Annotated in this window: 43 protein-coding genes; 21 read left to right on the top strand and 22 right to left on the bottom strand. The window is 68.6% G+C overall.

Annotated elements, in window-relative coordinates:
• Positions 1 to 567: hypothetical protein (locus KJ554_02465; GenBank protein ID MBU0741200.1), on the bottom strand; the 567-nt coding region annotated here is incomplete at its 3' end.
• Between the two features lie 139 nt (positions 568 to 706).
• Here KJ554_02465 and KJ554_02460 point away from each other — a divergent pair.
• The 3 genes from KJ554_02460 to KJ554_02450 all read left to right on the top strand — a co-directional run bounded on the left by KJ554_02460 (position 707) and on the right by KJ554_02450 (position 2285).
• The gene (locus KJ554_02460; protein MBU0741199.1) at positions 707 to 1210 is read left to right on the top strand and encodes a DinB family protein; all 504 of its coding nucleotides are present in this window, start codon (positions 707 to 709) and stop codon (positions 1208 to 1210) included.
• A gap of 8 nt (positions 1211 to 1218) precedes the next feature.
• The gene (locus KJ554_02455) at positions 1219 to 1698 is read left to right on the top strand and encodes a methionine-R-sulfoxide reductase (protein MBU0741198.1); all 480 of its coding nucleotides are present in this window, start codon (positions 1219 to 1221) and stop codon (positions 1696 to 1698) included.
• A gap of 155 nt (positions 1699 to 1853) precedes the next feature.
• Positions 1854 to 2285 (top strand): hypothetical protein, encoded by a 432-nt coding sequence (locus tag KJ554_02450; protein ID MBU0741197.1) that lies wholly within the window; start codon positions 1854 to 1856, stop codon positions 2283 to 2285.
• Between the two features lie 226 nt (positions 2286 to 2511).
• Here the strand turns inward: KJ554_02450 and KJ554_02445 are convergent, their stop codons facing one another.
• The 8 genes from KJ554_02445 to KJ554_02410 all read right to left on the bottom strand — a co-directional run bounded on the left by KJ554_02445 (position 2512) and on the right by KJ554_02410 (position 11444).
• Positions 2512 to 5772 carry a glycosyl hydrolase gene (locus tag KJ554_02445; protein MBU0741196.1) on the bottom strand — a complete coding sequence of 1087 codons (3261 nt, stop codon included), beginning with the start codon at positions 5770 to 5772 and terminating at the stop codon, positions 2512 to 2514.
• A gap of 5 nt (positions 5773 to 5777) precedes the next feature.
• Positions 5778 to 6320 (bottom strand): PepSY domain-containing protein, encoded by a 543-nt coding sequence (locus KJ554_02440; protein ID MBU0741195.1) that lies wholly within the window; start codon positions 6318 to 6320, stop codon positions 5778 to 5780.
• A gap of 105 nt (positions 6321 to 6425) precedes the next feature.
• On the bottom strand, positions 6426 to 7010 hold the full coding sequence (locus KJ554_02435) for a hypothetical protein (GenBank protein MBU0741194.1): 585 nt from the start codon (positions 7008 to 7010) through the stop codon (positions 6426 to 6428).
• Positions 7011 to 7375: 365 nt separating this feature from the next.
• A complete protein-coding gene (locus KJ554_02430; protein ID MBU0741193.1) occupies positions 7376 to 7951 on the bottom strand; it encodes a hypothetical protein in 576 nt (191 codons plus the stop codon).
• A gap of 176 nt (positions 7952 to 8127) precedes the next feature.
• A complete protein-coding gene (locus tag KJ554_02425) occupies positions 8128 to 8928 on the bottom strand; it encodes a metal ABC transporter permease (GenBank protein ID MBU0741192.1) in 801 nt (266 codons plus the stop codon).
• A gap of 14 nt (positions 8929 to 8942) precedes the next feature.
• Entirely contained in the window at positions 8943 to 9884 is a 942-nt protein-coding gene (locus tag KJ554_02420) for a zinc ABC transporter substrate-binding protein (protein MBU0741191.1), read from the bottom strand.
• A gap of 11 nt (positions 9885 to 9895) precedes the next feature.
• A complete protein-coding gene (locus tag KJ554_02415; protein ID MBU0741190.1) occupies positions 9896 to 11035 on the bottom strand; it encodes a hypothetical protein in 1140 nt (379 codons plus the stop codon).
• 79 nt (positions 11036 to 11114) lie between these two features.
• Positions 11115 to 11444, bottom strand: a complete 330-nt coding sequence (locus tag KJ554_02410) for a hypothetical protein (protein MBU0741189.1) — start codon at positions 11442 to 11444, stop codon at positions 11115 to 11117.
• 78 nt (positions 11445 to 11522) lie between these two features.
• On the opposite strand from KJ554_02410, the gene KJ554_02405 reads away from it, so the two are divergent.
• From KJ554_02405 to lepB, 5 genes are all read left to right on the top strand, one after another.
• The gene (locus KJ554_02405) at positions 11523 to 12146 is read left to right on the top strand and encodes a hypothetical protein (protein MBU0741188.1); all 624 of its coding nucleotides are present in this window, start codon (positions 11523 to 11525) and stop codon (positions 12144 to 12146) included.
• A gap of 49 nt (positions 12147 to 12195) precedes the next feature.
• Positions 12196 to 12435: a LapA family protein gene (locus tag KJ554_02400; protein ID MBU0741187.1), complete on the top strand. Its 240-nt coding sequence runs from the start codon at positions 12196 to 12198 to the stop codon at positions 12433 to 12435.
• A gap of 88 nt (positions 12436 to 12523) precedes the next feature.
• A complete protein-coding gene (locus KJ554_02395) occupies positions 12524 to 12685 on the top strand; it encodes a DUF4332 domain-containing protein (GenBank protein MBU0741186.1) in 162 nt (53 codons plus the stop codon).
• Between the two features lie 245 nt (positions 12686 to 12930).
• Entirely contained in the window at positions 12931 to 14142 is a 1212-nt protein-coding gene (locus KJ554_02390) for a hypothetical protein (protein MBU0741185.1), read from the top strand.
• Between the two features lie 15 nt (positions 14143 to 14157).
• The gene (gene lepB, locus KJ554_02385; GenBank protein MBU0741184.1) at positions 14158 to 14844 is read left to right on the top strand and encodes a signal peptidase I; all 687 of its coding nucleotides are present in this window, start codon (positions 14158 to 14160) and stop codon (positions 14842 to 14844) included.
• Positions 14845 to 15026: 182 nt separating this feature from the next.
• Here the strand turns inward: lepB and KJ554_02380 are convergent, their stop codons facing one another.
• The 3 genes from KJ554_02380 to KJ554_02370 all read right to left on the bottom strand — a co-directional run bounded on the left by KJ554_02380 (position 15027) and on the right by KJ554_02370 (position 20952).
• On the bottom strand, positions 15027 to 16550 hold the full coding sequence (locus KJ554_02380) for an aromatic amino acid ammonia-lyase (GenBank protein MBU0741183.1): 1524 nt from the start codon (positions 16548 to 16550) through the stop codon (positions 15027 to 15029).
• A gap of 105 nt (positions 16551 to 16655) precedes the next feature.
• A complete protein-coding gene (locus tag KJ554_02375; GenBank protein MBU0741182.1) occupies positions 16656 to 18317 on the bottom strand; it encodes an amidase in 1662 nt (553 codons plus the stop codon).
• A 160-nt stretch (positions 18318 to 18477) separates the two neighbouring features.
• Entirely contained in the window at positions 18478 to 20952 is a 2475-nt protein-coding gene (locus KJ554_02370) for a DUF2330 domain-containing protein (GenBank protein ID MBU0741181.1), read from the bottom strand.
• A gap of 305 nt (positions 20953 to 21257) precedes the next feature.
• Here KJ554_02370 and KJ554_02365 point away from each other — a divergent pair, with 305 nt between their 5' ends.
• Positions 21258 to 21857: a sigma-70 family RNA polymerase sigma factor gene (locus KJ554_02365; protein ID MBU0741180.1), complete on the top strand. Its 600-nt coding sequence runs from the start codon at positions 21258 to 21260 to the stop codon at positions 21855 to 21857.
• Positions 21858 to 21863: 6 nt separating this feature from the next.
• Positions 21864 to 22109, top strand: coding sequence for a hypothetical protein (locus KJ554_02360; protein ID MBU0741179.1), 246 nt, complete (start codon positions 21864 to 21866; stop codon positions 22107 to 22109).
• Positions 22110 to 22163: 54 nt separating this feature from the next.
• On the opposite strand, the gene KJ554_02355 is transcribed toward KJ554_02360, so the two are convergent.
• Positions 22164 to 23255 carry a DUF4097 domain-containing protein gene (locus tag KJ554_02355; protein MBU0741178.1) on the bottom strand — a complete coding sequence of 364 codons (1092 nt, stop codon included), beginning with the start codon at positions 23253 to 23255 and terminating at the stop codon, positions 22164 to 22166.
• A 177-nt stretch (positions 23256 to 23432) separates the two neighbouring features.
• On the opposite strand from KJ554_02355, the gene KJ554_02350 reads away from it, so the two are divergent.
• The 4 genes from KJ554_02350 to KJ554_02335 are packed head-to-tail and all read left to right on the top strand — an operon-like array spanning position 23433 to position 29243.
• Entirely contained in the window at positions 23433 to 24677 is a 1245-nt protein-coding gene (locus KJ554_02350; GenBank protein MBU0741177.1) for a hypothetical protein, read from the top strand.
• A 13-nt stretch (positions 24678 to 24690) separates the two neighbouring features.
• Positions 24691 to 26658, top strand: a complete 1968-nt coding sequence (locus tag KJ554_02345) for a S9 family peptidase (protein ID MBU0741176.1) — start codon at positions 24691 to 24693, stop codon at positions 26656 to 26658.
• Between the two features lie 3 nt (positions 26659 to 26661).
• Positions 26662 to 27126, top strand: coding sequence for a (2Fe-2S)-binding protein (locus KJ554_02340; GenBank protein ID MBU0741175.1), 465 nt, complete (start codon positions 26662 to 26664; stop codon positions 27124 to 27126).
• Complete coding sequence (locus KJ554_02335) at positions 27123 to 29243, top strand: molybdopterin-dependent oxidoreductase (GenBank protein MBU0741174.1); 2121 nt, start codon at positions 27123 to 27125, stop codon at positions 29241 to 29243. Before KJ554_02340 ends, KJ554_02335 begins: the two co-directional genes overlap by 4 nt.
• On the opposite strand, the gene KJ554_02330 is transcribed toward KJ554_02335, so the two are convergent.
• Entirely contained in the window at positions 29240 to 30220 is a 981-nt protein-coding gene (locus tag KJ554_02330) for an isoaspartyl peptidase/L-asparaginase (GenBank protein ID MBU0741173.1), read from the bottom strand. The genes KJ554_02335 and KJ554_02330 overlap by 4 nt on opposite strands.
• 41 nt (positions 30221 to 30261) lie before the next feature.
• Positions 30262 to 31734 (bottom strand): hypothetical protein, encoded by a 1473-nt coding sequence (locus tag KJ554_02325; GenBank protein MBU0741172.1) that lies wholly within the window; start codon positions 31732 to 31734, stop codon positions 30262 to 30264.
• 143 nt (positions 31735 to 31877) lie between these two features.
• Here KJ554_02325 and KJ554_02320 point away from each other — a divergent pair, with 143 nt between their 5' ends.
• Both KJ554_02320 and KJ554_02315 read left to right on the top strand, forming a co-directional pair.
• Complete coding sequence (locus tag KJ554_02320) at positions 31878 to 32978, top strand: carbohydrate-binding family 9-like protein (protein MBU0741171.1); 1101 nt, start codon at positions 31878 to 31880, stop codon at positions 32976 to 32978.
• Entirely contained in the window at positions 32975 to 34882 is a 1908-nt protein-coding gene (locus KJ554_02315) for a sodium:solute symporter (GenBank protein MBU0741170.1), read from the top strand. Before KJ554_02320 ends, KJ554_02315 begins: the two co-directional genes overlap by 4 nt.
• 105 nt (positions 34883 to 34987) lie before the next feature.
• On the opposite strand, the gene KJ554_02310 is transcribed toward KJ554_02315, so the two are convergent.
• Genes KJ554_02310 through KJ554_02300 form a run of 3 tightly spaced genes read right to left on the bottom strand, consistent with a single transcriptional unit; the run spans position 34988 to position 38722 of the window.
• Complete coding sequence (locus KJ554_02310) at positions 34988 to 36031, bottom strand: glutathione synthase (protein ID MBU0741169.1); 1044 nt, start codon at positions 36029 to 36031, stop codon at positions 34988 to 34990.
• Between the two features lie 4 nt (positions 36032 to 36035).
• The gene (locus KJ554_02305) at positions 36036 to 37940 is read right to left on the bottom strand and encodes a DUF1704 domain-containing protein (GenBank protein ID MBU0741168.1); all 1905 of its coding nucleotides are present in this window, start codon (positions 37938 to 37940) and stop codon (positions 36036 to 36038) included.
• Positions 37937 to 38722 (bottom strand): N-formylglutamate amidohydrolase, encoded by a 786-nt coding sequence (locus tag KJ554_02300; GenBank protein ID MBU0741167.1) that lies wholly within the window; start codon positions 38720 to 38722, stop codon positions 37937 to 37939. Before KJ554_02300 ends, KJ554_02305 begins: the two co-directional genes overlap by 4 nt.
• A gap of 454 nt (positions 38723 to 39176) precedes the next feature.
• On the opposite strand from KJ554_02300, the gene KJ554_02295 reads away from it, so the two are divergent.
• From KJ554_02295 to KJ554_02275, 5 genes are all read left to right on the top strand, one after another.
• The gene (locus KJ554_02295) at positions 39177 to 39626 is read left to right on the top strand and encodes a YaiI/YqxD family protein (protein MBU0741166.1); all 450 of its coding nucleotides are present in this window, start codon (positions 39177 to 39179) and stop codon (positions 39624 to 39626) included.
• A 111-nt stretch (positions 39627 to 39737) separates the two neighbouring features.
• Positions 39738 to 40439, top strand: coding sequence for an SDR family oxidoreductase (locus tag KJ554_02290; protein MBU0741165.1), 702 nt, complete (start codon positions 39738 to 39740; stop codon positions 40437 to 40439).
• A 63-nt stretch (positions 40440 to 40502) separates the two neighbouring features.
• Positions 40503 to 41492: a hypothetical protein gene (locus tag KJ554_02285; protein ID MBU0741164.1), complete on the top strand. Its 990-nt coding sequence runs from the start codon at positions 40503 to 40505 to the stop codon at positions 41490 to 41492.
• Between the two features lie 5 nt (positions 41493 to 41497).
• Positions 41498 to 42466 (top strand): glycoside hydrolase family 130 protein, encoded by a 969-nt coding sequence (locus KJ554_02280; protein MBU0741163.1) that lies wholly within the window; start codon positions 41498 to 41500, stop codon positions 42464 to 42466.
• Complete coding sequence (locus KJ554_02275; protein ID MBU0741162.1) at positions 42453 to 45209, top strand: hypothetical protein; 2757 nt, start codon at positions 42453 to 42455, stop codon at positions 45207 to 45209. The genes KJ554_02280 and KJ554_02275 overlap by 14 nt, the downstream gene beginning before the upstream one ends.
• Before the next feature lies 1 nt (position 45210).
• Here the strand turns inward: KJ554_02275 and KJ554_02270 are convergent, their stop codons facing one another.
• From KJ554_02270 to KJ554_02255, 4 genes are all read right to left on the bottom strand, one after another.
• Complete coding sequence (locus tag KJ554_02270) at positions 45211 to 46152, bottom strand: endonuclease/exonuclease/phosphatase family protein (GenBank protein ID MBU0741161.1); 942 nt, start codon at positions 46150 to 46152, stop codon at positions 45211 to 45213.
• A gap of 462 nt (positions 46153 to 46614) precedes the next feature.
• On the bottom strand, positions 46615 to 49890 hold the full coding sequence (locus tag KJ554_02265) for a hypothetical protein (protein MBU0741160.1): 3276 nt from the start codon (positions 49888 to 49890) through the stop codon (positions 46615 to 46617).
• An 84-nt stretch (positions 49891 to 49974) separates the two neighbouring features.
• A complete protein-coding gene (locus KJ554_02260) occupies positions 49975 to 51435 on the bottom strand; it encodes a GAF domain-containing sensor histidine kinase (GenBank protein ID MBU0741159.1) in 1461 nt (486 codons plus the stop codon).
• 57 nt (positions 51436 to 51492) lie between these two features.
• Positions 51493 to 53649: efflux RND transporter permease subunit (locus KJ554_02255; protein ID MBU0741158.1), on the bottom strand; the 2157-nt coding region annotated here is incomplete at its 5' end.

Here is a 53649-nt window from a genome sequence, read left to right as displayed (position 1 = left end):
CGCCACGGCGCAGGCCCGGCTGACGCGGCCGCCGGTCAGCAGCGCCGCCAGCAGCAGCGGTACCGGCAGCCAGAAGACCGCCGCCGGCGTGCCGACGGCGTTCATCAGCGCCACGATGCCCAGCACGCCGATCCCCGCGCCGAACAGATCCGCGGCGTAGAGTCCGGCCACACGGTCGGGATCGCCGCGCAGTATGTTAGCCAGCGCCATGCCGCCGGCGAAGAACGGCAGGTTGACCAGCAGGATCACCGCGACCAGCTCCCGCAACGGCGCCCCGCCGGCGAAGGCGCGGGTGAAGTCGGGCGAGAGCTCGAAGACCAGCACGGGGGCGGCCAGGGCCGCGATCGCGGTGGCGATCAGCAAGCAGTCCAGGCGGCGCGGCTCCGCCAGGACCGGCGCCAGCCGGACAGTCAGTGCGCCGAAGCCCAACCCCATCACCGCCAGCGACAGCACCAGGAACGCGAAGGTATAGAAGAACTCGGCGGAGAAGATCCGCGTCCACGCCAGTTCCAGCGCGATCAGGGACATGGACAGCAGCAGGATCACCACGTGGTTGCGGGATTTCAAGGTCCGCGCCTTTCATGTGTGGGGGAACAGACGGATACCCCTACGTCGAATCAACGTGGTGGTTACGCGTATTCTCGGCGTTATTGGGAAGTTACCAGGTCCCATGCCACGAACCCCAGCGACCCCGGAGGAGCACTTCATGCCATCACCGCGCGATCTGGCCCAGACCCTGGCCATCCAGTTCAACTACACGGCCTGGGTCTTCAACAAGACCCTCGCGGGCGTCACGCACCAGGACAGCCTGGTCCAGCCCGCACCGGCGGGCAACTGCCTCAACTGGGTGGCGGGCCACCTCGCGGCCTCGCGCATGGGCATGCTCGAGCTGCTCGGGCAAGAGACGGTCTGGGACGCCACCTGGCGCGAGCGCTACAGGCGCGGCTCGGCCCCGGTCGCCGGCGGCGACGACGCGGCGGCGTTCGACGGCATCGTGCGCGCCTTCAACGCGTCGCAAGGGGGGATCGTGGCGGGGTTGCCGGCTCTCACCGAGGATCGCCTGGACGAACCGGCCCCCTTCAGCCCGGGCAACGACGAGACCGAGACTGTCGGTTCGCTGCTGGCCGGCCTGGCCTTCCACGAGAGCTACCACTGCGGCCAGCTCGGCTTGCTGCGGCGGCTGCTGGGCAAGGACGGCGTCATCAAGTGAGGTGTGCGATGAGAGCGTTGATCATCCTGTCGGTGTGGCTGCTGGCGGCGGGCGCATGCGCCGGGACAGCGAAGGAGGATTCGATCGTGACCTACAACAAGCTGAGCGAGCAGGAGGCGCGGGTCATCCTGCAGAAGGGCACCGAGCGCCCGTTCTCCGGCGCGTACGAGGAATTCTGGGAGGCGGGCACCTTCATCTGCAAGCGCTGCAACGCGCCGCTGTACAGGTCCGACGACAAGTTCGACGCCCGCTGCGGCTGGCCCAGCTTCGACGACGAGATCACCGGCGCGGTCAGGCGCGAGACCGACCGCGACGGCCGCCGCACGGAAATCATCTGCCGGAACTGCGGGGCGCACCTGGGACACGTGTTCCTGGGCGAGGGTTTCACGCGGAAGAACACACGGCACTGCGTCAATTCTGTCTCGCTGGAGTTCGTGCCGAAAGGCGAGAAGGCGCCAGCCGCAATACCCGGTCCCGAAGAGGAGTGAACCACCTATTCGCATTGAAATATGCAAGTTGCGTATTTGATTCTCGGCGCATATTGACATAGCGATCTCATTTCGATAAACTAGATGTCCCCCTCGTCCGGGTTCTGAAATGTTCAATTTCTGCATCAATCCCGCACGGGCGATGGAGGTGGGCGATGCGCCGGGTCATAATCGTATCAATCCTGCTCTTCACCTCAATATCGAGCGTCGCCCAGGACCAGGACATCATCGGCGTGTACTTCGACGAAGCGGCAGAAACAGCGGTCCGGGTGACGACCGGGCCAAACGAAATCGTTCTATACTGGGTTGCCGTGAAGAACATGAGTGCGACGGAAGATTTCTATGGAATCATTTTCCGCCTGGAAGAGAACGGCATCGGCGTCGGCGGGATGTTTTCACTCATCGGCGCTCAGCCCACAAGCGACTTCCATGGTAATTTCATGTTTTCTGCACAACCGCCAATCCCGGCGCGGGACCTGATTCTGATTTGTGTTGCTCATAGATTCGTACTGGATGCGAACGAGCGCATCGAATTCAATATCCGCCCGACAGACGAACCCCTTTTACCATTCTCCCCAATATACTAAACGGCTGATGGTCAGCTGTACTACCTGATCCCTTCTTCGGGCTCCTATGACAATCCGGTGGCCATCATCAACCCCGACGGCGTGGTATATGACGCCGGTTCGACATGGGGCGAGGTCAAGGACCTCTTCGACTGACCAGCGTCTGAAGCCGAGGACTCTCGAACGGCCGCAAGAAAAGCCCCGCCGCTGTCATCCGTGACGGCGGCGGGGTAGCTGGCAGGGGGAGCTACTTGTCAGCCCTCCACACCGGGGTCCGTCCCGGCGTCCACGGCGCACCCATGGCCTCCAGAAGCGATTCGATCTCTTCCAGTTCGGCGTCGATGCCCTGCAGCCCGGCTTGCACGCGCGGGAAACGCCGCGCCACCACGTCATAGCTTTCGCGGTGGGTGCCGGTCGGGGCGGCGGTCGACTCCCAGCTGCCCCAGACGATGCGGTCGATGCGCTGCGAGAGCGACGGCGGTGTCGGCTCGCTGCGGTCGGCGACGGTGTCGTCGCCTTCGAGCTCGATCAGCAGATCGAGCAACCTGAGTTCGAGTCCGCGCAACGCAGCGTCGACATCCGCCTCCGCGCTGGTCGTATTGAACACCGCGACGCGCAGATGGTCAATACGATCCTGGATCTCGTCGGCCGCGCGCGAAGCGCCGATCACCGCGCGCTGCAGCTCGGCGCAGCGGCGGTGGAAGTCCGCCACCTCCTCGCGGCTGGCCGCCGGCACGGACGCCTCGCCCAGGGGCTTGCACGCGAAGATCCGCGGCTCACCCAGCGGCTGCGCCCGGTCGCCTGTCACCAGCGCCATGCACACGGTGTAGGTCCCGGGCGGCACCAGCGGCCCCGACTCGTCGCCGAGGGACGTACCGGCCGGACCCAGCGAGGGATCGCGCAGGTCCCACACGGCGCGCTGCATCCCGGACGCGTTGCTCGCCTCCAGCCGGCGCACCACTCGGCCGCCGGCGTCGGCGACGGTGAACACGATCCTGGGCTCGAGTTCGCGGTCCTCGGCGCGCAGCGCATCCCAGCCCGGATAGCCGTAGGTCTCTTTCGCCTCGTCGGCCTTCTTCTCCCGCTCGCGACGGACCTCGCGCAGGGTCTTGGTCTTCTCCTTCAGCCAGTAGGTGAAGACCGCGCCGCACGCGGGATTGTCCGCCTGCCAGTACGAATCGCCCCGGCTGCCCTTGGCGTCGCCGCCCATGGGCGTGGCTTCGTGGTAGAGCCAGGCGTCGCGGACCGGGAAGAGGATGGCCGCCTCCCGCTCGAAGCGCTCGGGACTCACGTGCCGCAGGGGCGTGTAGTCGTCGAGGATGTAGATGCCGCGGCCGAAGGTGGCCAGCGCCACGTCGTTCTCGCGGCGCTGCAGGTCCAGGTCGCGCACCGCGATCACGGGCAGGCCGGCCTTCAGCTGCAGCCAGTGCGCGCCGCCGTCGACGGTGAAGAACGCGCCGAACTCCGTGCCGGCGAACAGGAGATCCTGGTTCACGTGGTCCTGCTGGACGACGTGCACGGTGCCCCGCTCGGGCAGGTCGCCGGCGATGCTCTTCCATGACTCGCCGTAGTCGTCGCTGCGCAGCAGGTAGGGCTTGAAATCGCCCTGCTTGTGGTTGTCGAAGCAGGCGAAGACGGTGCCCGCGTCGAACCGTGAAGCCTTCACGTCGCCCACGTACGACCTGTCGGGCACGCCCTTGAACTTGTCGATCCTGCGCCAGGCGGCGCCGCCGTCCTCGGTCACCTGGATCAGGCCGTCGTCGGTGCCGACGTAGATCAGCCCTTCCCGCAGGGGCGACTCGTCCAGGGAGACGAGACTGCCGTAGAACGACGTCGAGCGATTCTTGCTGACCGCGTCCACGCTCCAGATCTTGCCCATGATCTCGAGGGTGTTGCGGTCGATCTGGCGGGACAGGTCGCCGCTGATCTCGCGCCACGAGGAGCCCCTGTCGTCGCTGCGCAGTAGCTTCTGGCAGCCGTAATAGAGGCGCGTGTGATCGTGGGGGCTGATCAGCAGCGGCGAGTTCCAGTTGAAGCGATAGGCGGGGTCGCCCCAGGCGGGCTGGGGCTGGATGTCAACGCCCTCGCCGTTGCGCCGGTCGTAGCGCGCTAGGCCGCCGTACTGGTACTGGCTGTAGACGATGTTGGCGTCGGTGGGATCGACCTGCGTCTCGAAGCCGTCGCCGCCCTGGGTGATGGTCCAGTCGGAGTTGCGCACGCCGTGCACGTTGATCGTGCGGTGCGGCGCGCCCAAGCTGTTGTTGTCCTGGGTGCCGCCGTAGACCCGGTAGAACGGCTCGTCATAGTCCACGTGCACCTTGTAGAACTGGGTGACCGGCAGGTTGGCCTCGAAGTCCCACAGCCCGCCGCGGTCCCAACTCTCGTAAATTCCGCCGTCGCAGCCCACGAGGATGTGGCGCGGATCGGCCGGATCGATCCAGATGGCGTGATCGTCCACGTGCTTCGCGGAGGTCGAGGCGCGCTCCCAGGTGGCGCCGCCGTCCTCGGTGTGGGCGAGCCACGTGTTCAGCGACCAGACCAGATCGGGATCCCGGGGATCTACCGCGATTTCCTGGTAGTATTGGGGGCTGGTGGAGACGTAGTCGCTCATCTTGCGCCAGTTCTCCCCCGCGTCGTCGGAGCGGTAGAAGCCGCTCTCGTCCTCGGCCGCCTCGACGATGGCGTAGAGCACGTCGGGCCGCGAGAGCGCGATGTCCAGGCCGATGCGCCCCAGTTCGACTTCGGGCAGGCCGCGCTGGATCTTGCGCCAGGTCGCGCCGCCGTCGGTGCTCTTGTGCACGCCCGAGCCGGGGCCGCCGTTCAAGAGCGTCCAGACGTGGCGCCGCCGCTGGTACGACACGGCGTAGAGGGTGTCCGGATCGCGCGGGTCGAGGTGCACCTCGCTGACGCCGGTGTCCTCGTCGATGTCCAGGATCTTGACCCAGGCGGCGCCGCCGTCGGTCGTCCTGTAGAGGCCGCGGTCGCCGCCGGCCCGCCACAGGGGTCCCTGTGCCGCCACGTACACCACGTCCGAGTCGCGCGGGTCGACGACGATCATGCCGATGTGCTCGGACTCCTTCAGGCCCATGTTCTCCCAGTACTGGCCGCCATCGACGCTCTTGTAGACGCCGTCGCCGTAGGACACGCTGCGCTGGCTGTTGTTCTCGCCGGCGCCCACCCACACTACCTTGGGATCGCCGGGGTCGAGGGTCACGCAACCGATCGAGTACGACCCCTCGCCGTCGAAGATCGGCTCGTAGGTGGTGCCCGCGTTGACCGTCTTCCAGACGCCGCCCGAACAGACCGCCACGTAGTACTCGGCGGGGTTGTCGGGGTTGACGGCGAAGTCGCCCACGCGCCCCGACATGAAGGACGGGCCGAGCAGCCGGAACTCCAGGGCGGAAAAGGCGCCGGAGTTGAAGCCGTGATCGTCCTCCTTCTCCTCCTTCGCCGGGACGGTCGAGACCCCCAGGACCAGCAGCAGGAACATGGCCAGGATGCGTTTCATCGCGTTCACCTCGTTCGGAGCCCGTCGCCCTGCGCGGCGAGGCGCCGGCGGCGGGACTGTCTGGACTTGGGTTGCAACCAGATGTAGAGGCCGCTGCACAGCAGCAGCAGCAGGGCGGCCGACGCGGCCGGCATCAGCCAGCCGTGGGCCCACTCCCCGTAGAACGACCCGTCGTGCAGGTCCTCGATGAGATCGCTGCGCCGCGTGGCGACGCTCAGCACGGCGCCCGTGACGGCGTCGACCTGGATCTCGCCGTGGCCGTGCCCGGAGCGGACCTTGAAGACGCGCTTGCCGGGCCGGAAGTCCACGCGGTCGATGTCGTCCAGGGTGCGAAAACCGGGATGGTCCTGCGCGAAGACCGCGGCGAAGAGGTCCTGGGTGGTAATGAACGCCTCGACGCCGCCGGCCGCGCCCGTCTGCGTGGGCGGCTGGAGCCAGGCGTGGTCCTTCTTGATCAGCAGCAGGAAACCGGTCGCGGCGATGTTGAGGATGACCACGCCCAAGACGATGCCGGTCCACTTGTGGGCGTCTCGGAAGAACTTGTACATGCAGGCGCGGACTCCTTGGGCGACGTGGATCTGGCGAGCCGTTCGAGAATGCAGCAGTTGCGCGCGAAGGGCAATACGCAATCGGCGAGGGGAGGTTCTGGCGCGTTACCTGTAGAGCGTCTTCACCGCGCTCCACGACATCTCGTCGCGCGGGATGACCGCGCACGGATCGCCGCCGTTGATGGCCGCGACGGGCAGATCCCAGGAGCCGCTGGAGGGGTGGAAGGGAAAGCACGTGTCAACCCAAGGATAATAACCGGGGCTGAATTCGCTTTGGGAGTCGGGAACCGGTCCCAGGAAGAACAGGACCTGCTCTTCAGGATCGATGATCGAGCCACTGACATGAACCAGTAAAACGACATCGGCGGGTCCCGGTGGGGCGGGGCATGTTAGGACTATGAAATCCAGCCCGTGGTCATAATAATTGAGTCCGCCTAACTGACCGGCCTGGAGATTCTCAACGGCCTCGCTATTCTCAACTGTGATACTAAACTCATACACTTGAATCGAATGAGATAACGGCGCCACCGCCACATAAGCATCGAATTCCTCCCCGGGAACCTGCGTGTCGAGGCAGTAGACCGTCGCCTCCTCATCGAACCAGATGCCCAGGACATCTTCCTGTATCGGCGTCGGGGTATCACCGAGTGCCGGCTTCGCGACCAGCAGCAAGAACGACAGCAATATCATGTCGGCCTCCGATCATGGCGGCCGGGCGAAGGGCGATGTGAGCGTAGCATGAAGCCAGCGCGGAAACAACCGAGTCGCCGGTCAGTCGTGATCCGCCACCCGCCCTTTCGACCGGGTGCTGCGGGTTGTGCCTTCGTGATCGCGTTCGCTCATCCCATTGATGGACAAGGCCCCGGGTGAGCGCCCCCTGTTGCGGGGGCATCTGCAGGGCCCCGAAGCCAGGAGGGCGGAGGGGGCCCGCAAGTCGAGCGAGCCGGTCACGGGACGTGACCGGTGAGCGCCCCCCGCGACGGGGGGCGCTCACCCGGGGCTTCGGCCCGCCATTCGCGGATGGAAAAAACGATCGCGAAGGCACAACCGAAGCCCTACCTGTACAGCGCCTTCACCTGGCTCCACGACCGCGCGTCGCCGGCGATCGGGCCCAGCGCGATGGACACGCTGTTGTTGGTCTCGTCGCCCTCGGCGTAGACGCCCATGGGGTCCACCGTGGCGGTGGCCATGCTCTCGCCGTGATAGGGCGTCAAGTACTGCTTGGGAGGCATCACGTAGGCGCAGCAGCACAGGTTGCCGCTCAACGGCCAGTTCATGGCCAGGCACGCGCCGTTGGTGAGCCATACGCCGTCGATGTAGATGGGCTCGCAAAAGCCGTCGCAGTTCGGCGGCATCTGCTCGTGGCAGGTGCCCAGGGCCTGTTGCTCCGCCAGCAGCGGCAACGCGCCGAGGAAGTAGTCGTCCAGGTAGAAGCCCACCTCGGTGTCGATGACGCCGAAGGAGCCGTGGGTGGACACGGCGACCTCGGCCGTGAGGGACAGCGTCTCGCCGTCCCATTCCGCGGTGAAATCGGTCATGACGAGATCGGCGGTCTGGGCCGACGCGACTGCCGGCGCGAGCGCCATCCCCAGGATGACCAGCGCGCTCAACGTTAGTGTTCGGTTCTTCATGGTTCTCCTCCCCCTGATTGCGGCGGAATTGCCGCGGTGAAACCGGCTGGCCGACGACGTCCTGGAGAGGAAGCTAAGATGCAGCCCGGGGGCGGGCGCCGCCGGCGCAACCGGCGGTCTGTAGCCGGCGGCCATGCGTCGCCGGCAATCTCCATATTTGGCGCCAGATGTTGATCTTACTTTTTCAGATACGGTTCGATCAACACCTGCGCCCCCAGCAACAGCCCGAAGGTGCAGACGATGGCGGCGCCGGTCGGCAGATCGAGCGCATAGCTCGCTGCCGATCCGATCGCCACCGCCAGCACGCCGACGGCGAGGGTGTAGAGGAACTGGACGCGCATGCCGCCGAACAGGCGCATCCCCATGACCGTGGGCACGACCAGCAGGGTGAAGACCAGCAACACACCGGCGATCTGCACGCTGGACGTCACAACCGTCCCCAGGATCATGTAGAAAAGCAGATCCCAGCGGCGCAGCCGCAACCCGGCAGAGCGTGCACCGCGGGGATTGGTGGAAATGCGCAGCAGGGGCCCGCGCCAGATCCAGAGCAGCAGACCCATCAGGCCATAGAGAGCAGCCGTCTTGAAGAAGACCGGCCAGGTGACCCAGAGGATGGCACCGACGAGAAGATGGCGGATCTCCTCTCCGCCGTGGGGCACCTGCGTCAGCACCAGGATCATCGCCGCGCTGAAGACGGCGTAGATGATGCCGATGTACGCCTCCTGCGGCACGGTGTGATTCCGCGTGCGGGTGCGGGAGATGAGCAGGGCCCCCAGGAAGGTGCTGCCCAGAGCCACGGCCCAGGTAGTCCCCGTGCCGATTTCACCGCCCATGAGCAGGGCGATCGCCACACCGAAGGCGGCTACCTGCGCCAGGGCGATATCCACGAAGATCACGCCGCGGCGGACCACGTGATAGCCCAGGTGCGAATGCATGGCCACCAAGACCAGGGCGGTGGCGATGGGCGCCGCCATCATCTCGAAGAAGCCGTTCATCTCAAGCTCTGCAGTTGCGTTGTCGCCGCGGCAAGGGACCGGCAAATGGTGTCGATGAACGAGATATAGTCGTCCGTGCCGTCGGTACCTCCGGTATGGCCGGGCAAGACGACCAGCGGCGCACCCGAACGCTTGCCCACTTCCTTGGCCGCATCGAGATGGTCCCAGGTCGCCGCGATGATCACGACATCGCCCAGGCGTTTCGCCTTGTCCATCATCTCGTGGACGTGCCGGGGAGACGGAGTGATACCGGGCCGATGCTCGATCTCGCCGATTTTGTCCAGCCCGAGCCAGTCCACTAGATAGGTCCAGTGCTTGTGATAGATCAGAACGTGATGGGCGCGGGCCTTCGCGGTCATCTCCACCCAGCCGGGCAGGTGCTTCTCGATCTCCGCCTTGAACGCCGCGGCTCGGTCCGCGAAGGCCTGGGCGTGGACCGGGTCCAGGTCGGACATGCGCTCGGCCAGCAGGTCGGCGACGGCCTCGGCGTTGCGGGGATCGAGCGTGTAATGGGGATTGCCCAGGGGGTGGATGTCCCCCTCGCTGCGGTCCACGGTCGCCGCGGGCACCTCGAGCAGATTCGAGATCGCCTGCGAGCAGTCCACGTCGCCCCGCGCACCGGGTTTGACGCGCGGGTTGCGCGCCTTCTCGATCAGCTGGGGCAACCAGCCGATCTCCAGTTCCATGCCGTCGTAGACCAGCATGTCCGCCTTGCCGAGCTTGCGGGCCAGCGAGGGTTTCGCGGGCATGAAATGGGGATCGCGGGTCCCGGGGCACAGGGAGATCACGGTCACGTCCTCCCCGCCCACGCTGCGGGCGATGGACGCCAGGTCCGTCAAGGTGGTCACCACGTTCAGCTTCTTCGCCTGCGCCGGCGTTCCGGCCAGCAGAACCGGAACCAGCGCGGCTGCGATCATCAGGGTCATGTATTTTCGCATGGTCCCGCCTCCTAGTAGAGATGCGCCGGATGGGCACCGATGGTGAAGTTCCACTGGATGGAGAAGCGCAGATCCTCGTAACCGTCCTGATCCGTCTCGGCGTAGGAAACCTCGGCCCGCAGGTCGCTGAACTCGCTGGGCGTGAAGGTGACGTTCGCCTTGAACTCGCTGTAGTCGACCAGGCCGTCGGCGTCGAGATTCACCGACTCGAAACCTTCCACCGGAGCGGTGTCCGCGACCTTCCCTCCGCCCAACCCCAGCCACCAGTTCCGCGCGAAGCGATACTGGACGAGGGAATAGGCGCCGACGGGATTACCGACCTTGCCGTCGGGATCCGGCAGGACGACCTCGTTGATCCAGTTGACGGCCGGCCCGTGGCTCAGGGATCCCGAGGACCACTTGTATGTGAGATCCGCACCGTAGACCAGCTGGCGCATCCCGGGTCCGGCCGGTCCCGTCAAGGCGGACAGGCCCAGTTCCAGGGTGGCGTTGTCGGAGACATCCCAGAGATTGATCAGTCGCCCGCCGTACGCCAGGTCGCGATCCTCCCCGTCCAGGATCGCCACGCCGCCGTCGATCCCGTACACCTTCGCCACCGAATACCAGGGGGCCGGAACGGTTGCGGACAGCTCCGCCCCCACATCCGTCAGACCGTGATCGCCCAGGAAGGCCAGCAGCGGCAGCGGGGCGCGCACGAAGGGGAACTGGTGAGTATGCAACGGGGCATGCTTACCGAAGGGCAGGAAGAACTTGCCGATCCGCAGGCCGAGTCCGGCCGGCATGGAGCGGCTGGTCAGGGAGGCTTCCTCGAGATGGACCTCGAAGCCCGCGTGGTGCTCCTCCGCCTTGGCGGCGGCCTCCTCGTGATGTGGCGGGTGGAAGGCGACGATGAGATTGGCCTTCCAGAAGGGATCCACCACGGCGCTGAACTGCATCTCGGCTTCCTGCAGCGCGATGTTGTTCTCCCCGTAGCTGTCGTCGTCCGAGGACGACTGGGCCAGGAAGAGGGCGTTGGCGCTGACGGCGGGATTCATGAGACGCGAGACACCGGTGGCCGTGCTCGAGGCCTGGGCGAACGCTGTTCCGACCGGCCCCGTCGCAACGAGGACCGCTGCGCAGGCGCCGACTACGGTGACGATGAAATGCCGCATGATAAGTGCTCCTTGATTCCGGGACGAAGCGCGTTGCAGGCGCGATGTCCCCACAGTGGTTTGTCGGTATTCACGGGAATCAGGAAGCGACGGGGGGCGCCCGGGAGGGCGGCAGCAAGGGGAGAGATCCGCAGGGCCGGGCGGGAGCTTCGGGTGAAACGACCGGAACGACCGGGACCGAGGGCTCTGGAAGCGCGAAGGGGATCTCGGTCAGCAGCCCCTCGTGGAAGATCGCGCAGGCATGATCGTCGTGCTGATGATTTCTGTCGTCGGCTGTATGGGCCTCGGCTTCCAGCAAATGATGCCGGATGTGGGCATACTCCAGCGTCTCCAGGCTCATCATCAAGACCACGGCGAGCCCGATAGTTGTCCTGCGACCGAAGAAGCACATCCTCGTGGACCCCATCATGCTCCTATACTATGTCCGCATGCGCCCCCATGGCAAGGACGACGGACGTGCAACAATGCGAATCATGAATGACTCCAAGTGACCGACAGGGGAGCCGCCCGGGACAACCTGGTTCTGGTCTCGGCCGACATCGTCAAGTCGTTGCTGGCAAATCTGTTGACGGGGATGGAGATCGGTCGCCGGCTGAGGAGTGGCGCCGCAGACGTCGACGTAACGGTATCCGAGCCCACGCTGGCCCGGACCCCGGCCGAAACGGCCTACTGGCTGATCCCGTTGTTGTTCCTGCCGGCGATTCACGGCGCCTTCGGACCGGCCGGGATGCTGTCGCCGGTTGAGGGCATGGTCTCGTCACTGGTCGGTTTTCTGCCCAACCTGCTGGCCGCGGCCGTGATGCTGGCCGTGGGCTGGTTCGCGGCCCGCATCGTCCAGCGCGTCGCCAGCGGCCTGCTGTCCGCGGTCGGCGTCGATCGTCTGTCGGAGCGCGTCGGTCTGGCCTCGGCTCTCGGCGAAACACCCTTCGCCAAGGTGATCGGCACGGTGATCTGCGCCCTGATCCTGGTGCCGGTGATCTTGGGGGCGCTGAATGCGCTCGCCCTGGAAGCTGTAACCGCGCCCGCCAGCCGAATGCTGGACGCCCCGATCGGCTCCGTACCGCATCTTTTCGCTGGTGCACAAGCTGAGCCAGCCCTGCGTGCCGGTTGAGCCAGGGAGGGGTCGGATAGAAGATGCAACGGAAAACGGGGGGGGTGAAATGGCAAGAGTGAAGCTGATCGCAGCGCTGGTGTCGGTTCCAGTCGTACTCGTCATCGTCTTACAGAACACACAGCCGGTAGAGACCAAGTTTCTCTTTGCAACGCTAACGATGCCACGGACCGCTCTTCTGGCAATTACGATGCTCATCGGCATTGGAGTTGGAATGCTCATCGCACTTGGCTTGTCGGGTAAAAACCCAAGAATAACTGAGAGCCACAACAACGCCTTCAATAGGTAAGCAAGCAGGCGGCACTCCGCACGGCTTACTTGCACCGGTCGGGGTGGGCATTGAGGCTGGGAAATGAGAGAGCTTACTATTTCGACACATAACATGGCCGCTTCATGCGCATCTCCGGCATCGCCCCCAGTTCTCCGAGCTGCTCAAGAGCGCAGGCGTGGACACGGTCAAGGAGCTATGCACCCGCAAGGCGGAGAACTTGGCCGTCAAGTTGGAGGAAGTGAACAACGAGAAGAAGCTCGCCCGCTAGTCCCCTCCCGCCGTCACGGTCCAGAAACGGGTCGCCGCAGCCGACGTGTTGGATCCGCGGATCACCTATCGGATCCGGTCGGGGCGTTCGCCCGCGAGGCCCCGGTCCGGTCGGATCGGGGCCTCGCGCATGTTCTCGGACGCCAGGGAACCACTTTCCGCACAAAAACGTATACCTTCGGTGTCCGACAATTCCGACCTGGCATCGAGGACCCGGATTTCACCCCCGAGCGAAGGACCTTTCCCATGAGATTCCTGGGCCTGCTGCCCGCAGCGTGCGTCGTGGCCTCCGTCGCCGCCGCCGCACCCGGCGAGGCGCCCCGCATCCGCAACGCGGCCACCGCGCCCGGCGGCGTCGAGACCTGGAACCTCGCCGAGACCTGGCGCGCCGGCGGCGAGGACGACGACATCTTCTTCGGCGTCATCACCGACGCCAAGCTCGACGGCGAAGGCAACGTCATGCTGCTGGACATGCAACTCTCCCGGATCTACGTCTACGATTCGGACGGCGAGCGCCTGCGCGCCATCGGCCGCGACGGCGACGGCCCCGGCGAGTTCAGACAGGCCAGCGACCTGGTCTCCCTGCCCCGGGACCGGATCGGCGTCGTGGCCGGCTTCCCCGGCAAGATCATCGCGCTCGAGCAGGACGGCACTCCCGCCCCCTCGATATCGCCCGGCGAAGCCACCGAGGGCGGCTTCAGCATCGTCTTCGGCGCCGAATGCGCGGGCGACCGTCTCGTGCTCTGCGGGGCCAAGCTGGCCCGCTCCGACGCCGGCATGAACGAGACGCGCTACCTGTCGATCTGCGACCTGGACGGCCGGGAGACGCGGCTCCTGCTGAGCAAGGAGAAGAACCGCGACTTCAACCGCCCCGTCTACAACGAGGCCCAGGAGTACTTCGTGATGCGCCGCTGGACCATAGGACCGGACGGACGGATCTACGCCGCCCCCGAGCGCGACACCTACGCCGTCTACGTCTACTCCCCCGCCGGCGAACTGGAGCGCATCATCGAACGCGAGTACACCCCCCGCGAGCGCACCCAGGACGAGAAGGACGAAGTGGGATCCGAACTGGTCATCATGACCCCGAACGGCCGCCTGCAGATGGAGCGCGAGGTCCTGGACCACGAGCCTTGCGTCTTCAGCATGTTCGTCGACCGGGACGGCCTGCTCTGGGTGGCCGACGGCCACAGCGGCAAGCACGACGGCGTGTTCAGGCGCTACGACGTCTTCGACCCCGACGGCCGCTTCGTCAAGCAGGTCGATCTCGTCGCCGACGGCGACGCGGACGAGGACGGCCTGCTGGCCCTCGGCGACGGCCGCTTCGTGCTGGTGCGCGGCCTGACGGCCGCCTCGGACGCCATGACCGCCGGTTTCGACGAGGCCGACGACGACGACACGGCAGACCTGGAGGAGGACGACCCCCTCGAGGTGATCCTGCTCCGGCGCGGGGCCTGAAAGCAGAGGTGAATCATGCGGTTCGGCACGAGATTGGCCGGCTGGTGGCGCGGATGGTGGCCGACCCTGGCGGTGGTGCTGACAGTGCTGACGTTCCGTTCGGCCGTCGCCGACTGGTACGACGTGCCGACCGGGTCGATGCAGCCGACCATCTACGAGGGCGAGCGCATCTTCTGCAACAAGCTCGCCTACGGGATCAAGGTGCCTTTCAGCGACTGGGAGCTGGCGCGCTGGGACGATCCGGCGCGGGGCGAGATCATCGTCCTGGATTCCCCTCACGACGGCACGCGCCTGGTCAAGCGGATCGTCGCCGAAGCCGGCGACGTGGTCGCCATGCGCGGCGGCGTGCTGCTGATCAACGGTGAACCGGCCACCTACGAGCCGGGCGCCCCCCCGGCCTGGCCTCTGCCGCCCGAGTTCGCAGGCGAACACCTCTACCTGACGGAAACGGTGGCGGACATGTCGCACGAGGTGATGATGTCGCTCGAGCAGCCCATCGCCCGGGACTTCGGCCCCGTGACCGTACCCGCAGGACACGTCTTCGTCTCCGGCGACAACCGCGACCACAGCTTCGATTCGCGTTTCTTCGGCTTCGTGCCGGTCGAGAATGTCACCGGACACGTCACCGCGATCCTCGCGTCGGTGGACCGCGACCGCCACTGGCGCCCGCGCTGGGGGCGCTTCTTAACGGCCCTGCACTGACGTGCGGGGCGGCCCGGAACGAACTCCGGGCAACTCACCCGGCCGGACGGCGAGCGGACCGCGGACGCTCGCCCCCACATCCGGCCGGCCCAATCGCGGTCGTTCCGTTCCCCCGGCGGCCGCAAATGCGGAGGCCGCCCCCTTGAAGGGCGGCCTCTGGTGTTTCGGCGCGCGGCACGGCCTCAACCCAGACTACCCACCGCCGTTTCCACCGCCTCGAGGATGTCCCACGAACCCACCAGCGCCTTCATGGCGGTGTGATCCGTGTGCAGGGGACGGTCCACGTCCAGGAACGCGACACGCTTGCGCACCTCGTCGCGGGCCACGGTCACGCCCCGTCCCTTATCGAAGTCGCGGAAGTCGAGGGCCTGGGCGGCGGCCATGAACTCGATGCCCAGGATGCCGCAGGCGTTGTCGATGATCTGGGCGTTCTTGATGGCGGTGTTCATGCCCATGGATACGAAGTCCTCCTGGTCGGCGGCGGCGGGGATCGACTGGATCGACGCCGGGGCCGAGAGGATCCGCTGCTCCACGATCAGCGAGTCGGCCGTGTACTGGCTCAACATCATGCCGCTGAACATGCCAGCGCCCTTGGTCAGGAACGCCGGCAGGCCCACGCTCAGGGCGGGGTGCAGCAGACGGTTCAGGCGCCGCTCGCTGAGCACGCAGACCATGGTCAACGCCACGCCCACCATGTCCATGGGCAGCGAGACCGGCGAGCCCTGGAAGTTGGCGCCGGTCAGCGCCACCCCGTCCTCGGGCAGGAAGATGGGATTGTCGCCCACGCCGTTCAGCTCGGTCTCCACCTGCTCGCGCGCCCAGCGCACCGCGTCGTGGGCCGCGCCTATGACCTGCGGGCTGGAACGCATGGAATAGGCGTCCTGCACCTTGGTCTTCATCTTGCCGGTCTGCAGATCGCTGCCCTCGATGCACTTGCGGATGGCGGCGGCGCTCCTGATCGCGCCGGCGAAACCTCTTTTTTCGTGGATCTTCGCGGTGTAGGGCTTGAGGTTGGCGAGCAGGGACTCTAGGGTCATGGCGCAGGCGATCTCCGCCTGCTTGAGCAGGCGGTCGGTGTCATACAGGTGCAGGGCGCTCATGGCCGTCAGCAGGTTGCTGCCGTTGATGACCGCCAGGCCGTCGCGCGCCCGCAGCCCGGGCACGGGGATCCCCGCGCGCGCCAGCGCCTCCTGGCCGGGCAACAGTTCGCCCCGGTGGTAGGCCTTGCCCTCGCCCATCATCAGCAGGGCGACCTGGCTCATGGGCGCGAGGTCGCCGCAGGCGCCCACCGACCCCTTCTGGCAGACGTAGGGGGTGACGCCCTTGTTGAGCATCTCGATCAGGGTGAGCGTGATCTCCGGACGACAGCCCGAGTTGCCGTGGGCGTGGACGTTGGTCCGGCCGGCCATGGCCGCGCGCACGTACTCCAGGGGCGCGGGATCGCCGATGCCGGCGGCGTGGTTGTAGATGAGGTACTTCTGGAATTCCTCGACCTGATCGTCGTCCAGGATCACCTCGCAGAGCTCGCCGATGCCGGTGTTGACGCCGTACATGGTCTCGCGGGCCTCGATCTTCTCCTCGAGCATGGCGCGGCAGACCTTGATGCGCGCGAGGGCGTCGGGGTGCAGCTCCACCCGCTCCCCGTGGCGCGCGATTCTCTCCAGCTTGTCGATGGTCAGGCCGGTGCCGTTCAGGACGACCGTCATCTCGTTCCCTTTCTACAGAAACCGTGGCGTGGAAGTATCGACGTCGGTGACGCCGGTCCGCACCCCGCAAACGTCAAGTACGGCCCCGCGGGAGTCAAGGCCGGGCTAGCGCGGAACGTACCGCGGCGGGTGCGCGCGCGTCCACCCCGCCGCGTCCTGCCAGGCCTTGGCCACCGCCAGCATCGTCGCCTCGTCGAAGAGCCCTCCCGTGAAGCAGAACGAATGGGGCTGGTTCTCCGCCAGGAAGCCGTCGGGCACGACGACGCAGGGATGCCCGGTCAGGTTGGTTATCAGCAGGCCCTGGCCCTCGAACGACGGCCCCACGTAGAGGTCGATCCCGTCGAAGAGATCGTCCATCTCCTCGATCAGCAGCGAGCGCAGGCGGTTGGCCTGGACATACTCCACCGCGGGGATGAAGCGCGCCGCGCGGAAGACGTTGGACCAGGCGTGGCGCACCTGGCGCACCAGCTCGTCGTCGCGGCCGCTCAGGGTCAGCTCCTCGAAGGCGGCCGCGGCCTCGGTGCTCAGGATGATCGACAGGGGCAGGGCGTCGCGCCCGGGGAGCGCGACGGGGATCAGCTCGGCGCCCAGCTCGCGCAGGACGTCCAGCGCGGCCAGGTCCAGGTCGCGGCCTTCGTACTCCCCCGCGAAATCGTCGGCAAGGTAGCCGATGCGCAGACTAGCGAGATCGATGTCCGGGTCGTAGGGGAACGGCGCATCGATCAGCGTCGGGTCGCGGCCGTCGACGCCGCGGATCACGTCGAAGACCAGGGCGCAGTCCTCCACGCAGCGGGCCATGGGTCCGATCTTGTCCATGGACCAGCTCAGGGCCATGGCGCCGGCGCGGCTCACGCGCCCGAAGGTGGGGCGCAGGCCGGTGACGCCGCAGCGGGTCGAGGGCGAGACGATGCTGCCCCAGGTCTCGGTCCCGATGGCGAAGGGCACCAGTCCCGCCGAGACGGCCGCGCCCGGTCCCGCCGACGAGCCGCTGCTGCCCTGTTCGAGGTTCCAGGGGTTGCGCGTGGTGCCGCCGTACCAGACGTCGCCCCAGGCCAGGGCGCCCAGGGCGAGCTTGGCGACCAGCACCGCGCCGGCATCCTCCAACCTGCGCACCACGGTCGCCGTGTCGTCGATCACCTGGTCGCGGTAGGGAGCGGCGCCCCAGGTGGTCCGCGTGCCGCCGACGGCCAGCAGGTCCTTCACGCCGTAGGGCACGCCGTGCAGCGGCCCGCGCCAGCGACCGGCGGCTAGCTCGGCGTCGGCGCGGCGGGCCTGGGCGCGGGCGATCTCAGGCGTCAGCGAGACGACGCATTCCAGTTCGGGGCCGTACCGCTGGAGCCGCGACAGGCACATTTCCGTCAGCTCCAGGGAGGTGACGCGTCGCGCCCGCAGCAGGGCCGACAGCTCGCCGACGGTGGCGAAGGCCAGCTCTTCCAGATCGTCGGGGCGCACGGCCGGGCCCGGCCCGCTCCACCGCGGAGGGCGGTCGGACATATCGAGTGCGAAACCGAGGGGGCGCGGGTCGAAGATCAGCGCGGGAGCCACCTGGTTGGCCGGCGAGTCCGCGCGCAGCTCGCGATAGGCGTCGCGCTGCTCGGCCAGGTCGGCCAGCATCAGCTCGGCCTCACTGTCGGTCATCGTCAGGCCCAGCACGGCCTCGGCGCCCTCGAGGTCCTCGCGCAGCACCACGGTCCCCTCGCGGATCTCCTCGCCGCAGCCGCCCATCAGCAGCATGGCCGACACGAGGCACAGGGTCGTCGTCTTCATGGGTTCTCCTCGGCGGGATCGGGCGTGGATCATGATTCCCGAAGCAGGGAGGCGGAGCCGCCGGCGCGCGGGTGAATCCACCCGGTCCAAACCGGGACAGCCATGCCCCGATGGAATCGGGCAAGCGGTCGGGGCTCCGCGCGGCGTCGCCGACGCTCTTCTACTGCGCCGCGAGGAGCGACAGGGTCTTCAGGGCCTGTTCGATCTTCCAGTCGATCCGTTTCTGCATCAACGCCACACCGACCAGGGGACGCAGCTCCCGCAGCGATTCGACGTAACGGGCCGTGGGGCTTTCCCACCAGCTCAGCGGATCGAGGGCCCAGAAGGTCCGGAGCAGGGGATCCAGGCTCTCGTCCTCGACCAGGGCGGGGACCTCGTCCCAAGCGTGCTCGACGATGAAGCCCGTGATCCGCTTGACCCGATAGCGCAGATCCGGCGACGCGCCGAGCGGCCAGTCGTACGGCGGCGGGGGCATGCTGCCCAGGACCGAGACCAGCGACGGCGCCGCGACGTTGCGATTCCAGACGGTGCGGATGTACTCGAGCACGGCGGGGGCGCCCGCCGGATCGCCGGTCAGGCCGAGGGCCAGCGCCAGCTCGCCTTTCATGTCGACGTCGTCCCAGCTCACGTCGCGCCAGCAAGCGAGCAGTTCCGCCACGCGGCCATGCGTGCCCAGGGCATAGGCCGCCGCGACGGCATCCACGTTGTAGGTCACCGTGTCGCTCGCCGCGTGGGATCCCCTGAATACCATCCTCATGAACCTGGGCTGCGCGAGAGCGTGATCCCAGATCTCGTTCAGCAGGTCGACGTCCCGGTCGTCCAGCGTTTCCACCTTGGACAGCAAGACGGCCCGCCGGCCATCCGCCGGGGAACCCAGCTCGGGATCGTGGGCAACCCGGCGCAGCAGCGAATCCCTCACGGCGGGCCTGCCCGCAAGATGCTCCTGCACGGCCCGCAGCGGCGCACCCCGGGCGCCGTATCTGGAGTGGAGGATCGCGACGCCCAGCACCATGTCCGCGGGGTAATTGCCGATCGTACTTCCCCGGCGGCCGGGATCACCCGCGTCCGGCGCGCCGAGGCCTAACGCGGCCCGCTTCATGCTGCCCGACAACTCGGCCTGCGCCGTCTCGTCGCCGCAGGCCGCGGCGGCCAGCAGGGCGCAGACGCCGGGGTCGGGGTCCATGGGATCGTAGTCATCCCACGCCGACGGCGTGTACCGGTCCTTCACGATGCCACCGAGGACTGGTGTCGCGTCGGGACCGCCGTGGGCGATCAGCCAATCCCGCGACCATGCGATCATCGCCTTTTCTTCCTCGCAATCGACGAGATGCGTCCTGGCGCCCGACAGGATCTCCAGGCAGATCTCCGTGGCGGTCTGAGGTGCGATCTCCCTCAGCGTGTCCAACGCCTCCAGGGCGCACCTGGGATTGTCCCCCTGCGCCCACCGGGTCACCTCGATCTCCGCCTCGCCGGCACCGATCCGCCCCAGGGCCCACAGGGCGGAAACGACATCCTGATCGGGGTAATAGCCGATCTCCCAATAGAATTGAAGGGCATCCTCCTGGTCGATCAGATTCGCATTGGACCGCCACATCATCTCCATCAAGGGAGCCACGGCATCCCGGGACGGACGGACACCCAGGTAGGTCGCCGCCTGGATGCGCCGGGCGAGATCATCCGACGCCAGCTCTTCGATCGCCGGATAGGAGCCGAAGACGAGGTCCATCATCTGATCCGGCGCGAAGGTGGCCCTCAGCCTGGTGAGAGCCGCGCCGTCGCGTTCGGTGAAGTATCGCGTGGCGGTCTCGGTCATGTAGCTGGTAGTGTCGCGGAGGACGTTCGTCCCCTCGTAATGCGCCAGATAGTCTGGAATCATGAACCTGTCGGCATCCATCCGCCCGAAGACGCCGACCTCCCAGTCGACAGCCTCGGTGTTGCTACACACCAGGGCGTCCTCGGCCACGACGTAGAGCAGGACCTCGGCTTGACGCTGCATGATCGAGCTGATCTGCAGGGGGTAGACGGGCTCGTCGCAGGCGAAACGGAACATCACGGGCTGGATCGTGCCGTCAGCCAGGCTCTCCACCAGGGGCGCGCCCTCGCTCACGGCGGTCGGGGAGATGCGCATGGCGGCGAAGACCCAGTCCCTGTCGAGATAGCTATCGATGACCGGGGTCGCGTGGGCCGGGATGCGAAAACCTTGCTCGGCGAGCCAGGCGACGAGCCCTCCGCCGGCGCCGCCCTCCAGGACGGCGATGTCGTAGATGCCGACCGTCCTTCTGTCCAGCACGTTGACGTCGTCACCGGACTCGGCGCTCCGGGCGAAGTCGAACCGGGACGACCGGCCCATGTCCGCCAGCCGCGTGGCCTGCCTGAGCATCTCGAAGGTCTCGAGCTCCACCACCCGCACCTCCGGTGCGGACGGCAGGGGCACCAGCCAGGCGAAGTCCTCGACAGCCCCCTCGCACTGCACGGCCAGGACCAGCTCCTCGACACCCTCAGCGAAGACGATCAGCGCCTTTTGCCGGGGCTCGCGGATGTCCACGTCCTCGCTGCGCCAGACGAAGCAGCCATCGGCGTAGGCGGCCGAAGTCAAGAGGATGAACGACAACGAGCAGAACACGATCCGGCGCATGACGCGACCTCCAGCCATGACGAAAGTGAACAACAAGGATACGGGGTATCGGAGCGAGGCACAACATAGTTTGCCAGAGGAGAACGGGCTCCTGGTCGGGGGCGCGTTTCACGACGGGGAGTTCTGCACCGGACGCCGAGCGGGCCGTGCCCGGCGTTCGTCGCATCCATAGTCCTCTCCCCTCTCCTCTTTCCAGGTCCGGCTTCGTCGTGTATCGTGGGTCCCTGTTGCAGCGCGCCTTCCCTCGACGCCGGCATGGGCGGCGGCGGCGCGCCCGGTTGCTGGATACTCCACAAGGGGGTGAGATGTCCCGACCACCAGGACCGGCAGCCTTCGACGATCCGGGCTTCGCGGCCAGGATCCGCGCGCGCGACGGCGAGGCGATCCGGGCCGTGGTGCACGCCTATCTCCCGCACATCCTGCGCGCCGCCCGCGGCGCCGGCCTGAACCGGGAGCGGGCGGAGGACGTCGCGCAGGAGACCTTCAAGACCTTCATCGAGAGCGCGGGGCGTTTCGAGGGGCGCTCGCACGTGCGCACCTGGGTGTTCGGCATCTTCTACCGGAAGGTGTCGGAGATGCGGCGCGCGGCGCAGAAGGAGGAGCGGGGCGAGGACATCGACGAGGTCGTCGAGAGCCGTTTCGACACGCGCGGCATGTGGGCCCGTCCACCGCTGGCAGCGGACCGCGACACCTACGACAGCGAGATCTCACGTTACATCGAGGGCTGCATGGAGCCCCTGCCCGAAAATCAGCGCCTGGCCTTCGTCCTGAAGGAGGTCGAGGGCATGAACAGCGAAGAAATCTGTAAGACCCTGGACGTCACGCGCACCAATCTGGGAGTGCTGCTCTACCGGGCACGCAACGCTTTGCGGGAATGTCTCGAGCGCCTCCAACCGAGCTGGTGACCGAACGTGTTGAATTGCAAACAGGTAACCCATATCGTCGCCACGGGAGAGATCGAGGAGCTCTCGTGGCCGCGGCGCCTCGAGATGAGGTTCCACCTCATGATGTGCAAGCACTGCCGCGAATACACGACGCAGATCCTCGCCCTCGGCCGCGGCGCGCGCCGCCTGTTCGGCTTCGCCGACGACCCCGTGATCCTCGAACGCCTCGAGAACGAGATCATGGCCCACGGCGGCCGCGATCACCCGCGATGAAGCCGGCCCCGACCGTGATGACCGGTTGGTGACCGGCACAACGACGCCGCCCTCTCACTTCATGCTGATACGGATGCCGCCGCTGCCGGTGTCGAGGATCACGCGCGCGTCGCCGTCGCCGATGGTGAAGCGCAGCTCGTCGCGCTTCTTGCGGCCGGTCTCCACGCCGGGCAGGTCCACGGTGATGCCGCCGCTGCCCGTGTCGGCCGTCACCTCGGCCGACGCGCCCCGCGGCAGGACCAGGTCGATGCCGCCGCTGCCGGTGTCGACGATGAACTTGCCGCGGCCCATGCGCAGCAGCTGGAGCTTGACCCTGCCGCTGCCGGTGTCGATGTGGGCGGCGTCGGTCTTGACGCGCGCCGCCGTAACGCCGCCGCTGCCCGTATCGATGTGCAGCTTGCCGCACTCGACGTCCTCGACGTGCACGGAGCCGCTGCCCGTATCGGCGTGGATGCGGTCGCCGCGGCAGCGGGCGATGGTCACGCCGCCGCTGCCGGTGTCGGCGTCGACGTTGCCCTCGATGTCCGAAAAATCGACGCTGCCGCTGCCCGTATCGCCGAGCACTGAGCCGCGGATCCGCCTGGCGGACACCGGCCCGCTGTTGATGTCCAGCACCAGGTCGCCGGCGACCCCCTCGGCCTCTATCTCGCCCACGCCGAGGCGCACGTCGGCCGCGCGGTCGCGCGGCACGCGGACCGTCACGTCGGCCCAGACCTCGAGGCCCTTGCCGCGGCCGGCCACGGTGATCTTGTCGCCCTTGAACCCCCTGACGACCTTGCCGAACCAGCTGCTCGCGGCGTCGCCGTCGTTGTCGAAGGTGATGGTGGACTTGCCGCGGCCGAGCGGCGGATAGACGTAGCGGCGCTCCCGGCCGACCGGGAAGACCACGCGCACCAACGCTTCGCGCCCCTCGTCGACCTCTATCTCGATGTGTTCGCGCGAGGCGTCGTCGCCCCGCACGCGGACTTCCACCGCGAAGCGGTCGCCGTCGGCGGGTTCGAGGACGATCCTGCCGATCAGGTTGACGACCCGCAACTCGTGCGCGTTCAGGTCGTACCTCTCGGTGAACTCGCCGGCGGCCGCGGCCGCGGCCAGGAGCGTCAAGATCGACGATGCGACCAGCGCACGACCTGTGCAGAAATTCATGATCTCGCCTCTCGTCATCGGATACGGAGTGGGTTCGCGCTGAACATGGAGCATACGCATCCACGGTCCCGGGGGTTGCGCGGGCGTGTTCAATTGACATCTCCCCGCCGAGGAGCAACCATCGCGACGGAGCACCGTACTACGACACCGCAACCATTCCCATACAAGGAGACGAGCATGAGCAAGCGATCTTCACTGTTGTGCGCAATCCTCTGTGCGCTCGCCGCGCCCCCGTCGCTCGCGGCCGAAGAGGCCACGATCGACGGCGTGGTCCACGTGCGCAACGGCGCCGAACCGCGGGACGGCGTGGAATCCCTGCAGCTGGAGGAGCTCTGGCGCGTCGGCGGCGCGGACGACGAGGAGAACATCTTCGGCCTGATCACGCGCGTGGTGGCGGACGACGAGGGCAACGTCTACCTGCTGGACACGCAGCTCTCGCAGGTCTCCGTCTTCACGCCCGACGGCGAGTTCTCGCATACGTTGAGCCGCGAGGGGGAGGGACCGGGCGAGGTGCGCATCCCCATCGACATGCTCCTGATGCCCGACGGCACCCTGGGCCTGGTGCAGGCCTTCCCGGGCCAGATCATCTGCGTGGATCTCGAGGACAATCCCGCCGAGACCTTCGTGCCGGGCGGCGACGACCCTACCCTGGGCGGCTTCCTTTCCCTGAGCGACGTGCAGAGCGCCGGCGGGCACCTGGTGCTCGGCGGCGTCTACAGCACCATCAACCAGACGGAGGGATACCAGATCCGCGACCACTTCATCCGCAGCTACAACGCGGACGGCACCCTGAACCTGTCCTTCCTCAACGACCCCAAGAAGTACGAGTTCGCGCACCTGAACATCGTCGAGGCCGAGCAGTACTTCCCCCAGTTCCGCAAGTGGATCCTGGCCGAGGACGGCCGGGTCTTCGTCGCGGCGTACCGCGAGCAGTACCGGATCGACGTCTACGACGACGCCGGCACCCTGGTGCGCGTGATCGAGCGGGAGTACGAGCCCTGGCAGCGCACCGATGACGAGAAGGCGCTGGTCGACGGCATCCTCGAGGCCCAGCTCAGCCGCGTCCCCTTCCCCGTGGAGCGTTCCGTCTCGGAGCTCGACGAGGACATCAACAGCCTGATGCTCGACAAGGACGGCAATCTCTGGGTCCTGAGCAGCCGGGGCTTCCGCGATCCCCCCGAGGGCATGGTCGTGATGTACGACGTCTTCGACCAGGACGGCGTCTTCGTCAAGCAGGTGCAGCTGCCCATCGAGGGCGACGGCGTCAAGGACGGCATCATGTTCGCTGGCGCGGACAGGTTGGTGCTGGTCAAGGGATTCATGGACGGGTTAGTCTCCCTGCAGGCGCCGGGAGCGGGCCCGTTGCTCTCCGGGGACGAGGAGCCCGCGCCCATGGAGGTCATCTGCTACGCGATAAAATGACGGAAGGCGCGACATGAGCCGACGTTCTCTCCCAGTGTTCCTGCTGATCGTACTGGCCGCGGCGGGCTTTCGTCCCGCCGCGGCCTTGCTTCCCGGGGATCTCGCCGCCATCTCGCGGGCCGGGCTGGTCGATCTATCCCCCGACGGCGACCGGCTGCTCTACAGCCTGACGACGCCGGACCCCGCGGGCGGTCCCCCACGCACGGACATCCATCTGCGCGAGATGGCCACCGGCGAAGACCGCGTGCTCTTCCGCGCCGAGGAGAAGATCGACGGCGCCGTGTACGCCCCCGACGGCGGGCGCCTCGCCTGCCTGCAGCACGGCGCCGACGGCGTTTCCCTGCTGGTGGTGTCGGGCGCGCAGCGGCGCGTGGTCTGTACGCACCCCGCGCTGGGCGGCGCGCTGCAGTGGTCGCCGGACGGCACACACGTGGCCTGGCTCAGCGACGCACCCGTGGGCGTGTATCGCGGCAACGACGGGGTGATCGTCGCGGACGATCTGGGCTACCGGCACCTGAACCGCGGCTACCGCGAGGGCCGGCTGTCCCAGCTCCACGTCTGCGAGTTGGCGACCGGGTCCGTGCGACGCGTCGTGGACGCGCCCCTCGACCTGCACGCCTTCTCCTGGTCGCCCGCCGGGCGCGAGCTCGTCTTCGCGGCCAAGCGCCGGGCGGACATGGGCCGCAACCTGAACCAGGACCTGTTCGTTGTCGGGCGCGACGGCGGCGAGCCGCGCGCGCTCACCACGAATCCCGCGGCGGACACGTCCCCCATCTGGCTGCCCGACGGGCGCATCGCCTACCTGCGCACCGACGAGCCCCTGTACGAAGTCGACGAGGCCGTCATCGCGATCATCGATCCCGCCCTCGGCGACACGCGCATCCTCGACCGCAAGGCCGTGGGCTTTTCCGAGTTCATCTGGCAATTCTGGCACGCGGACGGACAGTTCTACTTCGCGGCCTTCAACCGCGGCTGCATCGACATCTTCGCCGCCGGCCGCGCGCAGCCGCTGACCCGCACCGCACACGACTTCTGGCAGGTGGATTTCGGCGGCGGGCGCATGGTCCTCGGCGGACAGGACATGCTCACGCCGAGCGCCGTCTACGAGGTGTCGCTGCTCGGCACCGGGACCGGCCGTCTCGAGAAGATCATCGATCCCAACGCCGCCTGGTACGGCGACGTCAAGCTCTTCGAACCCCACCCCTTCGCCACCCTGGTGGAGGGACGCACCATCAACGGCTGGTACTTCCTGCCCGAAGGCTGGCGGCGGGGCGATCGGGCGCCGACGGTGCTGAGCATCCACGGCGGGCCCGAATGGATGTACGGCGGCTGGTGGCAGCACGACTTCCACATCCTGGCCGAGGCCGGCTACGCGGTGCTGATCGCCAACCCCACCGGCAGCAGCGGCTACGGCGCCGAGTTCCGGCGCGCCGTGCGGGGCGACTGGCAGGGCGCCCCGGCCCGGGACCTGCTGGGCTGCGTGGACTGGGCCGTGGCCGGCGGCTGGGCCGATCCCCAGCGGCTGGCCGTGACCGGCGGCAGCTACGGCGGCTACATGGCCGCCTGGCTGACCACGCAGACGGACCGCTTCAAGGCGGCGAGCATGGACCGGATGCTCAGCGACCTGGCCTCCTTCTGGGGCACCACCGACGAGAAGTGGCCCCCCGAATGGTCCTGCGGCGGGCGGCCCTGGGAAGAGCAGGCGCGCGACTATTACCGCGACGCTTCACCCCTGCACCACGCCGGCTCCGTGACCACGCCGACGCTGATCAGCCACGGCCTGCGCGACTACCGCTGCCTCGTCGGCCAGGCGGAGAGCTGGTTCTCGGCGCTGCAGGCCCGGGGCGTGCCCTCGCGCCTGCTGCGCTTCGCCGAGGAGGGCCACGGCGTGCGCCGCACCGACAACCAGATCCTGCTCGCGCGGGAAACGCTGGAATGGTTCGACCGATACGTCCGTTCCGCCACCACGACCGAGGAGTGAGAGATGGCGACATACGCGCTCAGGGTGAACGGACGCGTCCACACGGTGGACGTGGAACCGGACACGCCCCTGCTGTGGGTCCTGCGCGACGAGCTCGGCCTGCACGGCGTCAAGTACGGCTGCGGCATCGCCGAATGCGGCGCCTGCACCGTGCTGCTGGGCAACGAGGCCGTGCGTTCGTGCGCCTTGACGCCGGCCGACGTCGGCGACGCCGAGGTGACGACGATCGAGGGGCTCTCCCCCGACGGCAGCCACCCGGTACAGCAGGCCTGGATCGAGCGGGAGGTCCCGCAATGCGGCTTCTGCCAGCCGGGACACATCCTGCAGGCCGTGTCACTGCTGCGTGCGGCGCCCGAGCCCACCGACGAGGATATCGACCGGTCGATGTCGGACATGATCTGCCGCTGCGGCACCTACCAGCGCATCCGCGCAGCCGTGCACCTGGCGGCGGAGAGGAGCAAGCCATGAACGGACCGGTGAACCTGAGCCGACGCCGCTTCCTGCGCGATACCTCCCTGGCCACGGGCGCGCTGGTCCTCGGCGCCGCGGTGCCGTGGCGCGGCGTCATCGCCGCGGGCGGGGATGCGCTGGAACCGAACGTGCTCGTGGCCGTGGGAGCGGACGGCCGCGTGACCATGCAGTTCACCTGGAACGAGCTCGGGCAGGGGGCGATGACCTCGCTGGCCATGGTGGTGGCGGAGGAGCTCTGCGTGGCCACCGACGCGGTCGACGTGGAGGTGCCGATCTGGGAGAGCAAGTACGGCAATAACGTCACCGGCGGCAGCAGCAGCATGCGCGAGAGCTGGCTGCCCCTGCGCCGGGCGGCCGCCGCCGCGCGGGAGATGCTCGTCACCGCCGGTGCGGCCCGATTGGGCGCCGCACCCGCCGACTGCCGCGCCACGGAAGGCGCGGTGGTGCAGGCGGCCACCGGTCGCCGTCTGGCCTACGGGGAACTGGTCGCCGAGGCCTCGCAGCTGCCCGTCCCCGCGGAGCCGGCGCTCAAGGACGAGGCGCAGTACAGCATCGTCGGTCGCGAGGCTCCCCGACGCGACGTTCCCGACAAGGTCACGGGCCGGGCCGTGTTCGGCTCCGACCTGGCCCGCCCCGGTCTGCTCAGGGCCGCCTTCGCCCGTTGTCCCTGGTCCGGCGGCGAGGTGGGCGAGGTGGACGACGCCCCCGCGCTCGCCGTGCCCGGCGTGCGGCGGATCGTCCGCCTGGAGGATCGCGTGGCCGTGGTGGCCGAGAACACCTGGAGCGCCTTGCGCGGGCGCGACGCGCTGCGCGTCGACTGGCGGGGCGGGGACGATCCCGAGCTCGACGAGGCGATCTTCTGGCAACGCCTGGAGGAACGGGCGGAACAGCCCGGCTTCGTCACGCGCGACGACGGCGACGTCGAGGCGGGCCTCGCCACCGCGGCCCGGGTGATGCGCGCCGAGTACCGGCTGCCCATGGTCGCGCACGCCGTCATGGAGCCATCGAGCTGCGTGGTCCACGCCCACGACGGCGTCTGCGACGTGGAAGGCCCCACCCAGGCGCCGGTCTGGGTGGCGCGCGACGTCTCCCGCGCCCTCGGCCTGCCCTTCGCCAACGTGCGCATGAAGTCCACCTACGCGGGCAGCGCCTTCGGGCGCCGCCTGATGACCGACTACATCGTCGAGGGCGCGCGCGTCTCGCGGGAGATCGGCGCGCCGGTGCAGGTGGTCTGGTCGCGCGAGGACGAGATGCGCCACGAGTTCTACCGTCCCGCGAGCATCCACCGCCAGGCGGCCGGCCTCGACGCGGACGGGCGCCTTATCGCCTGGTCGCACAAGATCGTCACGCCGTCGATCGTGGAGCAGCACTACCCGGGCGCGACCCGGGGCGGCGCCGACGAGGGCGCCCTGCGCGGCGTGGCCGACACGCAGTACAGACCGGAGAACTTCCGCGCCGCGCACGTGCCCGTGCCCGGCACGGTGCCGCTGGGCTGGCTGCGCTCGGTCTACGACTGCCAGAACGCGTTGGCCAACGAGTGCTTCCTGGACGAGTTGGCGGCCGCCGCCGGCCGCGACCCGGTGGAGTTCCGGTTGGACGTCCTGCCCGCCGACTCCCGCCTGCGCCGCGTCGTCACAGAGACGGCCGCGCGGTCGGGCTGGCCGCGCCCGTCACGTTCGGGACGCGCGCTGGGCTTCGCCTGCCACGCCTGCTTCGGCAGCTTCGCGGCGCAGGTGGCCGAGGTCTCGGTGGACGGCGGCCTGCTGCGGGTGCACCGGGTGGTCAGCGTCATCGACTGCGGCACGGCGGTCAATCCGAACGCGGTGCGCGCCCAGATGGAGGGGGGCGTGGCCATGGGACTGAGCATCGCCCTGCGCGAGCGCATCACGCTCGACCGCGGCCGCATCGCCCAGGGCAACTTCGACGACTACGAACCGCTGCGCATGCACGAGATGCCGGTCGTGGAAACCCACATCCTCGACAGCGACGGCGAGATGGGGGGCGTGGGCGAGCCGGTCATGCCGCCGACGGCGCCGGCAGTGTGCAACGCCGTCTTCGCCGCCACGGGACTTCGCATTCGCGAGCTGCCCATCGGCGAGCAGCTGCGAAGCTAGAAAAAGCTCGGTGCGACGACCGTCCGGCCCCCGTCCGCGCCGCGCACCGCGAAGCTGAACCCCGCCTGCAGCGCGCAACCGCCTACGCGCCCGTCGCGGGTCATCGCGATGTACCCCACCTGGATGTCGGCGGCGTCGGGATTCGTGTCGGCGATCCTCTGCAGGGCATCGCGGCAGGCCTCGGGCGGCCCCATCCCACGCCGCATGTTCTCCACCACCAGGAACGAGCCGCAGGTCTTGATGACGGCCTCGCCCAGGCCCGTGGCGCAGGCCGCGCCGATCCGGTCGTCCACGTACAGCGCGGCGCCGATGATGGGCGAGTCGCCGACGCGCCCCCGCATCTTCCACTTCAGGCCGCTGGTGGTGCAGGCGCCCGACAGGTCGCCGCGCGCGTCGATTGCGAGCATGCCGATGGTGTCGTGGGATTCGGCGTTGATCCGCGGTCGGTGAGTCCCGTCCTCGTCCAGCCACTTGCGCCAGGCGGCCTCAGCCTCGGGCGTCAGCAGGTCCTGCCGCGGGAAACCCTCGTCCAGGGCGAAACGTCGCGCCCCCTCCCCGACCAGCATCACGTGGGGCGTGCGCTCCATGACCGCGCGGGCCACCGCCGCCGCGTGGACCACGTCGCGCAGGCCGGCCACCGCGCCGGCGTCGCCGCGGTGGTCCATGACGCTGGCGTCGAGAGTCACGTTGCCGTCGCGGTCGGGATAGCCGCCCAGGCCGACGTAATGGTTCGCGGGATCGGCCTCGGCCACGGCCACGCCGGCGATCACGGCGTCGAGGGCCGGCGCACCGTCCAGGAGCTTCGTCCAGGCGGCCTCGTTGGCCACGGCGCCGAACTCCCAGGTGGAGACCACGAGCGGTCCGTCGGCGGGCGGCCGCTCCACGCCGGACGGATCCGGTTCGAGGCCCAGGGCCGCGGTACCGAGAACGGCGGAACCCGCGGCGGCCGTCTTGAGAAAATCGCGTCGAGAGATCATGTGGACCTTCCGGCTCGGGACGTTTCGCGGGCCTTCACGATTCAGGGACGCGGTTCGATGCGATAGACGGCCGTGTTGTCCCCGTCGCGATGCGGATACTTGAACACCTTGACCAGGGTCACCTCGGAGCGGAGATCCGCCGGCAGCGGAGACTCCAGCAGGTCGAGCAGCCCCGGACGAAAATGCAGGGCGATATAGACGTTGACGACCAGATAGTCCGCTCCCTTTTCCCTGCAATAGGCGACGACATCACCGGCCTTCATGTCGGCTGGGACCCTGAGATGGCGACAGCCTGCCCAGAAGCTCGCGTACGGTTTGTACGCGGCGATCTGCGTGTCGGGACCGACGTGCATGCGTAGCATGAGCCCGGCGTCCCGCAAGCCCGCGTATTCTTCATGCACGCGACCGATCTCCGGGATGTCGTCCAGGCTGGCGACGAGCACGCCCGTCGCGGCCAGGGCGGCGAGCGCGGCCGCGCCGAGGCTCCGGCGGCGGGCGAAGAGGCGGCTCAGCAACCACCGCCCCCCCAGCACGGCGCCCAGCAGGACGAAAGGCACCATCGGGAGCCAGAAACGGGGCACCATGGCGATGCTGAACAGCGGGGGCAAGAGACCCGGGACGAGGTAGAGCAACCAGCGCCCGGGGCGCGTCACGGCGCCGGTCAGGGCCAACGCGACGAGCGGCAGGCCCAGCAGACGGACGAGGTTGAACAGATGGAGCCGCAGGTTGTCGAGGATCATCGACTGGTATGCCGCGCCCGGATGCTCGCGCAGCGTCCTGTCCAGGACGACGGCCTTGCTGGACAGGCTCCACCGTCCCGTCTCCGCGTGGATGAACAGGACATACGGCAGCGACAGGACGGCGAAGCCCAGCAGCAGGCGCCAGGGAACGCGGCGCTCCTCGACGAGATGCAGGACCGCGAGACCGGCGGCGATCAACAGCGCCTCGGGCCGGATCAGGTAGGCGTAGCCGAGCAGCAGCCCGGTCGCGAGCGACGCCCCCCTGTGGTCAAGCAACCAGCAGACCGCGATGACGCAGGCGTAGGTCACGTCGGACATGTCGCCCGTGGAGGCCATGATGAGCCGGGGCAGGAAAAGGGCCACGGCGGCCCCCGCGGTCGCGATCCAGCGGCCGGCCTCGGGACGCAGGACACTCCAGACCAATCCCCCGAACGCGGTCCCCAGGACGACGTTGACGAGCTGGGCCGCGCGCAGGGGGGCGATCGGATCGTCCACCCCGAGCAGAAACAGCGGGCCCGTGAACAGCAGGGGCCAGCCCGGGGGAAAGGTGCTGAAGATCAGCTCGCCCCCGGTCAGCAAACGGCGGGCCTGGTCCATGTAGAACACGCCGTCCACGCTGGGAAACCGGTTCCCCAGGGCCAGGACGGCGCGCAGGGCCAGCGCGGACAGCACGAGCGGGATCAGCAGGGCCTGGCCGGCGAAGTCGCCGCGGCGGCTGCCGTGTGCCGGTGGTTTCGATGGACGGCACTTGTCTGCTCTGCGCTTCGCTGTCAACGGCGGGCGAACTCCCGGTCGGCATGTCGGGTGAGGAACGGATCGCTGTCGTTCCGGTTTGTTCCTTGGTGACGGATCCTATCACAGATATCATGCCCGAGACACCCAGTCCTGCCGGAGCACTCCGGACGGAAAGGATCGACATGCGTCTCGCCGCCCCGTTGCTCGCCCTAGTCCTCGTCATCTGCACGACCGGCCTCGCCGCCGCCGCTCCCCTGCCGCGCCCGCAGATCGCCTTCGCGCCGCGCGGCTACCTCTGCCTGCGCACCAACCTCGAGGTGCGCATCGACGGCGTGATGGACGAGCTGGCCTGGAACGACCGCTGGTCGGAACCGTTCGTGGACATCCAGGGCGATCTGTGTCCCGCCCCACACCTGGGTACACGCTTCCGCATGCTGTGGGACGACGAGGCGCTGTACATCGGCGCCGAGCTGCAGGAGCCCCACGTCTGGGCCACGCTCGTCGAGCACGACGCGATCATCTACCACGACAACGACTTCGAGGTCTTCATCGACCCCGACGGCGACACCCACGACTACTTCGAGCTGGAGATCAACGCCCTGAACACCGTCTGGGACCTCTTCCTGGAGCGGCCCTACCGCGACGGCGGCCCGGCGGTGCACGCTTGGGACATCGCCGGCCTGTGCACGGCCGTCGCGGTCCGGGGCACCCTGAACCGTCCCGGCGACCTGGATGCCGGTTGGACCGTGGAGATCGCCATTCCCTGGGCCGCGCTGGCCGAGCGGGCCGGCGTCCCGTGTCCCCCGAGGGACGGCGACCGCTGGCGCCTGAACTTCTCGCGGGTGCAGTGGGCGGTCGAGGCCGGACCCGACGGCTACCGCAAGCTGGACCTGCCCGAGGACAACTGGGTGTGGTCGCCCCAGGGTCTGATCGACATGCACTATCCCGAAATGTGGGGCATCATGGAGTTCGAGGACCTGAGCATCGCCGCGGACTCCGAACGCGTGGTGCCCGACCGCGTCGAACGCGCCGGCTGGGCGCTGCGGCAGGTCTACTACGCCCAGCGCGACCATCACGCCGCAAAGGGTGCGTTCACGCCCTTCCGCCTGAAGCTGGATCTGGACCGCGTCGCGCTGGATACGAGCTGGTTCGCGTGGCCGCCGCACATATCCGCCGCGGCCGATTCGTTCTCGGCCACGACACGCGTGACCGGCCGCGGCGCCCTCGCGATCGACCAGACCGGCAGGCTGTGGTGGACCGACGACGCGGAGCGTCCCCGATGACCATGACCCTCCTCGACTGGTGCTTCGTCGTCGCCGCCCTGGCGGTGATGCTCTCCGGCCTGTGGTTCAGCCGCGGCACCATGCGCGGCGTGGCCGACTTCCTGGCCGCAGGACGCACGGCCGGGCGCTACGTGCTGACGGTCTCGACGGGCCTGGCCGGCCTGGGTGCCATCACCATCGTCGCCAACCTCGAGATGAACTACGTGGCGGGCTTCTCCATGTCGTGGTGGGGCCTGACCATGAGTGTGGTGGTGATGGTGATCGCGGTGTCGGGCTGGGTGGTGTACCGCTTCCGCGAGACGCGCTGCCTGACCCTGGCCGAGTTCTTCGAGCGGCGCTACTCGCGCCGCTTCCGCATCTTCGCGGGGCTGCTGGCCTGGATCAGCGGCATCATCAACTTCGGCATCTTCCCGTCGGTGGGCGCGCGCTTCTTCATCCACTACTGCGGCCTGCCCGACACGGTGTTCGGCCTGCCCACCTACGCTGTGACGATGGCGCTGCTGGTCGGCCTGTCGCTCTTCTTCGTCTACGTGGGCGGCCAGGTGGTGGTGATCATCACCAACTTCCTCCAGGGTCTTTTCGTGAACGCGGTCTTTCTGTGGCTGGTGCTGTATCTGATGACGCAGGTGTCGTGGGACCAGATCTACGCGTCGCTGGGCGCGGCGCCCCAGGACGCCAGCCTCATCAACCCCTTCAAGACCGGCCACGTGGAGGATTTCAACTTCTGGTTCTTCCTGATCGGCGTGGCGATCGTGGTCTACGGACCGCTCTCGTGGCAGGGCACCCAGGGCTACAACGCCTCGGCCCGCGACGCCCACGAGGCCAAGATGGGCTCGGCCCTGAGCATGTGGCGCGGCTTCCCCCAGAACCTGGCGCTGATGTTCGTGCCGATCGTCGCCTACACGGTGATGCACAATGTCGACTTCGCCGGGCTGCGCGCCGCGGTCGAGACCGGGCTGGCCGGCGCCGAGACCGACGCCATCGCCAGCCAGCTGCGCATCCCCCTGGTGCTGGTGCGACTGCTGCCGCCGGGCCTGCTGGGCGCCTTCGCCGCCGTGATGCTCATGGCCTTCGTCTCCACCCACCAGGCGTACCTGCACTCGTGGGGCAGCATCTTCATCCAGGACGTGGTGATGCCCTTCCGCCGGACGCCCCTGTCGCCGCGGCTGCACCTGCGGCTGCTGCGCCTGTCCATCGCGGGCGTGGCGGCGTTCATCCTCCTGTTCTCGCTGCTTTTCACCCAGACCGACTACATCTTCATGTTCTTCGCCATCACTGGCGCGATCTTCACCGGCGGCGCGGGCGCGGTGATCATCGGCGGACTCTATTGGCGGCGCGGGACGGCGGCGGGCGCCTGGGCGGCGCTGGTCATCGGTTCTGGCATCGCCGTGTCGGGCATCGTGCTGCAGCAGGTCACCGACGACTTCCCGATCAACGGGCAGGTGATGACGGCCATCAGCATGGGCGGGGCGTTCCTGGCCTACGTGGTCGGTTCGCTGCTGAGCCGGCAGGAGCCGCCAGACCTGGACCGGCTGCTGCACCGCGGCAAGTGGCAGGTGCGGGACGACCACGAGCGCGAGTTGCCCGCGCCCGCCCGCGGCTGGCGCATGCTCGGCATGGGCAAGGAGTTTTCCCGCGGCGACCGCACGATCTACCTGGCGACCTACGTCTGGACCCTGGGCTGGTTCGCCTTCTTCGTGATCGGCACGGTCCACAACCTGGCCAACCCGGTCGACGACGCGTGGTGGGAGGGCTTCTGGAGAGTCTACGTGATGATCCAGGCCGGCCTGGCGGTGTTCGTCACCGTGTGGATGGGCATCGGCGGGATCCGCGACGTGCGCGACATGCTGCGGCGGCTGAGGATGATGGGGCGAGATGATGTGGATGATGGGTTCGTGAGGTAGGACTCACCAGGACCCCGAGGCAGCCGGCGTGTCCCGGTGTCTACCGGACAGGGGAGCGAGTCATCCGGCTACGCAAGATGTCTGACCTGCGCATGCCGGCGCCGCTCAGAGTGTCGACATCTCATCGTTGTCGAAGTTGCGCCCGTAGAACTCCATGTAGTCGACCTTGCGCTGCAGCGCCTCGATGACGTAACGACAGAAGTTCACCTTCGTGAACTTCTGCGCGCTGCCGAGACCGCCCGGGCTGAAGACGTTGATCTCCATCAGCTTGTCGCCGACGACATCGAGGCCGGTCAGGAACATCCCGTCCTGGACCAGCTTCGGGCGCACGATCTCGGCGATGCGCAGGACCTCGTCGGTGATCGTGGCCGCCGCCAGCTTGCCGCCGGCGTGGATGTTCGAGCGCATGTCGCCGCCGGTTCGCACCCGTCTGAAGGCCGCATACTTCCCCTTCACCCTGAACGGCCGGCCGTTCATCATGAACAGGCGGACGTCGCCCTTCGCCGCCGCCGGCAGGTACTCCTGGGCGATCACGAAGCCGTCCCGGCTGACGGCATCGATCATCTGGTTGAGGTTCGGTATGTCGTCCGGCCGCACCAGGAAAACGCTGGCGCCCCCGGACCCCTGCAGCGGCTTGAGAACGATCGTCCCCATCTCCTTGGCGAACGCCTTGATCTCGCTGTTGTCCCGTGTGATCAGCGTGCGCGGCCGGACCTCCTCCGGGAAGAGCTGCAGATACATCTTCGACCCCGCCTTGGACAGGCCGTTGGGATCGTTGACCACGATGACGCCGCGCCGCATGGCGAGACGGCCGAATTCGGTCGCGACGGTGGCCGCCCACGACCGGCTGATGATATCGTCCGACGGCACGTTGCGCAGCATCAGGACGTCGAGATCATCGACGGTGATGCGCTCGTTGAGACCCTTGCCGCCGTGGAGATCCTTGAAGAAACTGGTATGCGTGCCGTACTTTTTCCCGGGAAAGGTGCGGACCCGGGCCCGGACGCATTCGTCGGAATCGTAGGCGAGATCGCCGACCCCGAAGTAGAACACCTCGTGACCCAGGTTGACCGCCTCGCAGGCGAGACGCACGGTCGTGAATCCGACCTTTTCGGTATTCACGTCGTTGACCAGGAACCCGATTTTCATATCCTCATCCCTTCAATAGGTCCACGACTCTTACGCCTCGATGCAGGCGTGCGAGACGCGCCAGCGAATCGGGCTGATGCATGTAGCGCGGTACCAACGGCGGCGGCACCAGCACGTTGCGCCATGTCAGTTCGCGGACGATCGGTATGTGCTCTATCGCTATCTTGCCGACGAACAGGGGGGCCAGTTCGCCCCCCCCGCCAACATAATCGAGAATCTGCCGCAAGCCGAGCAAATACACGGAATCCTTCGTCAGGCCGCCGCTGCGATAGGTGCGCATGGTCACCGTGAACGCTGTCCGGTTCGGGAAACCGTGTGTCCGCCGTAGCACGCGGAACGTGTCGAGGAAGGAGGCGCCTTCGAGTAGACACCGCGCCGCCACGACCCTTCCCGCCAGCAGGCGCAGCCGGGGCCGGCTGAGGCCGCCGGCCAGATACTCGGCCAGTACCGCCAGGCCCTCCTGGAGGGCGTCGTAGCCGGCGAACCCGGCGGAAAGGAGACGCAGCCTCTGCGCTTTCCCGTTGTGATAGGTGAGCACGTGGGTCCCGACCTCGTGCTGGACCAGCGCCTCGACCCGCGAAGCCGGTATGCGGGATTGCGAGCTCACCAGGAGGTTGCCGCGCGAGACGAGCAGACCGGCGACGTCGGGGCGCACTTCGACCTCGGCCGTCACCTCCGGCCATTGCGACCGCAGGTAGGCGATCTCCTCGCGAGCGCGCTGCGCGAAGTCCGCGGCGTCGACATGACCGGCGCCGGGCCCTTCGCGGCTGCGCGGGGGAATGCACTCGAGCAGCTCGACCGCGAGCGTGTGGAGGTCGTCGTCGACGCCGCCGAAGAGCTGGATGCTCTCGTGAAGGAAGCGGCTGGTGTTGCGCTCCTGGAGCATGGTGATCTGGCGGTCGATCTCGACCAGCCGCTGGCGGAAGACGAGCGCCAGGGCCGGATCCTCGATCCGCTCGACGGGCGCCGCGAAGAGACGGCGCTTGAGAGCGACGGGATCGGCGAGCTGCGGGCGATAGTGGAAGGCGGGCATGCGCTGGAATCGGCTCCGCTCGAACTGGTGCCAGGCCTGCTCGCCGTTGACGGGCGTCAACTGGAGGAGCAATTCGAACGCCTCCGAGGTCTCTGCGAGCATTTCGTCCGCTTCCCAGACGGCGTTGACCACGGCCCTCCGACCGAGGACATGGAAGTGCGCCGGATCCGCCGTGGTGGACGACCTGGCGAACTCGTAGAAGAACCGCCGGAGGGCGATCGACAGCTTGCGGCGCAGCTCGTTCAGCACCCGGGGATAGGTGTCGCCGTTCTCCGGGTCGAGGTACACGGGCGCGACCTCGAGGCCGTACACCACACAGCCGAGCCGCGCGGTCTCGTCGATCGGCATGACGGGCGGCAGCCCGCGCGGCCACCGCCGCGCGCTCTCGACGATGGCGGCCGTCGCTCTCCGACGGCCGAGCTTGATGCGCCGGAGGGCCTCCTCGAAACCGTCCGTCAACGCCTCGTGCCCGTTCTCCCGCGGCGCCAGGATCCTGAAGGCGGGGTGCAGCGAACCCGTCGTGACCGCCTCGGACCCTTCGGGACGGTTCCCGGCCCAGAGTTCCAGGATCATGAAGCTCCCGAACTCCTCGGCCAGGGTTTCGGCCACCGCGGACACGAGTCGGCCGACTCCCTCTCGCTGCCTCCGCTCGGCGGAGCAGATCAGGTACGACGCCTCGCTGGTGACGAGCCGGCAGGTGGCGCGATCCCGGGTCCGACCCGGGCGCCGGTACACGCAGAGGAAAGGCAAGGGTCGGTCCACCGCCAACCGGCCCCACACCGGCAGGGACCGACGCACCTGCTTGCCCTCGGCCAGTCGCTGGCGGATGACCCGAACGAAACTCTCCGATACCATCTTGGCCTCGGGGGGCTTCACGCGCGCTCCAGTTCGGCGAGGGCGCCGGCAAGTGCGGCCCCCAGGGCTTTCCCGACCGCATCAAACAGCGCCGCGTCCAGCTCGCCCGTCCACTCGTCCATGAAGAACTTCTTGACCTCGAGGGACAGCACGCACGCTTCGTCCGGAAAGGCGCGGTGGGTCCAGGCGGCGCTGGCGCCGCCCCGGAAACGAACGTTCTCCCGCACGTCCAGCCTGCCGCCCGGAAAATCGTACGCCGCCAGGTCGTCCATAAACCGCTCGATCAGGCGGGCCCAGCGGCCGCGATCGCTCATCGTGCCCGTGCCGACGTTGACCTGCGGGTTCTTTCGCGGGTCCAGCGGCGGTCGGGCCATACCATCCCGGCGGTGATTGTACGAGTGAAGATCGAGGACCAGGAAGCGACCGTACCGGCCCGCGAGCGCACGGTACAGCTCATCGAGGGCGGAGTAGAAGGCGTCGTAGCCGCGGAGCGAACGCTCGACGATATCGTCGGGCAGATCGTCGCGCCAGACCTCGAGACCCCACGCGTCCTCGGGGGTGCGGTAGACCGCCGTGTCCCGGCGGCGGTTGAGATCGACCTCGAATCGCGACCGCAGTCCCACCACGCGGGTCGGCGCGATCGCCGTCCACCGGCCGGTGAACGGATCCTCCTCGCGCAGACGCGCGGCCTCGTCCACGACCATGTGCCGCAACACCTCGGCGCGCACCTCGTGGCCGTCGTGGATCGCCGTCGCCACGACCGGTCCCTCTCCCCGCTCGAGCCTCCAGATCACATCGGCCATGCGTTCGACCTGCACTTGTGCTGTTTGATGAATACCGGCATTCGGCCGACGACCGTCCGCCAAAGATGCCGGTGGCCACGAACCACCTCGGCCAGGGTCAAAAAGACGGGCGACCGGACTCGAGAACCCGGCAGCGGGGACGACCTCGACCTCCGCCGATCAACATAGCACTTCGCCAGCTCGGCCTGCCAGGACTCGCTCACGAACACGGCGACGCCGGCCAGGGTTTTGGTATACGATGGCCTGGCTGCAATGACCCTCGAACCGGAGAGGCGGGAGCATGAAGGTGCTCGGAACCATCGCCCTGACCGGCGCCACCCGCGGCCTGGGCCGCACCAGGGCGCGAGGGCTTGGATGATGGGTTTGTGAGACAGGACCTGCGGGTCTGTGGTTCATCCGGTTGGAGCCGGGACAGGTCGAATTACACGGTTGGAAATACACTCCCGAGGTGATCGTGCTCCACATCTACGTCGACGCCGACGCATGTCCCGTGAAGGACGAGGTCTACAAGGTCGCCCGGCGCTACGGCCTGCAGGTCACCCTTGTCGCCAACAGCTACATGCGCCACCCCGGCGGCAACTGGATCAAACTCGTGGTCGTGGGCGAGGGACTCGACGAAGCGGACGACTGGATCGTCGCGCAGGCCGAGACGGACGATATCGTCATCACCGGCGACATTCCCCTCGCCGCGCGGTGTCTCGACGAGGGCGCCCGGGTGCTCGGTCACACGGGCAGGCCGTTCACGCCGGAGAACGTGTGCGACGCGCTGGCCACCCGGCAGCTTCTCACACAGTTGCGTGATCAGGGGCTCGTGGAGGGCGGGCCGGCGCCGTTCGAGAAGAAGGATCGGTCGCTGTTTCTGCAGCAGCTGGATCAGATGGTCAATATGATCAGGCGGGGGTGATCATCGGTCTGTCGATTGGAGGATCATGTGATAGTGTATCTTGTGATTCATGAATGAGCTGATTCGATGACAGCGGGGCTGAAGTATTCGGAACGGCTCCCGGAGCACTCCATGACGGACACGAGACTCATCGTCCTCACCGGCGCCACCCGCGGCCTCGGCCGCGCCCTGGTCGACCGCTTCGCCGAGGCCGGACGCACCGCCGCGGGCTGCGGCCGCTCGACCGAGCATGTGGCCGCCCTGCGCGAGGCCTTCCCGCCGCCCCACCGCTTCGACGCCGTCGACGTCTCCGACGCGGCGGCCGTGGCGGCGTGGGCCGGCGCCGTCCTCGACGCCCTCGGTCCGCCCGACCTGCTGATCAACAATGCCGCCTCGATGATCGCGCCCGCGCCCCTGTGGGAGGTGCCGGCCGACGCCTTCGGCCGCCTGATGGACGTGAACGTGGACGGTACGCTGAACGTGATCCGCGCCTTCGCGCCGGCCATGATCGTGCGCGGCAGCGGCGTCATCGTCAACTTCAGCTCGGGCTGGGGACGGTCGACAGCGCCGGAGGTCGGCCCCTACTGCGCCAGCAAGTGGGCCATCGAGGGCCTCACCCGCTCGCTGGCCGCGGAGCTGCCGGCCGGCCTGGCCGCGGTATCCCTGAACCCCGGCATCATCGACACCGACATGCTGCGCACCTGCTGGGGAAGCGCGGCGGCGGCCTATCCCTCGCCGGACGCCTGGTCGCGCACGGCGGCGCCGCTGCTGCTCTCGCTGGGTCCCGAGCACAACGGGCAAGCCATCACCGCGCCCCAGCAACCGTTGCCCTGACGGCGCGCCGCGTGTAGAGTCGCGGGAATCGCCCGTCCCCCCTGCCGAACGGAGGCCCTCCGCATGCGCCCGGCTCTCGTCCCGCTGGTTCTGATCGTCGTCCTGTCCGGCTGCGGCCCCCGCGTCGAACCGCCCGCGCCCGCCGTCGTCACCATCTTCGACGACGTCACCCTGCATTTCACGCCCGACGCGCCGGAACGTTACGACACGCCCTTCGCCGAGGCCCGCGACAACGGCCGCGTCATGCGCACCTACCGCGAGTTCCCGCCGGGGCTCGGTACTTCGCGCGTGACCGCCGTGCTGCGCGTGCGGCCCATCCGGCAGGACATGCTCAGCGTCGTGGACCGCTGGGACCGCGCCGGGCACGTGGCGCTCGTCAAGCCGGGCATGGCGCCCGTAGAGATGGTGAAATTCATGACCGCGTACGGCGGGGCGATCGAGCACGAGGTCGACGTCACCCGCCTGGCGCCCCTGCTCGCCGGCCACTGCGCGTTCGAGGCCTTCATCGACACCTGGGTCACGCCCGCCTGGAAGGTGGACGTGGAACTGGTGTTCGCGCCGGGTGGCGGCATCGACGCGCCGCAGTGGGCGCGGGGCCTTTTCTTCGTGGACGGAGGGCTGATGGCCGAGGCGCCCGAGGCGTCGAGCCGCGTGACGATTCCCGAGCGCACCCGCCGCGCCCTGCTGCACGTCCTGGTCTCCGGCCACTGCACCGACGGCCGGGACGCCGACGAGTTCGTCACCAAGGACAACGTGATCCTGGTCGACGGCCGCGAGGTCCACCGCTTCCGCCCCTGGCGCGACGACTGCGGCGCGCTGCGCGCGGTCAATCCCTACTGCGCCCGCTGGTCGGACGGCTCCTGGAGCAGCGACTACAGCCGCAGCGGCTGGTGCCCCGGCGACGTCGTCCTGCCCGTCGTGGTCGACCTGAGCGCATGGCTCGCGCCCGGCGAGCACGAGGTGACCTACCGCGTGGAGGACATCCGGCCGGCGGACGACGAGGGCCATCACGGGTACTGGCGCGTCTCGGCGCACCTGACCGGCTGGCGGTGACGGACATGACGCTCAAGCGCATCACCGGCAACCCCATCCTCGACCGCGCGGACATCCCCGACATCCCGCCGGCCTTCGTGGACGTCAGTTCGGTCTTCAACCCCGGCGCGGCGCGGGTGGACGGCCGCGTGCTGCTGTTGCTGCGCGTCCAGTCGCGCGGCCGCGAGACGGGACTGGTGCGGGCCTGGAGCCACGACGGCATCCGCTTCCGCGTCGAGAACCGTCTGGTGGAGGTGCGGGGGCTGGAGGACGCCGGCTTCACCGCGCACCACGTCTACGATCCACGGCTGACCGTCGTGGACGGCGAGCTCGTCTGCACCGTCGCCATCGACACCGACGACGGCTGCCGTCTCGGCACCGGCCGGCTGACCGGCGACGGCGTGCTGCGGCTGGCCGGCGTCTCGCCGCCGGACGTGCGCAACGGCGTGGTCTTTCCCGAGCGCGTGGACGGCTCGTGGCTGCGGCTGGAGCGTCCCAACCGGACGCGTCTCGCGGGCGGGCCGGTCACCGGCGACACGATCACCCTCTCCGCATCGGACGACCTGAGCGCCTGGCGCGAGGTCGGCGAGGTGATGCGCGGCCGTCCCCGCTCGTGGGACGAGATGATCGGTCCGGGCACGCCGCCCATCAAGACACGCGAGGGCTGGCTGCTGCTGTATCACGGCATCGCCACCCACTTCCAGGGCAACAACCTCTACCAGGCCGGCGCCGTGCTGCTGGACCTGACCGACCCGACACGCGTCGTCGCCCGCACCCGCCGCAACGTCCTCGAGCCGCGCGCGCCCTACGAGCTGAGCGGGCAGGTGCCCAACGTGGTCTTCCCCACCGGCTGGATCTGCGACGCGCCGGACGGCGAGGGCTTCGCGCCCCCGGACGCGGACCTGAAGGTCTACTACGGCGCGGCGGACACCGTGGTCGGCCTGGCCGTCGGCACGGTGCGCGAACTGCTGGGAGCCTGTCGTGACGCCGACTGAGGGGCGGGCCCCGCACCGCGCCTTCGTCGTCTCGCACACCCACTGGGACCGCGAGTGGTACCTGACCTTTCCCGAGTTCCGCGTGGACCTGGTCCGCGTCGTGTCGCGCGTGCTGGACGCCCTCGAGGCCGACCCGGACCGTCATTTCATGCTGGACGGCCAGGCCGCCGCCCTGGAGGACCACCTGCGCGTGCTCCCCGCGGACGCCTCCCGCGTGCGCGCGCTGGCCGAGGCCGGGCGCCTCTCGCTGGGCCCCTGGTACGTCCTGCCCGACGAGTTCCTGGTCGGCGGCGAATCCCTGGCGCGCAACCTGCTGATCGGCCGACAGGCCGCCGGGGCCCACGGCGACCGGCTGCGCGTGGGGTACATGCCGGATTCTTTCGGCCACGCGGCCCAGATGCCCCAGCTGCTGCGCGAGGCCGGTCTCGATTCGTTCGTCTTCGAGCGGGGCCTGGGCGACGAGGCGGAGCGCCTGGGCTGGCGGTTCGTCTGGCGCGGCCCCGACGGCAGCGAGGGGCTGGCGCTCAACCATTGCGAGGGCTACTGCGGCGCCGGCGGGCTCGGTTACGAAGAACTGTGGCACGCGCACACCCGACGCGAGATCGATCCCGTGCGGGCCGTGCAACGGATGCGCGAGCTCTTCGCGGCGGCTGCCGAGCGGCCGGGCGGCGACCCCTTCCTGGTCAGCAACGGCTGCGACCACTTCCCGCCCCAGGCCGATTTCCGGCGCGTCCTGGACGCCTTGCGCAAGGCCTTCCCGCAGACCGAGTTCGTCCACGCCGGGCTGGAGGATTTCGTGGCGGCGGCGCGCGCGGCCGGCGCGGGCGGTCGCGTCCGCGCGGGCGAGATGCTCGGCGGCTTCGACCGCAACATCCTGTCGGGCGTGTGGTCGTCGCGCATGCCGCTTAAGCAGGCCAACGAACGCTGCGAGACCCTGCTGGCCGCGGCGGCCGAACCGCTGGCCGCCTACGCCCATTTCCTCCACGGGCACGCCCATCCCGGCGGCCTGTTGCGCGACGCCTGGCGCGAGTTGCTGCTCAACCATCCCCACGATTCGATCTGCGGCTGCAGCGTCGACCAGGTGCACCGCGACATGGCGCCGCGCTTCGCCCACGCGCGTCTGACGGCCGAGAGGATCGTGCAGCGCACACTCGAGGACCTCGCCCCCACCTTCGACGTCCGGCCCGAGGGCGACCGCGATACCGTCCTGTGCGTCGCAAACACCCTGCCGGTGCCCAGGCGCGAGGTGATCACCCGGACGGTCGTCCTGCAGCCCTTCGGCTACGACCTCGCGAGCCTGCGCCTGGTGGACGAGGCGGGCGCCGAGGTTCCCTTCGCGATCGTCGACACGCAGCATGTGGAGCGTTTCTGGGGCGTGGACCATCGCCTGCAGCTCACCGGCGAGGCGCAGGAGACGTCCTTCGCGCCCTACCTCGCGCATTTCAGGTCCCGCATGCTGAAGGACGGACCAGGCGACGGCGAGTTCGACACCCGGCTGACGATCCAGTTCGCGTGCGATCTGCCGCCCTGCGGTCACGCGCTGTTCCGTCTGCTGGAGGGGACGCCCCCCGCGGCGACGGCCGGCACGGTGGTCGTCGGCGCCGACACGCTGGCGAACGACCTGATCGACGTGCGCCTGCATCCCGACGGCACCTTCGACCTGGCCGACAGGGCCACCGACGCGGCGTATCGCGGACTGGGCCGGCTGGAGGACCGGGGCGACGCGGGCGACGAGTACGACTTCCATCCGGTGCCGGGCCCCTCCCGTCCGGAGGTCGTTCCCGGCGGCGTGCGACAGGTGCGCGTCACGCCGCTGGCCGGGACCATCGAGGCCGATTTCACGCTGCGCCTGCCGTCGCGCCTGACGGCCGACCGCGCCGCCCGCCGCGAGGACACGGTGGACTGCCCGGCCACGCTGCGGCTGACCCTGCGTCACGGCTCGCCGCTGCTGGATGCGCGCCTGCGCCTGGAGAACCGCGCCGAGGATCACCGCCTGCGCCTGGAATTCCCCACGCCGCTGCGGACCGACGCCTTGATCTGCGAGGATCGCTACCTCGTCCTCGAGCGTCCCCTGCTGCGCGAACCCACACCCGACTGGGTCCAGCCCACGCCCGCCACCTGGCCCCAGCAGGGTTTCTCGTGCCTCGAGGACGGTGAACGCGGCCTGGCGGTCTTCAACCGCGGATTGCCGGAAGTCGAAGGTTACGCGGCGGGTGGCGCCGGCCTGGCGGTGACCATGCTGCGCTGCGTGGGCTGGCTCTCGCGCGACGACATCGAGCCCACCCGCCGCGGCAACGCCGGGCCGACGATCTTCACGCCCGAGGCGCAGTGTCTCGGCGCGCACGCCTTCGACTTCGCGGTGATGCCCTACGCGGGCGGCTGGCTGGACGCCGACGTGGCCGGCGCGTCGGCGCGCTGGCGCTGCCCGCCGCTCTCGGTCCAGGGCGTGACCGCACCGGCGACGGCCGGCGCCTGGCTCTTGCGTTGCGGGGATCCGCGCATCCAGGTCACGGCCGTCAAGCGCCACCAGGAGCGCGACACGCTGATCGTGCGGCTCTGCAACCTGGCGGACGAAACGGTCGCGCTCCCGCTGGCCTTCGGACGCGACGTGACCGGCGCCTGGCGGTCGAACCTGCTGGAGGAACGCGGGACCGGGCTCGCGCCGGACGGGGACCCGCGAAACCGGGTGACCCTGGACCTGTCACCGCACCGGATCGCGACGATCGAGGTGGCCTTCGCCTGATTCAGTAGTGCGGCGTCGCGCCGGTGGTCACATCCACCTCGTCGCCGGGCAACGGCGGATGACGCTCCTGGTGGAACGTGGCCCAGACCGGGAAATGGTCCGACGGGTACCGGCCGTCCTTCTGGAAGCGCGAGAGGCCCGCGTCGATCACCGCGAACTCCCGCGAGGCCAGGATCCAGTCGATGCGCCCGCGCGTGGCCTCCCCGGTGAAGCCGTGGAAGGTGCCGCCGCCGCGGCGCCGCTGCTCCGAGGCGGCGGCGTGCCAGGTGTCGTGCAGCGGGACGTCCGCGCGCCAGCCCTCCTCGGCCAGCAGGCGGTAGGGCGGACTGTCGGCCGCGGCCGGCGCGTTGAAGTCTCCCAGCAGGATGATCGGCAGCCCGCCGGCGATCTCGGCCATGCGCCGCTGCAGCAGCTCCGCACCTAGGCGGCGCGCTTCCGCGCCGGCGTGGTCCAGGTGGGTGTTGAAGCAGTAGAAGGTATCGGGGTCGCACCAGCGGTCGCGCAGCTTGACCCAGGTGACGATGCGCGGGCAGGCGACGTCCCAGCCCTTGCTGCCCGGCACTTCGGGCGTCTCGCCGAGCCAGAAGTAGCCCTGGTCCAGCACCCGGTAGCGGTCGCGGCGGGTGAAGATCAGGCACATCTCCCCCCGGCGCACGCCGTCGTCGCGGCCCACGCCGGTGATCCGGTAGCCCCCGAAGGCGCGGTCCAGCTCGACGCCCTGGTCCCACAGGCATTCCTGGACGCCGAAGATGAAAGGGTCGTGTTCGCGGATGGCCAGGCGCACCAGGTAGCGGCGGTGCTCCCAGCTGTCGGGGCCGTCGTCGGCCGTGCCGTAGCGGATGTTGAAGGACATGACCGTCGTCGGCACTGGCTCGGCGGCCAGGGCGCAACCGACCGCCAGGAGAACGCCCACCGACCCCCGGACGAGCCAACCCCTTTTCACGCAGCACCCCCAAAAAAACCGGGTAATGATCGGATCCATTCCCATTTTCACATATGCGACGGATATTTCCACCGCGTAATTCCTGCGTAACGACGCCCGTGTAATCTGACCGCGTCACGGGCCGACCCCACCGGCCCAGGAAGGACGACGCCCAGATGTCAACCTACGTGGTGCGATTCCTCGGCGCGACCCCGGGCGAGTTCCGCGGTCGCGTCAGACATGTGAGCACGGGGGAAGAGGACAACTTCTCCTCGCCAGAAGAACTCTACGATTTCCTGGAGAGGATGAACGCGGCTCACGCACGCAGGTCCATCGACCGTGAGCCGGCCGGTCGACCGGGTGAGCGGACGACAAGCGAACATGATTGAACATCGGGCTGGTCTCTCCAGGGGGATATGAGCTCGGAGGGAGGGGCCGGCGCGGCCGCGGGGAGTCCGCTTCCCGCGGCCGTTTTCGTGTGGGCTAGCCCGCGGCCAGCCGCTCGGCCAGGGCTTTCAAGCGGTTGGAAGGCAGCAGGTCCAGCTCCTCGATCATGAGCGTCTCGTACTGGTGGTAGGCCTCGAGCGCTTCGGCCCGATGGCCGAGCCCGGCCAGACCCTCCACCAGGCGCTGGTGGAACTCCTCGTGGTAGGCGTCCAGGCCGATCGACCTTCGGGCCAGGGGCACGAGCTGCTCCCACATCTCATGGCGCGCGTACCAGGCGCAGAGACGACCCACGTCCTGCAGCAGGCGGTCGCGGAGGCGCTCGCGCTCGTCCGCCGTGAACTCCTCGTAGGGGCTCTCGGCCAGGAAATGGCCCCGGTAGAGCCTTTCGGCGACCAGCAGCGGTTCGGCGGCCGCCGCGGTCTCGCCATCGCTCCACAGGGATTCGGCTTCCTGCAGCGAAGCCTCGCACTGCTCGACGTCGTAGACGTAGCCGTCGCCCGGTTCCAGGCGCAACGCCTCGTTGTGGTAGCGGACGAAGCGGTCGGGCCGCTGGCCGGCCCCGTCGTCCCCGGCCAGCGTGCGCCGCAGGACGTGCAGGGTCTGACGCAGGTTGTTGAGCCCCTTGTCGAGGTCGGTGTCGGGCCAGAGCGCTTCGATGGCCTCGTCGCGGGGAACCCAGCGGAAGCGGCACACCAGCAGGTACTGGTAGAGCCGCAGCGCGCGCTTGGAGCGCCAGTCGTCCAGGGTGAGACGGCGATCGTCGACGATCGTCTCCAGGGATCCCAGCGCGCGGATACGCAGGGGTGCGCCCCCGGTCGTCTCCTCGCCGCCGCCGAGCGCCGCCCGGGCGGTCTCGCCGCCGATGCGGTCGATGACCGCGGCGGCCCGCCCGCTCACCGCCGCGTCGCCATCCCGCAGCAGGGGCGTCACGAAAGGAACGGCGGCCGCGCCCATGTCCGACAAGTGGCGCGCGGCCTCGGCGGCGGTGTGCTCGTACCGCAAGGCGTCGGGCAGCACGCGCAGAGCCCGCTCCGGCGCCAGCACGGTGAAGATGAAGTCGTGCCCCATCTCCGCCACGCCGGACAGCATCTCGGCCAGCAGCGTCGGTCGCCCGGCCGCGGGGACGTCGCCCTCGTCCAGGCGAACCAGTATCAGGTTGTGCAGGTCGTACCGCATGCCCACGCGCCGCATCGTCTGTTCCGCCGCCCGCCAGTGACGACGTGCCTCCGCGGCGCGGTCCGACAGCGAGCCGAGCAGGATCCTGGCCTGCGCCTCCTGGTAGATCAGCTTCTTCTCCACGCTCACGTCGAGGGCCCGTTGCGCCAGGCGCCGCGCCTCGTGGCGCCGACCGGCCCGGCCGGCGGCCTCCGCCAGCCCCAATTGGGGGAAGACAAGCAGCCCGCTTTCCCCCACCCGCTCGCCGCAGGACGCGGCCGCGGCGTAGTGCTCCTGGGCGCGCTCGTGGTCGCCCGTGGCGATCGCGCAACGACCGAGCGCCAGCCGGCAATAGCCCTCGATGAGCTGATAGTCCAGGCTGCCGGCCAGTCGCAGGCCCTCGCGGGCGAGTTCGCGGGCCTCGCGCACCTCGCAGGCGTCGGCCGTGATGTGTGACAGCACGCCCAGGCAATGGCAGACCTGGCGCAGGTCGCCGCGCTTGCGGAAGATCACCAGGGCCCGCCGGGCGGCGTCCTTGGCCCGGTGGAAGTCTCCGCGCCGGTAATGGATATTGCTCTGCAGCAGGTAGAAGGCGCGCGCCTCCCCCTCCTCGTCGCGCGTCTTGCCGAAGACCTCGCGCGCCTCGTGCAGGTGGCGCTCTCCTTCGTCGAGCCGCCCGAGGTCGCACATGGAGATGCCGATCATGTCCAGCAGCCTGCCGCGAGTGGCCGCGTCCGGGCGTGCCGGCTCCCGCAACGCCTTGCGGCACAGGTTGATGCCGGCCTGGTATTGCCCCAGTCTCAACTTGACCTGCGCCATCTTGCTCATCAGCTCCACGCGCTGGCGCCCGCTGGTCGCGCAGGAGAGGGCCTTGCGGTAGGTCGCCTCGGCCTCACGCAGATCCCCCTGCGCTTCCAGGACGTGCCCCTGCACGAGCAGGGCCACGGGCCGGCGCACCAGCGAGGACGCCGGCAGGGCCGCCAGCGATCGATGGACGATCTCGTGACGTCCCGCGGCGAGCAGCTCCTCGCCGCGTTTCTCGAGCAGGGACAGCGCCGCGCCGTGGGCGCCGCCCTCCGCGTGCGCCAGCATGGCGTCCCCCCACTCGCCGCGCGACTCCAGGATGCGCGCGGCGTTGCGCCGGAGCCGGAGACCCTCGGCCGGGGTCCCCTCGCGCGCTTGCAGCTTGCGCAGGAAGTCCTCGAACAGGCCGTGGTAGCGGAATCCCTCCCCCTTGCGTCCCAGGCGAACGGTGAACAGGTTGCGGCGGCAGAGCTCGGCCAGGATGCGGCCGCTGCCCTCGATACCCAGGGCGGCGTCGCAGAGTTCGCTGTCCAGGCGCGGCAGCAGGGACGAACGACGCATGAAGTCGCGTGTCTCCCGGGGCAGCTGCCGCAAGACCTCCTCCGCGAAGTACGCGAACCAGCCGGAGCCCGCCTCGCGCAGGCGCGACAGGGCGTCCCGCACTTGGTCCTCCTGCGGCCCCTCGAGCGCCTGGAGCAGGATCTCCAGACCCGCCGCCCAGCCCTCGGTGCGACGCACGACGAGCTCGGCCAGCTCGGCGTCGAGCGCCGCGTCGGGGTAGCGGGCGTTGAACAGGGCCGCAGCCTCGTCGGGGCGGAAGGCCAGATCGGCCGCGTGCAGCTCGGCCACCGCTCCCTGGGTGCGGAGTTTCATGGTCGCGATGTCCAGCGGCTCGCGCGACGCGAGGGTGAGCGTGTGGCCGGCGGGCAGATAGCGCACGAGGCGTTCGAGGAAACCGAGCACGTCCGGAGATGTCGCCGCCAGTTGCAGGTCGTCGAGGATCAGCACGGAGCCCCGCTCCCGGTCGCGCAGGACGCGCACCGTCTTCGCGAGGTCGCGGGCGTCGTCGCCGCCGCCCCGCGACTCGCCGGCGGAGACCGCTGCCAGCAGGTGGTCGCGGAAGACGGCGGGATCGGCGTCCATCTCGTCAAGGGAATACCAGGCGACGGGGCGCGTGCAGGCGGCGGTGACGGCCGCCAGCAACGAGGTCTTGCCGAAGCCGGCCCCCGCCGTGACCAGCACGAGGCGTCGCCGGCGCCAGTCGTCCCAGAGGTTCTCGAGCCGTGGGCGCGGCAGATACCCCGCGGGGCGCGGGGGTCTCGAGAGCTTGCCGGGAATGATAGGTTGCGACATTTCAGCCCCTTGCGGCGATGACGCCGCGCCTCCGGGGCAATTATATAACACTTGTCATCGAGAACGAAGCTCCGGCAGGCGGCTTCAGGCGCCCTTGCCGTCGATCGGGATGGCCATGTGGACCGTCAGGCCGGCACCGGGTGCGCTGGAGCATTCGATCGTGCCGCCCATGGACTGGTACACCAGGTTGTGGACGATGTGCATGCCGAGACCGCAGCCGTCGAGATCGCGCCGCGTCGTGAAGAAGGGATCGAAGATGCGGTTCAGCGTGTCCGGGTCCATGCCGACGCCGTCGTCGCGGTAGAGCAGGTGCAGTTCGCCGCCCTCGGCCCAGGCGATCAGGCTCACGTGTCCGCCGCCCTCTTCCGGCAACCCGTGACGCAGGGAGTTGTCCAGGAGCTCCTCGACCACGTGCGCGAGATTGGACGGGCACAGCTTCACGCGCAGGTCGTCCGCGCACTGGATGTCCAGCGTGTGCCCCTTGGCGCGGAGGCGCTCGACGTGCTCGAGCGTGGATACCCGCAGGTGTTCTCCGAGCGCGACCTCGCGCTTCGGCTCGCCGATCTGCTCGGGGGACAGGAGCTTCAGGGTCTCGATCAGCGTGGCGACCCGGCGCAGGTTGCCCGAGATCAGGGACGACGACACCGCGCAGAGGTTCAGGAACGCGTCGTCTCCGTGCACGGACATGCGGTGCGCGGCTACGCGTTCCTCGAGCAGCGAGGACGCCGTGATGCTGATCCCCAGCGGCGTGTTTATCTCGTGGGCGAAGCCGGTCAGCAACCGCGCCAGGGCCGTCTGCTTCTCCGATGCGACCAGCCGGTCGCGGGTCTCCTCCAGTTCGCGCGTGCGCTTCGCCACGCGCGACTCCAGCTCCAGGTTGAGCTTGCGCAGCTCCTCCTCGGCTCGCTGCCGTTTCTCGTCCTTCTGCAGGGAGGCCAGGGCGACGGCCAGGCCATGGGCCAGCTCCTCGAGATGCCCGACCACCTCGGCGTCTATCAGGTCGCGGCGCCGGTCGCCCAGGTAGATCAGACCGATGGTCTCGCCGGCCGCGCGCAGGGGCAGCGAGACCAGCGTCTCGAAGCCCTTCGAAACGCAGTGTCCGCGGAAGCCCACGGTGGCGGCGGCCAGTTCGCCGCCCGACGCAAAATCGGTGAGAGAGTTGGTCCAGAAGCCGCCCCGAGCCGTGAAACCGGGCGCATCCGACTTTTCACGCTTGTCGTCGAGTATGGCCCCGCAGAGACAGGTGAGGGAGTCGTGGGCCTGGCGGCGCAGGGTGTTGCAGTTCTCCAGGATCTCGGGGGGGACGTCGCGGGCGGTCAGGATTGGATAGTCGTCGCCCTGCCGCAGGCGGATCCAGACGGCCTCGAAGCCCACCAGATCGCGCATGGCGTCGGCGACCTCGCGCGCGGCGACGGTGAGCGAATCCGCGCCGCTGACGGTCTCGAGGATACGGATGGCGGTCGCCCCGACCCGGCGCGACGTGACGGCGGCGCCGAACCTGGCGCCGCCGGGGCGGTAGACCTTGAAACTCGTGCTTGCGGCCACGTGGACACTCCCGGATTTGCTCATGGGAGATATCGGCAGCCCGGAGGATGATGTGAATCAAATTTCCGATGCTCGTCTTGGCACCGCTTCCCCCCGCCCCCTCGCCAGCGCCCGCAACCCGGCCTTGAACGCCTCCGCATAGCGGTTGGCGATCAGGTAGTACGTCGGCAGCACGATCAGCGTGAGCAGCGTGCTCGAGGCCAGCCCGCCGATGATGGCCCGCGCCATGGGGTAGTACTCGGCGTCGCCCACGTGGGCGCCGTGGAAGACCGCCAGCGGCAGCAGCCCGAGGATGGTGGTGCCGGCGGTCATCAGGATGGGACGCATGCGGTCGCGGCAGCCCGCCAGGATCGCGTCCTCCATCGCCCGGCCCCCGCGGCGGTGGTTGTTGATGTGATCGACGAGCACGATGCCGTTGTTCACCACGATGCCGATAAGGATCACGATGCCGATCATGGCCATCATGTTGAAGGGCGTGCCGGTCGCCATCATGATCCAGAAGACGCCCACCGACGCGAAGGGCACGCAGCTCATCACGACCAGCGGGTGCAGCAGCGACTCGAAGAGGCTGGCCATCACGAAGAATACGCAGACCAGCGCCAGCAGCATGTTCATCCCCATCTCGCTCTGCTGCTCCTGGGAGCGGCGGATCTGCGAGCCGAAGTCCCAGCCGTAGCCGATGGGCAGCTCCATGCCGTCGAGCAGGATCCGGAACTTGTCCAGCGCGTCGTCCAGGTTCTCGCCGTCGTAGGTGCCGCGGATGATGATGCCGGACTTCTGGTTCTCGCGGAAGATGCGGCGGGGGGTGTCCTCGATGGTGAAGTCGGCGACCTGGCCGAGCTGGACGGCGCGGCCCTCGATCGCCCCGACGGTCAGGATGGCCAGGTTCTCGATGCTCTCGCGGTCGCTGGGATCCAGCACCACGATCATGTCCACTTCCTTCAGGCCGGTGTTCAGGCGTGGCAGCTGGACGCCACGGTAGGTCAGCCCCATGATCTGGGAGATGGTCTCCGGCGTCACGCCCACGCGCGCGGCCGCCTCGCGGTCCACGTGGATCTGGATCTCCTTGTTGCCGTCCTCCCCGTCCGTGCGCAGGTCGCCCACGCCACCGACCGAGGCCAGCAGCAGCTTGACGTTCCGGCTGATCTCGGTGAGCAGCTCGGTCTCCTCGCCGTAGACCGTCACCGCGAAGGTCTTCACGCCGGAACCCTGCCCCTCCTCGTCGCCGAACTCGTACTTCAGGCCGGCCTGCTTCGGCAGGTTCTCGCGCAGGTCGTCGCGGATCCGCTTGTAGAAGCTGTCCGACACCACGCCCGTGTCGAAAAAGAGGGAGATGCCCCCACGGTCGGCCGTGTAGTAGATGTAGATGTCGCGGATGCCCAGTTCCTCGCGGCGGGTCTCCAGGTAGTCCTCGGCCTTCTGGACGCAGTCGCTGGTGCGGTACTTGTCCATGGGATCGGTGAAGTTGCAATTGATGTAGAGGCTCTCGCGCCGGATGCCCTCGTCGCCGAAGGGCTCGGGCTTGAACTTGGTGACCTGCATCATGACGACCGTCACCGCCAGCACCGCGGGGACGATTACCAGGGCGGTCAGCAGCGGGTGGCGCAGCGCCGTCCAGTTCAGCAAGCGCAGATAGCGGCCGCGCAGGGTCGCCAGCCACCCGTTCTCCCCGACGGCCCCCTGGGAGCGCGTCAGGCGCACCGACAGCGGGGGGATCACGGTCAGGCTCATCAGCAGCGAGAGCACCAGCATCACGCTGATGGTCACGCCAACCTCGCCCAGCCACACCGACATCTCGTCGGCCTTGCTGACGATGATCGGCGCGAACACGATGATCGTCGTCAGCGTCGAGGCCACCACCGCGCGGCCCACCTCCTTCGTGCCGCGCACGGCGGCGGAAAGGGGGCTGGCGCCGGTTCGCTGCCGCCGGTGGATCGATTCTAGCACCACCACGGCGTTGTCCACGAGCATGCCCACGCCCAGCATCAGGCCCATCATGGTCAGGATATTCAGCGAACGGTTCGACAGGTACAGGAAGACCGCGGTGCCCATGAGCGACAGCGGTATGGCCACCGACACGACCGCGGTCATGCTCAGGCGCCGCAGGAACAGGAAGAGGACGATCACAGCCAGCAGCGACCCGATCAAGCCGCCCTGCATCAGGCTTTTCAGCGAGTTGGTGATCTGGTCGGCCTGGTTGAAGAAGGAGAAGCT

Source organism: bacterium, assembly GCA_018814885.1.
In the GTDB taxonomy this organism is placed as follows: domain Bacteria; phylum Krumholzibacteriota; class Krumholzibacteriia; order LZORAL124-64-63; family LZORAL124-64-63; genus JAHIYU01.
This window is presented reverse-complemented; position numbering and strand designations above follow the sequence as displayed.

Excerpts from the sequence above, each read along its gene's own strand:
- KJ554_02460 (MBU0741199.1), top strand. The coding sequence starts at position 707 with ATGCCATCACCGCGCGATCTGGCCCAGACCCTGGCCATCCAGTTCAAC.
- KJ554_02455 (MBU0741198.1), top strand. The coding sequence starts at position 1,219 with ATGAGAGCGTTGATCATCCTGTCGGTGTGGCTGCTGGCGGCGGGCGCA.
- KJ554_02450 (MBU0741197.1), top strand. The coding sequence starts at position 1,854 with ATGCGCCGGGTCATAATCGTATCAATCCTGCTCTTCACCTCAATATCG.
- KJ554_02445 (MBU0741196.1), bottom strand. The coding sequence starts at position 5,772 with ATGAAACGCATCCTGGCCATGTTCCTGCTGCTGGTCCTGGGGGTCTCG.
- KJ554_02440 (MBU0741195.1), bottom strand. The coding sequence starts at position 6,320 with ATGTACAAGTTCTTCCGAGACGCCCACAAGTGGACCGGCATCGTCTTG.
- KJ554_02435 (MBU0741194.1), bottom strand. The coding sequence starts at position 7,010 with ATGATATTGCTGTCGTTCTTGCTGCTGGTCGCGAAGCCGGCACTCGGT.
- KJ554_02430 (MBU0741193.1), bottom strand. The coding sequence starts at position 7,951 with ATGAAGAACCGAACACTAACGTTGAGCGCGCTGGTCATCCTGGGGATG.
- KJ554_02425 (MBU0741192.1), bottom strand. The coding sequence starts at position 8,928 with ATGATGGCGGCGCCCATCGCCACCGCCCTGGTCTTGGTGGCCATGCAT.
- KJ554_02420 (MBU0741191.1), bottom strand. The coding sequence starts at position 9,884 with ATGCGAAAATACATGACCCTGATGATCGCAGCCGCGCTGGTTCCGGTT.
- KJ554_02415 (MBU0741190.1), bottom strand. The coding sequence starts at position 11,035 with ATGCGGCATTTCATCGTCACCGTAGTCGGCGCCTGCGCAGCGGTCCTC.
- KJ554_02410 (MBU0741189.1), bottom strand. The coding sequence starts at position 11,444 with ATGATGGGGTCCACGAGGATGTGCTTCTTCGGTCGCAGGACAACTATC.
- KJ554_02400 (MBU0741187.1), top strand. The coding sequence starts at position 12,196 with ATGGCAAGAGTGAAGCTGATCGCAGCGCTGGTGTCGGTTCCAGTCGTA.
- KJ554_02390 (MBU0741185.1), top strand. The coding sequence starts at position 12,931 with ATGAGATTCCTGGGCCTGCTGCCCGCAGCGTGCGTCGTGGCCTCCGTC.
- lepB (MBU0741184.1), top strand. The coding sequence starts at position 14,158 with ATGCGGTTCGGCACGAGATTGGCCGGCTGGTGGCGCGGATGGTGGCCG.
- KJ554_02380 (MBU0741183.1), bottom strand. The coding sequence starts at position 16,550 with ATGACGGTCGTCCTGAACGGCACCGGCCTGACCATCGACAAGCTGGAG.
- KJ554_02375 (MBU0741182.1), bottom strand. The coding sequence starts at position 18,317 with ATGAAGACGACGACCCTGTGCCTCGTGTCGGCCATGCTGCTGATGGGC.
- KJ554_02370 (MBU0741181.1), bottom strand. The coding sequence starts at position 20,952 with ATGCGCCGGATCGTGTTCTGCTCGTTGTCGTTCATCCTCTTGACTTCG.
- KJ554_02365 (MBU0741180.1), top strand. The coding sequence starts at position 21,258 with ATGTCCCGACCACCAGGACCGGCAGCCTTCGACGATCCGGGCTTCGCG.
- KJ554_02355 (MBU0741178.1), bottom strand. The coding sequence starts at position 23,255 with ATGAATTTCTGCACAGGTCGTGCGCTGGTCGCATCGTCGATCTTGACG.
- KJ554_02350 (MBU0741177.1), top strand. The coding sequence starts at position 23,433 with ATGAGCAAGCGATCTTCACTGTTGTGCGCAATCCTCTGTGCGCTCGCC.
- KJ554_02345 (MBU0741176.1), top strand. The coding sequence starts at position 24,691 with ATGAGCCGACGTTCTCTCCCAGTGTTCCTGCTGATCGTACTGGCCGCG.
- KJ554_02340 (MBU0741175.1), top strand. The coding sequence starts at position 26,662 with ATGGCGACATACGCGCTCAGGGTGAACGGACGCGTCCACACGGTGGAC.
- KJ554_02335 (MBU0741174.1), top strand. The coding sequence starts at position 27,123 with ATGAACGGACCGGTGAACCTGAGCCGACGCCGCTTCCTGCGCGATACC.
- KJ554_02330 (MBU0741173.1), bottom strand. The coding sequence starts at position 30,220 with ATGATCTCTCGACGCGATTTTCTCAAGACGGCCGCCGCGGGTTCCGCC.
- KJ554_02320 (MBU0741171.1), top strand. The coding sequence starts at position 31,878 with ATGCGTCTCGCCGCCCCGTTGCTCGCCCTAGTCCTCGTCATCTGCACG.
- KJ554_02315 (MBU0741170.1), top strand. The coding sequence starts at position 32,975 with ATGACCATGACCCTCCTCGACTGGTGCTTCGTCGTCGCCGCCCTGGCG.
- KJ554_02310 (MBU0741169.1), bottom strand. The coding sequence starts at position 36,031 with ATGAAAATCGGGTTCCTGGTCAACGACGTGAATACCGAAAAGGTCGGA.
- KJ554_02300 (MBU0741167.1), bottom strand. The coding sequence starts at position 38,722 with ATGGCCGATGTGATCTGGAGGCTCGAGCGGGGAGAGGGACCGGTCGTG.
- KJ554_02290 (MBU0741165.1), top strand. The coding sequence starts at position 39,738 with ATGACGGACACGAGACTCATCGTCCTCACCGGCGCCACCCGCGGCCTC.
- KJ554_02285 (MBU0741164.1), top strand. The coding sequence starts at position 40,503 with ATGCGCCCGGCTCTCGTCCCGCTGGTTCTGATCGTCGTCCTGTCCGGC.
- KJ554_02280 (MBU0741163.1), top strand. The coding sequence starts at position 41,498 with ATGACGCTCAAGCGCATCACCGGCAACCCCATCCTCGACCGCGCGGAC.
- KJ554_02265 (MBU0741160.1), bottom strand. The coding sequence starts at position 49,890 with ATGTCGCAACCTATCATTCCCGGCAAGCTCTCGAGACCCCCGCGCCCC.